The organism is Enterococcus sp. DIV1096b (assembly GCF_050498765.1).
Classification (GTDB): domain Bacteria; phylum Bacillota; class Bacilli; order Lactobacillales; family Enterococcaceae; genus Enterococcus_D; species Enterococcus_D entomosocium.
In genome coordinates this window covers 3,282,475-3,339,750 of sequence record NZ_JBMHEK010000001.1, presented here as the reverse complement: position 1 = coordinate 3,339,750, position 57,276 = coordinate 3,282,475, and the positions used below count along the sequence as shown (strand labels likewise).

Genomic DNA, 57,276 nt, shown 5'->3' with positions numbered 1-57,276 from the left:
TTCTTTTATATTTCCAGATGACATAAGGTAGGCCTATATCATCTAAATTCATGATTTATTTAACTGAATTAGCTCATCAAATGAACCTAGAAATTCCTGATTTGTTGAGTGAGTAACGACAATGATTATTTTATCTGTAAGTGAGCAGATTAAGTCACTGATAATCATCTCGTTTATACTGTCTAGACCAGATGTTGGTTCGTCAAAAAGAATAACATCGGAATCTTTAAAGATTGCCCGAGCAATCTCAAGCCGTCTAAGCTCGCCGCCAGAAAGAAAGTTTATCCATGTATTATCTTGCGTATCGGTTAAATCATTGTTATCAAAGCGATCATCTAATCCACTTCGTTTTAAAACATCAACGATTTTTTCAAGTTCGTATTCACTAAAAATAGAAACGTTGTAAGCAATACTCGTCTGGAAGATAGCAGTTTTTTGTTGGACAAGTGCAACTTTCTCATAAAGGGAGTCTCTAGATAGCTGATTCATCTCTTGCTGGTCAACCAATACTTGATGATCGTCGATAGGGTAAATTCCCGCTAAAATATTCAATAGTGTCGACTTCCCGCTACCGCTTGCGCCAGTGATAGCATATTTTTTTCCACGCTCAAATGTTTGAGTAAAACCATTAAAAATCAAACGATTTCCATGATGGAAATGCAGATTTTCAATCGATAAAGTATTTATTGGTTCTGCAAGTTCAAGTGAGCGATTGGGCTCATCATCATCGGTACCATCAATGAAAGCTATAAGATCGTCCGCGACCTTCTTGCTCGCTAAAATATCTGTAACTGAAGTACTGAAATACTCTAACGGACCGGCAATCGTACTCATTAGTGTAGTCATCGCAATAAGATCGGGAATGGTGATTATTTTGGCAGCAACAAAGAAACCACCAACGATCCATGTCCCTGAATAGGCAAGATCCCCAAGTCCAAAAGAAATTGCATAAGTCAGTCCTTGTAAGGTTTCAAAAGTGATACTTTCCTTTTTTAATCGTTCACTACTGTTAGTAAAAATTTTCGTATATGTTGGAAAACCTTTGCCGACACGTAAGGTCAGGTATCCTGAGAGAAGTTGGTCAAATAAACTAAGTGTACGATCTTGCTCCAGAACAACGGACTTGCGACGATCACTAAGGATTCGCTTAGCGAAATAAGGGGCTAGCAAAGGACTAAAAGCTAAGAGCAGCATAATCAATGAAAAAGAAGTGTTTAATTTTAGTGTGAATAAAAGAGAGAATAGAAAGGTAAAAATGCTTAAAATCAGTCCAAATCCGGGCTTTAAAAATTCTAATTCAACGACTTTCATTTCATTTGCCAACTTTGAGAGATACTCGTTTTTCTCATTTTTAAGAAATAGTACCGGATTCATTCGAACGATTTTCTGCGAGAGACTCTCTCTCAGTTGATTCATTATTGATTGAACTAAGACGGATTTACTTCTTCTTGGAATAAAATCGCTCATCGTGTTCAATAAGATGTAAAAGAAGGCGAATATACCAATAAATAAAAGTCTTTTTACATCTCCTGACATAGCAACCTCGGTGATTTGTCTATACACCAAAGCAACCCCAACTTGAATGAGCGCTGCCATTGCGCATAAAATCACATGCAAAAAGAAAAGTGGTTGGTTTCTTTTTAATATTTTTTTCATTCTCTCCCTCCTATGTAAAAACTATATCACAAATTAAAAAAAAATTGAAATATTATTTTGTGAAATGTATAATTATTGAAAAAGGGGGTTAGGTGATGCGTTTTTCACGGTATGTCGATATCATTGAGAACGGTAACGAGACTATTCTTTGCAATACATTAACGCAAGAAATAGTTACTATTGATTCAAAAAAAATGAAAAGTAAAACGGAGATTTCGAGCGAAATAAGTGAAGGTGAACGAAAATATTTATTTGAAAATGGATTTATACACGGTGATTTGGAAAGTTATAAACAGAAAACAATCAATTTAAAGAGAGACTTAGTTACTATCACTATAAATATCACAGAAGATTGCAACTTTTCGTGTACTTATTGTTACCAGAATGATTTCCTTTCTAAAAATGTTATTACTGATCAGACGATAAATAATATAATGCAATACATTTTAGACATTGCTCAGCTAGGCGTTCGGAGACTATATATCTATTTTTTCGGGGGCGAGCCACTTCTTTATAAAAAAAGAATTCTCGCAATTAAAAGTAAGATTGATCAAATTGCGTCAGAGAAATCACTCTCAATTTCTTATGGTTTAGGAACAAACGCCTATCTACTCACTCCAGATTTTATAAATCATTTTGATTCTTTAATTGTCGATACTACACTAACATCTAGAAAAGATCATGATAGAAATAGATCTCTTAAGAGTGGAAGCGGAACGTATGATAAGATTTTTGAAAATCTAGCGGTAGCATCTAAGAGCGGACGTGTTAAAATCCATATTGGTTATAATACATCTGATAAAAATACAGAAGAGTTTCAGTCTTTTCTCGTTACGATCCGCCAAAGTGATATCAAAGCCCATATCAATTGCTATTACATTAATAACTATGAGTTTAATGAAAATTATTTCAATGCATTATCCTATGAAAAATATCTAAAGTGGGTATCTTCAACTGCAATTGATCACCTAATTGAAAACGGTTTCCTGGTGAATGTCTCTCCATTTTCTTCGTATCGCTTTGAGTGCGATGCGTATAATCCTTGGTCTGTAAAGTTTTTCTCTGATGGATCTATAGGGTTATGTAATGCAACAAATTTTTATGAACGTAGAATAATAAAAAGTTTTACAGAATCATCTTCTTTTGCAGAAGATGTTCAATATAGCCTTTATGACCAAAAGAGTGTTCTTCCGAAAAGCAACAATCAGTGTAATTCATGTGAATTAATTGCAGTGTGTCGAGGAAAGGTACAGTGTGATACTTCATGTAACCCCAACTATTCAATTGATAGAGAAACATTCATACGTTCTTTTGTAAAGCATACAAATCTAGGTAACAGAAAATTTTTTACCCAATTTAATTAGGAGTGATTTTATGAAATTATCGCAATATACGATTGTTGAAGAAGTGGATAATGAAATACTTTTGTACAATTCGGTATACTCTGCTATCGTTTTACTAACTCAAAGCGAGTTCCATGATCTACAGACTTTTATTAATAACGATAACTTTGAGAAAACAGAATTATTCTCTTATTTAGAAAATCAAAATATCATTGTTTCCGATGAGATTGATGAAGAAGCAAGATTAGTGTCTGTGGCAAATGAAAAACGATATAATCCTAGTCAAGTAACTTTCACAATTGCCCCTACGATGAACTGTAATTTTTCCTGTTTTTATTGTTACGATCAAGGGTTTAGACAACATACTATGACTACTGAAACTGCTAAGAAAACAGCTGAGTTTATTCTTAAAAATGTATTACCCCATCAGTCATTGAAAGTAATTTGGTATGGAGGAGAGCCTTTGATGGGATTGAACTCTATTAAAGTTATAAGTGAAATAATAATGAAAAACGAAAAAAAATATAAAAATTTCAACGCAGAAATTGTATCCAATGGTTATTTGCTAACAGAAAAAGTTGCACAACTTTTAAAAAGTTATCACGTTAATTATGCTCAAATTACTCTGGATGGGGATCAGATAAATCATGATTCTAGAAGATGTTTAACAAATGGGAAAGGGACATTTGCAAGAATATTACAGAATATAGTTAAAACTCTAAAATATATTCCAGTAACTGTAAGAGTAAATATAGATAGGGAGAATAATCATGAAGATGTTATTCGTTTGATGAACTCGCTGGATAATTTTAATTTACTTAAGAAAGTTGGCTTTTATCTTGCGCCGGTAGAGGATTTTGATACCTACAAAACACCCACATGTTATACATCCCAAGAGTTTTCGAAAGAAGAAATAATGGTTTATAAAAGTCTTTTGGAAAGAGGGATAAATATTGTTGCCATACCACGGACAACGATTGGGTTCTGCGAAGCTATCAATCGAGATGACTATGTAATCGACCCTAATGGATTTTTATATAAATGCTGGGTTCATATTGGTAAAACGATTGGACGAGTTGGAGATATCTATACAGGAATACAATTGAACAGTGTGCATAAAACATTTACAGAGTACAAATTTTTTTCGAAAGCGAAATGTTCAAGTTGTAAAGTTCAACCTTTGTGTTTAGGAGGCTGTCCGTTAATTCGAATGAATACAGGTGAGTCGAAGTGCGTTAGCTATAAGTACAATATTGAAGAGCATATAAAAATGGCTTCGGCAAGACTAATATAATCTGGTGGAATATTTTTGCTTCAGAAGATTGATAAGGTCTTCTTAAAAAAATAGCTTAGTTAAATAAGGTTACTATGTTACATTGTGAATAGAATCTATACTTACTTATGAAAATAGAAAGCGTAACTCAATTTTCTCATTCATATTGTAATAAATGATTTCTCATATTAAAATTTTTATAAGAAAACTAAATAGTGAGCAAAGCTCACCCCAAGCAGCCTCCGAAACTGTTTTCGGGGGCTGCTTGAGGTTTGGGGGGCTTAGCTAGCTAAGTAATGATCGATCACTAAAAAAATGATCAAAACAGAATAGGCAATTTTTTCTTTTCAATCAAAAAATTTTGATCATTTTATCAAGCAGAGGATGGCACAAGTAAGTGGAAAGTAGGTAGTGGCTATTTTTTTGTTCAGGATGGGGAAGTAGATTTGTCTAGGATACGCCGGAGGATAAACGTTTTGAGGATCATTTGTTTTTGACTTACCTATGTGCCATCACTGCGGAAACCCTGTGGATGAAGGCGTCATGTACGACACCAGATACTCGGATGAGAGCTAAGGACGTTTGATTGCCGTGCCTGACACGCTTTTTCTAACCGCAAAGTCGTAGGGGCTAAAGAGCTACAGCGCTGAGACAGATGACTGCCCCGTGCGATTTTGGGTGTTTTTGGAACCCTACAAGCTGCTATTGCTACGCGTCTATTCGTCGCAAGCTTGGAAGGTCTTCTCATAAAATGCCCGTCAGCTGTCAACAGGCTGCCTTTTGCATCAGGAAGCATCAGCGTTCCAACAAATCTTTTTGATCCAGTAGTCGCCCACTCATTTTGGGCAACTTCTATCCGAGAAAACATTGCGTTAGAAGTATGTCTGTCCGTCTTTTCCAGATAAAAGTCAGCTGAAAGAGGGCTGATACTTAACAAAACGGCAGTTAGGACGACCACAAGCGCTCTCAAAAAAACTCAGTCCTTTCTTTTCAATGGTCATTGTTCTTATCTGCACTTCATGATAGCATCGAAACGCGAATTATTTTTCGCGTTTTTTTGTTTTTAAAATAAAAAATTAGGTATTCGCTTTTTTGGGTTAAATGGTATACCTGAGATGGAATAAAAATAATAAAAGAAAGGACAGGATTTACAATGAAGAAAACATCATTAGTTGCAGGTTTCGTTTTAGGTGTAGGCGTTTTGTTTACTCTAGGTGCATGCTCAACAGTGGAAGAATCAGGGGAAGTGGTCTCTGGGTCTGGAACGGAAACGTTGATCAGCGATTCGTCAGATGAAGTAGTTGTGGGAAGTGAAAAATTGAGTGATGACGGGTATTTTGAAGAAATCGTAACTAAGGGAATCGATCCGAAAATCAAAGACGTCGTTTGGTATGAAACGAATTATGAAAATGCTGGTTGGGATCACATTCGCTTTTTAGTGAATCATGTAAAAATCGTGAATGTAGAAGAATTCAAAGACAAAGACAAAGAATACAAAACATTGCTCTCACTGAAATATCAATTGTTTAATGAAGATTCGAAAGACAAAAAAATCAAACCTGACAAAGCCTATTTGGTGTTGAATGATGGCAAAAAAGTAGAAGCGGAAGTGTTTGTGGACTACTTAGATGATGAGATTTTGACCCATGACAAACATAAAGATGGCTTTATTCATTTTAAAGTGGCGCAAGAACAAAGTTTGCCAGCGATCAAAGCGGTCGAAATCGAATTTAAAGCAGATGGAGATTTGACACATACGTACCATATTGATCTATCTTCCGCTGCTGAAAAATAGTATCTAACGATAGGAGGTAAAAAAAATGGATACTAGCAAGAAAAAACTATCATTGTTGAGTTTTTTTGCAATAACTGCTTCAATGGTGATGACGGTATATGAGTATCCAACCTTTGCGACATCGAAGATGAATTTAGTTTTTTATTTACTCGTCGGCGGTTTCCTCTGGTTTATCCCTGTAGCCCTTTGCTCTGCGGAGATGGCTACTGTAAAGGGATGGGAAAAAGGGGGACTCTATACCTGGGTCTCAAAAACATTAGGGAGAAAATGGGGCTTTGCTGCCATTTTCTTCCAATGGTTCCAAATCACGGTAGGCTTTATTACGATGATTTACTTTATTGTCGGGGCGCTTTCCTATGCCCTAAATTGGCCGGCTCTTAATACGAATGTTTGGCTGAAGCTGATTGCCACTTTAGTGATCTTTTGGCTGATCACGATCTCGCAATTTGGCGGAACAAAAAATACTGCGAAGATTGCCAAAGTAGGGTTCTTTGTGGGGATCGTCGCAACAGGGATCATTCTTTTTATCTTAGGAATTGTCTACATTGCTCAAGGGAATCCCGTCAAAGTTTCTTTTGGATCAGGCGCTTGGATTCCTGATTTCACGAAAATCAATACGCTGGTCGTTTTTGTTTCCTTTATTTTAGCCTATGCAGGGGTTGAATCTTCTGCCAGTCACGTAAAAGATATGGACAATCCTGGAAAGAATTACCCGAAAGCTATTTTGATTTTAGTTGTAGCAACGATTCTTTTGGATACGTTAGGTGGGGCAACGGTGGCTGCCACGATTCCCCAAAATCAATTGTCTCTTGATACTGGCGTGATTCAAGCCTATTCTTATTTGATCCATCATTTTGGCGGTGGAGAATGGCTGGTTCGTTTGATTGCCGTGGTCATCTGTTTAGGTGTCATTGCAGAAATTGCTGCTTGGGTGGTCGGCCCATCGACTGCGATGCTTGAAGCAGCTGAAAATGGCTTGCTGCCAAAACAAATGGCCAAAGTCAATCAACACAATGTCCCAATCAATATCGTTTTGGTACAAGGCATCATTGTTTCCATTTGGGCGGTTGTCTTGACATTAGGCGGTGGAGGCGCCAATCTATCCTTCTTCGTTGCGATGGCGTTGACGGTCTGCATCTATCTGGTGGCTTATGTCCTCTTGTTTCTTTCCTATATTAAATTAGTCAAAGAAAAAGACGACTTAACAAGAACGTATCATATTCCTGGTGGGAAAAATGTGAAAATTGGTGTTGCGATGGTTGGTTTGCTTGTTTCTATTTTTTCTTTCTTTATTTCCTTCTTTCCACCGAGCGATATCGGCACCGGAAAGGGCGGAACCTATTTAGCCATCTTGATCATCAGTTGGCTGATTATTGTCGTGATACCGTTTGTCATCTATAAATATGTAGGTGAAAAAGCAAGCGATAAAAAATAAAAAGCACAACCTATGAGGAGGAGAGCTGCATGTTATTTAGTAAAAAAAATCGAAAAGAAGCCCAATATTTGGAGCCTATCTATGGGAATGAGGCAATGGATCAAGCGATCCCTATGTACAAATTACCAAAAGAGTCCTTGGTACCGCGGGATGCCTATGAATTAGTCAAAGATCAATTGATCGATGAAGGGGTCTCAAGACAAAATTTGGCGACGTTCTGTCAAACCTACATGGAACCAGAAGCAGTCAAAATTATGAGTGAAACCCTTGATAAAAACGCCATCGATAAAACCGAGTACCCACGGACAGCAGAAATTGAAAACCGCTGTGTCAATATGATCGCTGATTTATGGCATGCCCCAGAAGCGTCCGATTTTATCGGTACATCAACGGTAGGCTCAAGTGAAGCGTGTATGTTAGGTGGATTGGCCTTAAAATTTGCTTGGCGCAATCGGGCAAAAAAACTTGGCTTAGATATCAATAAACAAAAACCAAACTTAGTGATTTCTTCTGCCTATCAAGTCGTTTGGGAAAAATTCTGTGTCTACTGGGACATTGAAATGCGAACGATCCCTATCGATGAAGAACATGGCAGCATTAATGTTGAAAAGGTCACGGACTATTTAGATGAATATACGATCGGGGTCGTTGGTATTTTAGGAATCACTTACACTGGACGATACGATGATATCAAAGCACTAGACAAGAAATTAGAGGAATACAACAAACACACCGACTACAAAGTCTACATCCACGTGGATGCGGCTAGTGGGGGATTGTACACGCCATTTATGGAACCAGAACTTGAATGGGATTTCCGTTTGAAAAACGTTCGTTCCATCAGTACGTCTGGACATAAATATGGGTTAGTCTACCCTGGTATCGGTTGGGTGCTTTGGAAAGAAAAAGATTTCTTACCAGAAGAGTTGGTCTTTAAAGTAAGTTATCTTGGCGGTGAAATGCCAACGATGGCCATCAACTTTTCAAGAAGCGCCAGCCAAATCATCGGACAATATTACACCTTTATCCGCAATGGGTTTGAAGGCTACCGCTTGATCCACAAAAAGACCAGCGATGTTGCCCAATATTTAGCAAAAGAGATTGAAAACATGGGTTACTTCGATATTTATAATGATGGTTCACGGTTGCCGATCGTCTGCTACAAATTAAAAGAAGATGCCGATATTTCTTGGAATCTGTATGATTTGACGGATGAATTTGCGATGAAAGGTTGGCAAGTCCCTACCTATCCATTACCTGATAATCTATCACATATCAATATCCAACGCTTTGTCTGTCGGGCAGATTTAAGTATGCAAATGGCAATGGATCTGGTGCAAGACATGAAAGAAGGAATCGAGCGCTTGAACAAGCGACCAAGCCGTCATGTTTCATCCGATCAAACCTATGGCTTTTCACATTAAGAAACGGTATCGCTAGAAACCCTTTCATTGCTTTTTTCAATGAATAAAAAGTCCCTTTATGAAACGTTTTTTGCAAGACTGAATGAACATTGGTTTATAGAAAAATCAAAGGCGGTTGCATCGACTGCCTTTGATTTTTTTGTTTGTAAGAACGGGTAAGCACTTGATAGTGTCGTTTTTTAAGAGTAAGTAAAAAAATGGCGCTTGATAATTTCATTTATTGACATTTCTGGCTTGTGATAGTATTAATTATTATGGTCTAAATATATTTTTTTAGAGAAGAACGTTTTACATAAACAAAAAGGAAATCTTGAACGTTGTCGTGAGGGAATTCTTAGGGAAATTCGTCTTGCATCGAGGGTTTTTGTTTGTCAGTCATGGTTTGTTGGGGAGTAAGTGAAGGAAAAGTATGTGTAGAAAGGGCCTGTTTTTACTGCGCTTGTTTGTTTCATAAGTAACGTACTGCTATCTTTTTCTGTAAATTGGTTGTAACTATTCTGAATGAATATAGATTTACACTGGAGGAAAAACAGTCATGTATAAAGAAGACTTACTGGATAAGGACTTAAAATTAGAGTATATCTTGCTCAAATTTTTGTATTTATCGACCGGTCATATCAAAAAAAGTGATGCGTGTCGGGAATTAGATATTACGATGCCGACCTTGACGAAATTATCAGAGAGCCTTCAACGGCAACTAAAAAATGAGAAGGTCTCATTTATCATCAATCGTTATACGTTGGAACTGCAAGTAACCGATAGTGTCTCACTGGATGATTTGACCGACACGCTATTGAAAAAATCTGCTAAATATCAAATCATCCATTATTTGTTTCAACATGCAGGCTATGATGCCTTCGTCTTGGCTGATGAATTAAACATAAGTGTGGGGACCCTCAATCGATTGATTGCTGAGTGCAATCAGTTGTTGCAGCATTTTGAATTAAAGATCAGAAACAAAAAACTAGTTGGAACGATGACACAACGCATTTATTTTTACTATAATTTTTTCAAAATGGGTGCAACAACGATCGATTCTGTTTTGATCGATGACCTGGTTGCGGAGTTAGCGAAAAAAATAACCTTATCGATTGCCCAACAAAAGCAGCTGAAGATCTGGTTGTATGTGATTATGAAAAAAGTCACGTCTCACACGACCTTGGGAAGTTTAAGTCCGGAAGAACAAACCAAAATCGAGCGTTGCCAAGAGATGCCCCTCTGTCACTTTATTCGACAGATCTATGCTTCTAAAAAATGTATCTGCTCAGTAGATGAAGCGAAGATCGTGCCATTCTTTATCTGTCTCTTCCTCATTACGGTGGGCGGGATTCCTTACGAGGAACTTCGCTTAGGACTGTACACTAATAAAAATCCCGTCTTTGAGATCACCGATGAAGTCATGGCAGCAATCCAGTCCATTTATCGTCTTGATGCCTCGCATACGACGATCGATATCAAAGCCAATGTCTTTTCCTTAATCGCACAAGTTTATTACTTTCATGGAGTGAATTATTCCATCGATCGAGTCACGCTAAATTATTACCACAAAATGTTTCACAATTCCTTGCGGGATCAAGTGATCTCAGACATTCTGGAACACATTATTGCACCGACCAACTTGTTTACGCCCACGAAACTCAACTATCTCAAGAAACGCCTAGTCTTTTTAATTTATATGTTATCGCCTAAAGAAGAATATCGGGTACGGATCGGGGTCTTAAATATGTGCTCTAGTCTTTTGGCGGATGCTTCGATATACTTGTTAAAAAATGAACTAAAAGGCAAGCAAAATGTTGTTGTTTTACCCTATACTCCGGACGAGACATTTGACTTGTTGATTTCCAATGCCAATCTCCCCCAATTAGGGAACAATTATGACCAATTTTATCAAGTGACCGCCATTGGTGCCGATTTAGATGTCAATCAGGTTTCTGCGATCGTCGATCAAATTGCTTATTCTAAGTATCATTCTTTTGTGGTGTGAGCCATCACTTGTTAGTTAAAAAGCAGCGAGTCAACGGATAGGTGATTCGCTGCTTTTTCAATTATCTGCGAAGTAGGGAAAGGAAAAGGCGCTTGAATTGCTCTTATCATTGATGACGGAATGAAAACAGGGATCAGTCAAGCAGCTTTCTGCTAGATAATGTGTCCAGTATCCTTGTATAACGTATCGCAACAGAGCAGAAGACATCAAGCGTGAAAATAACAGAAGGGATTCAAAATGCTGGTTTTGGAAGGATGTAAAAAAAAGACCCACATAATGATGTGAGTCTGCAATCGTTAGTTCTGATTTTCTAATTTTTCTAGAACCTTTTTGGGAATTGCATCTTTTTCAACGCTATTCGGGCCTTTTATTGTGCGCTTTTCACTGATCACCGCTTTTACATAAGAATTTGGGGTTAAGGGTTTTGCGTTATCTTCTGATAATGAAACCTCGAGTGTTTGTGTGCTGCCATCTTCTTTTACAAAGTTTAACGTGTAATCGTAAGAATACCAAGGCGACTGGTCGCCGATGCCACTTTTACTTTCATGTTCTACCTTAGGGGGAATCTCAGATGGGACATACGCGTAAGCTGTTTGTCCTGAGTAGGTGGATTGATAATACTCATAGCCTTTGTATCCGGCAAACCCTAAAAGTACGACTAAGACGAATCCGATTATTTTTTTCATATAAACCATCCTTATCCTCAAATATGGAGCTATTATAACAGAATGGTTCTATAGATGACCTTTCATCAGACGAACAGTTTTGCAAGGAGAAATGTTACTAGCCAGTCGTGGAAAAGTGGGGAACGCCGCTAATAAAGGGTTCTATCTATAAATCGTCAGGGTATTGTTGCTTAGAGTGACTAGAAATAAGTGCGGAATCAGGCGAAAAAACCTTAATAAAAAAACACAGCATGGAAAATGTTTCTTTTTTGTATGCTCACCAGCAGACTATTTGATAAGACGTGTCGTTGTTTTTTTCACTATAGAAAGATGAAAAACGGCGCATCAGTTTAATAAAAAACCAGCAAAGACGAGCTCTTACGGAGCGTCTTTGCTGTTTTTTTTCTACTGAAAATGTTTGAGCGCAGGCCATGACAGCTGCTTACGGCTCGATTTTACTATACAAATCGAGGGCTCTTTTCCTGGCTTCGTTATGGTCGACTATAGGCAACGGATAGTCGGTGCCTAAAACTACCTTTAGGTCGGCTTGTTCTTCGTCAGTCATCAGGTAAGGTTCGTGGATGAATTTTAGCGGCAACTGGGCGAGTTCGGGAACAAATTGTTTGATATACGTCCCCTCTTTGTCGAATTTTTTCCCCTGAGTGATGGGGTTGAAAATTCGAAAGTAAGGAACCGCATCGGTGCCAGTCGAAGCTGCCCACTGCCAGCCGCCGATATTGCTGGCAGCGTCGTAGTCGATCAATTGTCGAGCAAAATAGGCTTCTCCTTGCCGCCAGTCGATCAATAAATCTTTGGTTAGAAAGGAAGCGACGATCATCCGTAGACGGTTATGCATCCAACCGGTTTGATTCAGCTGCCGCATCGCGGCATCAATGATCGGATAGCCGGTTTGTCCTGCTTGCCATTTGTTAAAGGCCTCTTCATCCTTTTGCCAATCCATATTTCGATATTTCTCAATGAGTTCATAGTTTTTTTGCTCCGGATGAGTGAAGTAGATCATATGATAAAAATCTCGCCAAGCCAGTTCTTTTAAAAAGGTCGCTTTGCCAGTGCTGGGTGGCATTCCTTGGCAAGCGGCCCAAACCTTCCGAATAGAGATTTGTCCAAAAGACAAGAAAGGGGACAGGCGGCTGGTTCCTTTGATTGAAGGGAGATCTCGGTCTTTTTCATAGGCAGCCAAACGCTTTTGCACAAAGGCCTGCAATTGTTTATGCGCATAGTCTTCCCCAACGATCGTTGAAAAATCGGTCTTTCTATTGTTTAGCACCTCAGCAAGCAGCGCTGTCCCTGCTTTGAAGTGAGGGGCATCATTAAAATGAGCGGCTTTTTCAAAATCAAGGGCCTGCTTTTGATACACCGGTTTGGGCAGTTGGATCCATTTCTTATAATAGGGCGTAAATTTTTTGTAATACGTCCTGTCCTCTTTGGTGACTTCCGTTGGTTGGTGTAGATGATGTTCTTCAAAGGAATGGACAGTGACGCCTTTTTTCTCGACCAATTCTTTTATGTAGAGGTCGCGTTTACGACCATATCCACGGTTATCAAAGTTGAAGTAAAGCTGGCTCCATTCTGGATAGCAAGCGAACAACTGATCAAAGGCTTCTGTCAACGTTCCCGTCAAGAGGTGGATCGTCAGATTTTGCTTTTTGACAGCCTCGATAAAGTGAGCAACCGCGCTAAAAAAGTAATCATGGCTTGGTGCATCGGGGAGAAACTGCTTTTCATTGAGATGAAACACACACAACAATTGGTCGTTTGCTTGAAGAGACAAAAGCGCCTCAGTAAGCGCCGTATTGTCCTCTAAGCGCAGATCCTTTCTAAACCACATCACATGAATTGCCATAACAACCTCCTTGATAGTATAACCGTGCTAAAAAAACGATCGGATTTCGTTCATAGTAAAGGAAAGATGGGATTTATTCAAATTTGGCGATTGCGTAAGGAAAATTGCTGTTTCAGCAAGTCGAGGGATGCTTACAGGGTTTGTTTTAATTGGTACACCGATTTGAATAGGCGCTTGTCATTTACCGTTTCGTTTCTGCAAATCGTCTCTTCTTAATAAATAATAGGTAAAAAATGAGTAGTAGGGGATGAAATGAGTTACATTTGCGTAACGAGAACGTATATAATCATAGTATATAGTGAGGCTTTTTACTTTAGCGTTTATTAATAAGCGCATATTTGGATGGAGTGAAGGATGATCAAAAACAAATTACAGCAATACAAAATTTTAACGCTTTTACTGATACTTGTGACGGTTGGATTAATTCTCTTTTTAAATCAGATGATTTATGCTTGGCAGGCCATTGAAATTTTGGCGATTCTTCTTTGTGGCTACTTAGTGGTTTTTGATCAAAGGGATGGAACTTCGAAGATTGCTTGGATCTTAGCTTTATTGTTTTTACCGATTGTAGGAGTCATGTTGTATTATTTAATTGGTCGTGAACCTCGATTAAGGAAGTTGCCCAAACAGCAGATACAAAATGAACGGGAAGTGCAGCGAACGGTTTCGGCTATTTTGCAAGAACATTCAGAGGTCATTCATGGGAAACATGATCTCTCCACTGAGATTTTTCATCTTTCAGGCAAATATCCCACAATCAATAATCATCTGACTGTATTAAATGAAGGCGCTGAGGCGTTCGCTTCTTTGCTAGAAGATATCAAGAAAGCCAAGCATCATGTGCATGTGTTTTTTTATATCGTTAAAGGGGATGAAACAGGGGAGGAGCTGACAAATGTTCTGGTCGAAAAGGCCAAACAAGGGGTGGAAGTTCGGTTTATGTACGATAGCGTGGGGTCGATCGCCTTTCCTAATCAATTATTATTATTGATGAGAAAGAATGGGGTAGAGGTACGCACGTATGATTTGTTGAACTCGCCTTGGCTAAGTAATAAAGCGAACTGGCGCAATCACCGTAAAATGGTCGTTATTGATGGTGAGATTGCACATACAGGAGGCATGAATATTGGAAATGAATATAGTGGGCGAGGCAGTAAGTTTTCTTATTGGCGAGACACAAACATCCGGATAGAAGGACCTGCTGTTCTAGAAGTACAAGAGTGCTTTATTTATGATTGGCTCTTTCTTGATGAAACGGAAGAAACGGTCACTCATTTTTTGACACAGACAGCTACGTATTTTCCGTTGAAGACCGACGTTCAAAGCGGTTCGGAAATCGTTCAGGTAATCTACGGCGGACCCTATGATAGCGAGCGAATCATTAAGGATTCCTTTAATGACCTCATTGGAAAGGCAACGGATTCGATTAAGATCGCAATGCCTTACTTTATTCCTGATGAAGAAAGTTTAGGTGCGCTTAGAAGAGCAGCACGGTGTGGGATCAACGTGCAATTGATTGTGCCGGGAAAAGGGGATCGAGGAATTTCTTTTCATGGCACGAATTCGTTTATTGATGAATTATTATCTGCCGGCGTCGAAGTCTACACCTATGATGAGACTGCTTTTATTCACTGTAAATATATGATCGTCGATGAGTTTGCTGCAACGATCGGGTCAACAAATTTTGATATTCGTAGTTTTTACCTTAACCATGAGTTATCTATGTTCATCTATGGGCCGTCGAAAATAATCACAGAGTTAAATCAGCAATTTATGGAAGACTTAGCTCATGCAAAATTAGTAGAAAAAGAAGAATGGCAAGCCAGAAGCCTTTTGACGAAAACAAAAGAAAAAATCAGTGGCTTGTTTGTTCCGATTCTTTGAAGGAAGATAGTGAACAAAAGAAAAAACTCGATTCCATCAATTGGAATCGAGTTTTTTCGCGTCATTTTCTTCTAGCAGCTCGAAAATAATTGATCCCGGTTCCCACAAATACTACGAAACTAGCCAATAGGAACAAAAATCCTACGGGGATTAGATAGAAATTTTCATGTAAAATGCCGGATTGATCGATGTATTCCACGGAGCTTGCTTTGATGAAGAAGCAGGCAAAGCCGAATAGTAGTAAAAATGTTCCGATCAAGGTCGTGATCAAATTGAGTTTGGCGCGTCGAGTCTCACTGCCGTCTTTGATTAGTTTTTCAGTGATCTTGTTCACTTGAGTTCCTCCTAAAATCAATTCATCAAGCGAGAGTTGAAAAATCGTGGCGATGGCAATCAACATTTCTAAATCTGGTAGATTGCGATTGTTTTCCCAGTTCGAAACGGCTTGTCTCGTCACGTGTAGTTGAGTGGCAAATTGTTCTTGGGTCAAGTTATTTCTTGTGCGTACTTCTTTGATTTTTTCGCCAAATTCCATCTTTTTTTCCTTTCGCTGATGTGACTTAAGCATAGTCGAAACCCGCGTTGCTTCCAAGAAAGCAGGGCTTGCTGCTTGATAAATCAAGGGAAAGTGGTGCTTGCGTCGCTTTTTTGTCCGCTCTTGGTTAGGGCGGGAGCCAATCATCTTTAATAACCGAAGCGATCAGCTGCTAAATAAACGATTGTATATGTGTTATTTTTACAGTGTATCTTTTCTTTTATTATAGCATTGTGATCGATGGGAAGGAAATGTGTGATACTGGTCTTTCGCTGCTTGATCGGTAGCTGTCTGACAGCTGTCGAGAGTATCGAGTGGGGAGCAACGCAACAGCAAGTTTCTTTTCTTAAAGAAAATCACTTAGTTGACAAATAGGGAAACATCTTGTTTAATATACCCCGAGGGGTATAAGAGAGGAGCAAGAAATGTTTTCATTATTTAAACGCATACCAAGTATGTCAACAGCAGATTTACAAAAAGAAGGAGCCAAAGAATGGACGGTTCTGGATGTTCGCACGCCGGCGGAGTACCGTAGCGGACACATTGCCTACGCCAAAAATGTACCGTTAAACAAGATTGCGGGCTTCACTAAAAAAGGTGACAAGAAACTGGCAGTCATTTGCCAATCAGGGATGCGAAGCAAACAAGCAGCCAAAATCCTAAGTAAAAAAGGTTTTGATGTGGCCAACGTTCGTGGTGGCATGAATCAATGGCGGGGAACAACCAAAGGAGGAAAGTAACGATGGAAAAAATAGTTATTGTCGGTGGGGTAGCAGGAGGAATGTCTGCAGCAACGCGCTTACGTCGGCTTAAAGAAGTAGCGGAGATCATTATTTTTGAAAAAGGTCCTTTTGTCTCTTTTGCGAATTGTGGACTGCCGTATGCCATTTCTGGTGAGATCGAAGAGCGAGACGCCTTATTGGTCCAAACACCTGAGGCATTAAAAAAACGGTTTAACCTAGATGTGCGGCCTCTTCATGAAGTGCTGGCGATCGATCCGGAGGAGAAAACGGTCACGGTCAAACATGGCGAACAGGTCTTCACGGAATCTTATGATGCGTTGATTTTATCACCGGGGGCAAAACCGCTAGTACCAGCGATCAAAGGGCTAGAAGAAGCAACCAACGCCTTTTCTTTGCGCAATGTTCCTGACTTAGACCAAATCATGACACATCTTGAAGACAAAAAGCCTCAAAAAGCGACGATCATTGGCGCTGGGTTTATTGGGTTAGAAGTCGCTGAAAATTTACATAAAAAAGGCCTACAAGTAACGATCGTGGAAAAAGCACCCCACGTATTGCCACCTTTGGATGAAGAAATGGCGGCGTATGTCAAAAATGAATTGATCAAGCAAGGGGTCAATGTTTTGACCTCGCAGTCAGCGACCGCTTTTGAAAAAGCAGGGCAAGAAATCGTTCTGGAGGATGGAACGGTTCTGGCTTCAGATATCACGATTCTTTCGGTGGGTGTCCAACCAGAAACGGATTTGGCAAAACGTGCCGGTATCCAATTAGGACACCGGGGGGGTATCCTGGTAAATGAGCAATACCAAACCAGCAAGAAAGACATTTACGCGGTGGGAGATGCCATCGTTGTGAAACAACAAATCACTAACGAAGACACGCTGATCTCCTTGGCGTCACCAGCCAATCGCCAAGGTCGGCAAGTGGCTGATGTATTGGGAGGACTGACTCGCAAAAACAAAGGCAGTATTGGGACGGCGATCGTGCGCGTATTCGATCTTGCCGCAGCGTCCACTGGGTTGAGTGAGCGCAGTGCCAAACTGGCGGGGCTAAATCCTCAGGTGGTTCATCTTTCAGGCAAAGACCATGCTGGGTATTATCCTGATGCGACGGATATTTATTTGAAATTGATTTTTGATGCTGACACTGGAAACATCTATGGTGCGCAGGGCATCGGTGCCAAAGGGGTCGATAAACGGATCGATATTTTGGCAACAGCGATCAAAGGCGGCTTAACGATCTTTGACTTGCCTGAACTGGAATTCACCTACGCGCCGCCTTTTGGCTCAGCGAAAGATCCAGTGAATATGATTGGCTATGCAGCGATCAATCTGGCAGAAGGAATCAGTGAGAATATCCAATGGCACGAATTGACGGAGGCCTTAGAAAACGGTAAGCAGTTGTTGGATGTTCGTTCAGAGATGGAATTAGCCAATAATGGGCGTTTTCAAGAGGCGCTCCACATTCCGTTAGATGAATTGAGAGATCGGTTGTCTGAATTGGATCCAAGTGTTTCGTATGTTGTTACGTGTCATAGCGGATTGAGAAGCTACATTGCCGAACGCATCTTAAAACAAGCGGGCATCAATTGTCAAAACCTCGATGGTGCCTTTTCGTTGTATAATACTATTAAGCCGGAGATGATTATTCATGATTAAAGCCATATCTATGGAGGAATTTACCCAAAAAGAAAAACGTGAGGCGCTTGAGATCCTTGATGTCAGAGAAGTTGATGAGTTTGCACAAGGACACATCAAAACAGCACAAAACCTACCGTTGAGCGAGCTGACGGAACAGATCAGCGACTTAGAGAAGGATAAAAATTACTATGTCATCTGTCACTCAGGGACTCGTTCGCAAATGGCGTCTGAGTTTTTGAGCCAGCAAGGGTTTCAAGTGACCAATGTCCTCGGCGGCATGTCAGCATGGAGAGGAGAAATCAAACGATGACCGCATGCAACAAAGATATTTTGAATCGGTTAAAACGAACCGAAGGCCAGTTGCGGGGGATTCAAAAAATGATCGAAGACGAGAAAGAATGCGTCGATGTCATCACGCAATTGTCCGCCGTCAGTTCCAGCGTCAACCGTATTATGGGGATCATTGTCGCTGAGAATTTGAAAAATTGTTTGGAAAATCCAGACAGCGACACGGAAACCCAAAAGCAGAAAATCGATCAAGCCGTTCAGCTGATCGTGAAGAAATAGCGGGATTTTTGAAAGGTTTGTCGCGTTTTTTATCATCCCATGGAAAAGGTTCAGAAGAGCAGCATGTTCTTCTGAACCTTTTTATTCTTCATCAGTGATTGCTTGTCGGCACCAATAGAGGAAACAAGCGGAGATTGTCGGTATGTTTTGTTTTTTTATTATGAAGGAATATACACCGAGAAGGCTGTATGGTTAAATGGAGGGAGAAACGTCAAAACGCCCGATGGGTCGTTGAGTATTTATAGCGACCAACGATCGCTTTTCTTGTGACTAAAATCACAATAAGCGAGTGGGTGTTGCGCAGTTATGACGAAGGAGAGAGGAGAGCTTCTTGAACAAAAAAATACAGTCTTTTACATTGCCTTTGATTGCTTCCAATTTGTTTCAAATCATTATTGCACAAGTTTCCTTAGCGATTATTTCAAGAAGATCCACGGAAGCGCTGGCGGCGATCGCACTGATCGACGGGTTTCTCTATGCTTTTGCGGGTATTATAGGTGCGATTGGGCTTGCTTTTAATATTTATGGCGCAAAGGCAGTCGGGCAAAGAGAAGAGACGCAGTTAAATGATTATCTGTCGTCGGTTCTTTTTTTAGTAGTCGCGATCGGTGTGAGCTTTTTGCTGATTTTCCTGCTTTTTGGACGAGACATTTTACAGGTTGTCTACGGATTTAGCGGGGAGCTGCTAGGAACTGCGACGTTGTATCTTGCAATCATGTCCCCCTATATTTTACTTACGTTAGTCACGTTTGTTTTTACTAGCCTTTTAAAAATTGAAAAGAAAACGAACTACATCCTCGGTGTTTCGATCATTAGTGCGTTGATACAGGTGTTGCTTAGCTATTTATTGATCAACGGCAATCTCGGTTTTCCCGCCATGGGGGTCTTAGGCAGTGGCATCGCAAATATGCTTGCGACTTTGTGCTTGCTGGGGATTTATGGGGTTCTTTTAAGAGAAAGTCTAGCAAGAGGGCTAAAACAAAGACCACGAAAACGCGCCTTTTTATTGAAAAAATCGATCCCCTTAATGATTCAGGAATGCTTTGAAGGCTTAGTCTTTATTATTGCTTTTGAAGCTTTCGTCTCACGGTTGGGTGTTAGTACGCTGGCCGCCTATGCGATCGGCAGCCAAGGATTGATGATCGCACGGTTGCCTGCTTTGATGTATGGCAACGCAGTGACCGTCTTTGCGAGTGAGGCGAATGGTCAGAAAAATCGTCAGAAGATTTTAGCAGTGGGAAAAAGTGCCTTCGCTTCTTCTTTCGTGGCTTATGTTGGAATCGCCAGTCTGATCTGGGGCTTTCGTTCTGCTTTTTTCCAGTTGTTTACTACAGATGTCGCTGTTTTAGACTTGTTGCCAGCTATTTTGCCAATCATGCTGGGGATAATGCTCGTCAGTCCGTTATATGAAATCACAAAATACTTATTACAAAGTTTGGAGTGCAGTCGCATGGTTTGTCTGTTGACAGGATGCGTCAACAGTCTGGTTTTAATGGGAATCACGGGCTTTTGGAGCAGTGGGCAGCTGAACTTTTTCTTCCTCTACTGTCTATACGGCTTGAATTTCCTGATTCTCGGCAGTTTCTTTGCAGGGCTGTTTTATTGGACGATCAAGCAGCGTTATCCTCAGGGCAAAGGACGCCTTTGAGGGGGATAGAAAAAAGCGAAGGTGCTGCTGATCCTTCGCTTTTTCGTCGCCTACAATTGGACAGGTGAGATTAATTGTGGCTGACTTCTTCGTAAAAGATAGCATTGCGTTCTGCAATCAGTTGGGTTTCCCTTCGCTCTAATTCGAGAAAGGTTTCGTCTGCCAGCAATTCGGCAGCAGAGTAGCCGGCCGCCAAGAAGTTTTCTGCATAGGTCAATTTCTGATTCGTGATGTTTTTTCGTTGCTCGGCAATGACGAGCAGCTGTTTCACATTCATACACTCACTCCATTCTTTTATAAAAAGCAAGTACTAAAAGAGGACAGCTAATAATACTTGCAAGTCAACGGTGAAGGCGGGATATCAATCATGCTCGGCTATTCATAAATAAGAGAAATACGGTAGGTTCGTTTCTGATTGGTCGTTTTATACGGAAGCTTTGCACTAAGTATAAAAAAATTTCCCCCGTAGCAACAGAACCTAGTCGTTTACATAAAGCAACGATTGGTTTACATTACTCGGACAAGCGGGTGTTACAAGAAAAACAAGTAATTTTTCCTAGGAGAACGGCGGTATTTGACGACAAAAAAACCTGCGATCGCCTCAGGCGGATAGCAGGTTTCACGGGCTAGTAGAAATAGCTTAAATGGTTTGTTTTGCTGGGCGCAGCAAGACTTCGCTGATCGCCACATGTTTGGGCTGTTGAATGGCATAAACCACTGCATTTGCTACATCTTCTGGCGTTAGGCTGTTGCCTTCTACGCGAGAGGTTTCTTTCAAGGCTGCTTCTAGTTGAGCATTACCGACGGTTTCAAACAATTCCGTGGAGACCATTCCCGGAGAGACGATGGTGGAGCGAATGCCATGTTCACGTTCTTCTTGGCGCAAGCCTTCCATGATTGCACGAACCGCAAACTTTGTCCCGTTGTACACGGCAGATCCCGGGTAAATGACATGTCCAGCAACTGAGTCAGTGGCGATGATCAAGCCATCTTGTTGTTTTTGCATGATGGGCAGCACAGCGCCGATCCCGTTCAATACCCCCATGATATTGATATCCAGCATTTTTTGCCAGCTGTCATAGTTCAACTCTGCCAAGTTTCCTTGAGGCATGATGCCAGCATTATTGAAAAGGACATCAATCCGACCAAAGGAGGTCATGGCTAAATCAATGACTTGTTGGACTTGTTCGCGATTCGTGACATCGGCTGTTTGATACAAAACATTTTCTCCTAGTTTTTCAGCCAGGGCTTTAATGCGCTCTTCGCGGCGGGCGGCGATTACTACTTTTGCCCCTTGTTCGGCTAGCTTAACGGCGGTTGCTTCCCCAATTCCTGAAGAGGCTCCCATAATTACGATAACTTTTTCTTTGATTTCTGTCATTTGTCTTTCCTCCAGTGAATGATTTTTTCATCGAATCCTGCTGCTGCCAAACCCAAACCTGCGAGATGACGGGTGATTGACAGTACAGTGCTTGCGGTGTATTTTTATTGTAGAACCTGAAGTTAGGTTTAGGTCAAGCGATAAACAAAATTTTTTTTAGGAGCGATGCAAGTGAGTTACTCGATTGGTGAAGTATCAAAAACGACTAACATTCCTATCTCGACACTACGTTACTATGATCGAGAAGGAATGTTTCCCAATATGGCCCGTAGCAATGGCGGCATTCGGGTGTTTTCAGAAAAAGAAGTGGCGACGATCAGAGTGATCGATTGTTTGAAGAATACCGGCATGCCCATCAAAGACATCAAGAATTTCTTGGATTGGGGCGAAGAAGGCGATGCGTCTTTGCAGAAACGGCAGCAGCTGTTTCATGAACGTTTGGAAGAAGTCACCAAGCAAATGGCAGCCTTGCAAGAAACGATGAATACGATCAAATACAAATGCTGGTACTACGATACAGCGATGGCAGCAGGTACCGAAGCGGTAGTAAAAGAGCTACCGCTAGAAGAAATACCAGAAGAAGTCCGAGCATACAAACTGTAAGTCCATCGAAAAACCACCTGCTGTTTTTGCAGGTGATTTTTCGATTCTACTGGTTTTGCTGGGAAAATCAACCTTGCCAGTTGCCGTTTTCTAATGAAAGACTGACAATCCTACGAAAATGGGCTCTGTTATTCAGTAGCGCTACTCAATAACCCCCACTGGAATCAAATAGCGGGGTTCATTTTCCGTCGGCAGTTGTAATAATTCTTTGAGTTCATGATCCGTGAAGGCGCCGATCGGCACAGCACCTAAGCCTAACGCTTGGGCCTGCAAAAGGACGTTTTGGGCGGAATGACCGACTTCGATATAGGCATAGCGTTCGATTCCTCGGTCCCCATAGCGCTCGATCAGTCGTTCATAAACCACTGTATAAAGCAATGTGGCAGGTGCCCGTTGGATCGCTTGCTGGTCCAACGAACCTTCCGCCAATGCGGTCCGAAAATCGCCGGCAAGAACTTTTGCTAAGGCATGTTGCTCAGGTTGATACAGATAAAGCCCTGGCTCAAGCCCCGTTACCTGTGTAACCACGACATAGAGGTCTAAGGGATACAAGGCACCAGCCGAAGGCGCTGTCCGGCGACCATCTTCTGTAGTGACACCGGCAGCGGCCCATAAAAGCTGTGCCAGCTGTTCTTGTGTTAGCTCAGTGTCTTGAAAATCCCGTTGCGAGCGCCGATTGAAGAGAGCTTCTGCCACGCTGGTTTCCCCGTCTAAGATCGGTTGCGGCAATGGAAAAGTTTCATAGGAAACCGCTGGTTCAAAAGGAGTGACCGTGTCGGTAGTCGGTTGTTCTTCAATCGGTGCCGTATCCGCACTGCAGCCAGTGAGGAGTAAGCCCAACACCAAAATAGCGCCTAAACGAGCAAAGCGAAATCGTTGGTAACGGGTCATGAGGATTCCTCCTTTTTACTATGGACTTCGTGTTATTTATAAGTATAACAAGGATTGCTTTTCCATGCGCTTTTATTCACAAGTAGATAATTAGGGAGGTAAGCAGTCTCTCAGTCGTATCATAGGCTGATTGTGCTTTTTAATATTTTCTAAAGACCTAGATAATGAGTAGTATCGTATTAACTTGCTAAGAATATTTTTATAAAATCCAAACCGATTGCAATCAAACGCAAGAGGAAAAATGCCATACAAAACCCCTCCAGCAATTCGTTGCTGGAGGGGTTCATTTAATTCGCAGCTGCCAATGCTGCTTGGTTTTGTTTGGCATGATAGGCTTCTACGTCTAAGATTGCTTGTTTGAACATTTCTCGCGTGATCTCATAAGGCACGTGGACGATGTCATTGGTGGTCATTGCTTTGTCTAAGATTGCCTCAAGGTCGCTGGTGTCGTTAAGGCCCATATCAGCTAAGCAAACCGGTAATTTGTTTTCCTTCATAAAGGCGTAGATGCGCTGGAAGAGGGCTTCTTGCTGATCTAGCTGCAACAAGGCCAAAACGCCGTAACTAACGGAAGCGCCATGCAAATAGTCTTCCATTTTTTCCAAAACGGTCGTTCCGTAGTAAAAGGAATGAGCAAGGGCGGAGTTGTAATCATTGATGACTAAGACGGAAACTAAGCCGGTGGTCACGATGATATCCAAGACGACTTGCTCAATGGCATAAGACGGCTGATTGGCGGCACTGTCTTTCAAGGCTTGTGTGCCGTATTGCAATAAGCGTTCCGTGCACATTTTGCCGATTTGGATGCCTAACCCATCGGTGTAATCTAACTGATCGCCCCGCGCTGAAAACGTCGACTCGATCTCTTTGGAGAGGGCATCGCCGATTCCTGCCCATAAGTACTTGTCGGGGGCTTGGGCGATTATTTCACTGTCGATAAAGGCATGGGTTGGCGGCTGCGAAGGGAAAAACAGCCCTTGCATCTCGCCGTTTTCTTTATAGATGACACAGACCGCGGTGACTGGTGAGCAGTTGGAGCCGATCGTTGGGAAGGTGAAGACTGGTTTGCCTGCTTTTTCTCCAACCACTTTGACGGTATCGCAAACGCGGCCGCCGCCAACGGCGAATAGAACATCGGCGGCTTGGACGCTTGGATTGGCTAACAGCTGATCGACGTTTTCATAGGTCGAGTTGCCGCCGTACCACAAGGTATCCGTCACTTTGACTTCTGACGTTAAACCGGCTTTGATCTTGTCTTCGGCTTTTTCAAGGGCGGTTTTTCCGCCGATGATCACGGCATTGGTGCCGTATGGTTTTACGATGTCATTTACTTTTTCGTAGGCGTCCGCCCCGATTGTGTAGTTTGGCAAAAAGATACTTTGACTCATACTGTTTTCCTTCTTTCTTGGCCACGAGATTGGCTAAAATTGGTCCGGTAATTTGATGGATCACCATGCCGACTGCGGCAGGGGTAACGGCTGCAGCAATGGCGGCAAAGTGGGCATTGGCTAACGAGATCGCTAGGCCGGTATTTTTCATTCCTAATTGAAACATGATGGATTTGGCTTGGGTGGCACTGACGCCCATCACACGGCTCAGACCATAGCCTGCGCCGTAGCCGATCAAGTTATGGAGCAAGACTAAGAAAATTACGATCAAGCCAGATTGGACGATCACGGCACCGTTGCGAGCGACAGTTCCGGCAACGATCAATAAGATACTAACGGAAGAAATCAATACAAATGATTGCAGAAATCGCTCGATGTGCTTGGCAATGAGTTTGTGAACGATCACCCCTAAAATGATCGGCAAAAGCACCATCTGCAAAACAGACAAGAGCATTTCCCAGAAGGAGATCTCGGTATACTGTCCAGCCAAGACGTAAACCAAAAAGGGTGTAACGACGGTCGCTAACAAGGTCGATACCGTGGTCATAGAAACGGTGAGGGCGACATCGCCTTTGCCGATAAAGGTCATGACATTGCTGGCGGTTCCACCAGAAACGCAACCTAGTAGGACAAACCCGATGATCAAACCGGAAGAAAGACCAAACAGCTGCGCTAAGCCGTAAGCCACCAAAGGACTGATGGTGAACTGGAAAAGCACTCCTAAGATGAATGCTTTAGGCTGTAAGACGACCATTTTAAAAGCAGCAACGTTTAAAGTCATCCCCATACAAAACATGATGATGCTCAAAAGAATCGTTGTACGAGGCGGAATCCATAAGAAGGGTTGCGGGAAAAAATAAGAGACGATCATCAATAAAATCATGATATAGATCAAATACTTGTTTACAAAAGCAGCGATCGTGTTGACGGTTTTCATAAGAAAAAATCATCCTTCCTTTTTCTGCATGACCAATCAAGTGTTCAAACAGAAGGGGTCTTTAGAATAAGTGCAGTGCATAACCGTGGGGAATCGGCAGCAGTTGTTCAACGAGCGTTTCGGATCTATCTGACATCAATGTGTCAGTTTGCAAAAGACCGCTTCCTTGAAAATGGGTATAAAAAAACACTCCATCTCAAGAAGCTGATCTTCTTTTTGGATGCAATGTGAATAGGGACTCTTTGAATGTATAAAATCAAACAGTCCCGGCTATAATAATAAAATAATTCGTTTGCTAACATTGGTGCGGGTCATATACGCCACCGTCCTTTTCTTTATTTGGAATTTTCTAAATATTTAAATTATTTCTACCTAGTCTACAAAAGAGTCAAGGCTTTGTCAATCGTTTGAGAAAATTTTTTTCATTTTTTTGGGTGTTTTTTAAAAAACATGGGTTTCTATGGGGAAAAATAGCAAGAATTGGTTTGTGCTGTGCCTTTTTCCCTTTCGTTTAGGAACAGAATAGTTGTTGGATCTTGGTTTTTGTCCTACGATGATACTAGCAAGAGTTGGAAAAAGAATCGAGAGGAGCAAAGAAAATGAAAATTTTTGTCGTTGGTGCTACTGGACGAGTAGGTCAAAAATTGATCGACTTTCTAGAAAAACAAGGACACATCGTTTATGCTGGTGCGCGCAGCAGTGAGAAAATCACAGAAACGGAGACGATCAAGCCCGTGTTCTTTGATTTACACACGGAACCGGAAGAGATGGCGGCGAAATTCGAAGATGCGGAAGCGGTATACTTCGTGGCGGGTTCCCGAGGCAAAGACTTGCTGCAATCCGATCTGTATGGTGCGGTCAAAGTGATGCAAGCCGCCGAATCAAAAGGAATTAAACGCTACATCCACCTTAGCTCAGCCTATGCCTTAGAACCTGAACAGTGGCAAAGGGAAGGCATGGCGTCATTGATGGATTACACGATCGCCAAATTTTTCTCTGATCGCTGGCTGATCGACAATACCGCACTAGACTATACGATTTTGCAGCCGGGTGCGTTGAAAGAAACTCCAGGATCTAGTTTGATTGAGATCAGTGAAACGACCTCTGGTGCGATCCCGATCGAGGATGTCGCCGTCTTGTTGGGTGAAATGCTGGAGCGTCCAGCAACTTATCAAAAAGTCATCAAAGTCCAAGCAGGAGAAACACCGATCAGCGAGGCACTGGATCAGCTTTAAGGCGTGCCTTTGGGCTTGAAGAGAATGTACTGAAGGAAGCTGCACGGCAATAAATCGTTGTCGTGCGGCTTTTTTTGTGAAGAAGCCAGTCACTTTTCATTTTTGAAAGCGATGACTCTTGACTTTGAAAAAATAGTTTGTTACGCTTATTGCTAACTTTAGAGGGGGTGGTAAACGAATGTCAAGCGACTCGAGTGACGGTGAGCAGAAACACTATTTTGACTTACCTTACTTTTTAATTGAATAGGAGACCAACAACAGCGCGTTATTTAGGAGCAGTTTCTAAATAAGGGGCTTATTTGTGTTATCCATCAATGAAAAAGAAAAGGAAGAAGAATAAATGAATAAAAAAGAGTTTCAATTATCAGTGTCAGAAACAATCGAACAGTATCAGGTGCCCTCTATCGATCAAGGATTGACTGAGGCACAAGTAACCGAGCGGTTAGAAACCTACGGATTGAATCAATTAGCGGTCAAAAAAACCGCCAAGTGGCGGTTGCTGCTGCGGCAATTCCATAACACGATCATCTACATTTTGATTTTCTCCGCCATCTTAACGCTGCTGATGGGGCATTTCTCTGATGCCGTGATCATTGGCATCGTCGTACTGGTCAATGCGTTGATCGGTTATTACCAAGAAGCCAATGCTTCCGATGCGTTAGAACGAATCAAAGAGATGCTATCAGCAGAAGCCACGGTCTATCGGAATGGGATTCGGCAAGATATTCCAGCTGCCGAAGTCGTTCCAGGGGATGTCGTATTCCTAGAAGCTGGTGACAATGTGCCCGCAGATCTGCGGATCATCGAAGCCGACAACTTGCGTATCCAAGAATCCGCCTTGACTGGTGAAGCCGATTCGGTGGAAAAAATAACAGATGCCTTAATGGATGAAGCAACTCCATTAGCGGAACAACGGAATTTGGCGTTTGCTTCGACTTCCGTGACGTCAGGAAGCGGGAAAGGGATCGTGATCGCTACCGGCGCCACGACTGAGATCGGGAAAATCTCCACAGAAGTCAATCAAACGGAAGAACGAAAAACGCCGTTGATGAAAGAAATCGATGGGCTGGGGAAAGGCATCACCTATGTGATCATGGGCGTGGCGGTCTTGCTGTTTATCGTCAGTTTGTTCCAGCAAACCTACGCGATCTCTGTCTTGTCCTTAGCCGTCGTCACCATGATCGTCGGCTCGATCCCAGAAGGATTGCCAGCAACGACATCGGTGGTTTTGGCGATGGGTGTCAGCGACATGGCAAAAAACAAGCACACCATCATCAAAACACTGCCGGCGGTTGAAACGCTAGGCTCAGTGGATGTGATCGCGACGGATAAGACCGGTACCCTGACCAAAAATGAAATGACGGTCAAAGACATCGTATTGGCTGAGCAGGAATATGAAGTGACGGGTGACGGCTATGCGCCGGTGGGCGTGATTCGTCCAAAGCAGGAGGACGTTCGCACGCAAGACATCTTGCAGTTGTTTTTGGAAGCTGGCTACGAAGCCAACGATACGGTACTGGTCCCAGAAGGAAATCACTGGACGATCAATGGGGAACCAACAGACGGCTCCTTTTTGACGCTGTATCATAAGCAATTTACCTATCCGCAAGCACCCGCTTACCAAGAACTGGATATGCTGCCCTTTGATTCGGACAACCGCTACATGGCGAAACTAGTGGCAAACCCTGCGGGGGAACGCTTGTTATTTGTTAAAGGCTCCCCAGATAAATTGTTTGAAATGGTGCAAAAACAAGCGGCACCTTTTGATGAAGCCTATTGGACAGGCCATGTCCGCCGCTTGTCGGCAGAAGGCAAACGAGTGGTAGCGGTGGGCTATCAGAAAGTTTCGATTGATCACATTGATGAAACGATTTTTGAGCAAGGGCTGCAATTACTAGGGATCGCCGGGATCATCGATCCGCCGCGAGAAGAAGTGATTGCCTCCCTGAAGGAAATGAACCAAGCCGGTGTTCAAGTGAAAATGATCACTGGGGATCACCCTCTGACCGCCAAAGCGATTGGGGAAAAACTTGGCTTAGCGGATGAGATTCACGTCGTGACTGGGGCCGAGTTGGATCAGATGAGTGAAGCTGAATTTCAAGATGCTGCCTTGACGAATCAAGTCTTTGCACGAACCACGCCGAAAAATAAATTGGACATTATCAGAGCGCTACAAGCCAAAGGCAAAGTCACGGCGATGACAGGGGACGGGGTCAACGATGCCCCTGCGTTGAAGCGGGCGGATATTGGTGTAGCGATGGGGATCAGCGGCACGGATGTAGCCAAAGACTCTGCTGATATGATCTTGACCGATGACAATTTCGGTACCATGTCCTTAGCGATTCGCGAAGGACGCAGGATCTATGACAACATCAAAAAGAGCATTCTGTTTCTGTTGCCGACATCTTTTGCCGAAGGGCTGATCATTGCCTTTACGATCATGATGCAAAAAGAATTGCCGCTGCAGGCGACACAACTGCTGTGGATCAACATGGTTTCTGCTATTACGATCCAGTTTGCGTTTATCTTTGAACCAGCAGAGTCTGGGATCATGAACCGCAAACCGCGAAAGACAGGCAATAAATTGTTGAATCGCCACGATATTTGGCAGATGGCGTATGTATCGATTTTGATGGCAGTCATCAGTTTGATCGCCCATGACTGGCTCTTGCTGCAAGGCGTCAGCGAAGCCGTTGCCAGTACCATGATGGTCAATATCGTGGTCTTGAGTAAGATTTTCTATTTGTTCAACATCCGTACCAGTGCACCAGCGTTTTCTAAAGCTTCCTTCACCAATCCAAAAGCGTTCTTGATCATTGGTGTGATGCTGGTTCTGCAACTGTTATTGACCTATGTTCCATTTATGCAAAGCGCCTTTCATACGGAGGACATGTCCTTGATCGGCTGGGTCATCTCAGCAGCTTCTGGGATGGTCGTCTTACTCGTGACGGAGTTCGATAAATGGCTTCGTTCGAGAAAAAATATTTAACCTAGGTTTTCTCGTGTTTTTTTACAGGCAAAATCGCCTTGCTGCAGCTTAGGGAAATGGTGGAACGACAAGGGATTTCTGCTGTCGCTGCTTTGGGATTGCCAAAAGAAAAAGCCAAGAGGAATTCCTATTGGCTTGTAATCAGGCCTATTGACAAACAAAAATGGTCGGGCTAAAATGCACATGAATTGAATAGTATTCTTCGGGGCAGGGTGTAATTCCCGACCGACGGTGACAAGTACAATGCTTGAAGTCCGTGACCCGCATAGCTATGCGGTGGAGCCAGTGTGAATCTGGCACCGACAGTGAAAGTCTGGATGGGAGAAGAAAAACCACAAAATTTCAAGGGGCGCAGTGCGTCTAAAATTGATTTTTTGCCGGTCTTGTTTGTCTATGCCTCGTGAGATTCTCACGAGGCATTTTTTTATTGAAAGGAGGAAGGAAGATGCATAACGAATACATGCGTTTGGCGATCGCAGAAGCCAAAAAAGGGCGTTACCAAACCTTTACCAATCCGCTAGTGGGCGCTGTGATCGTCAAAGAGCAACGGGTCATTGTCAAAGGGGCTCACTTAGTCTATGGGCAGCCCCATGCGGAACGAAACGCCATCGAACAATGCCATTCCTCCGAAGACCTAATCAATTCGACTTTATACGTGACGTTAGAACCTTGCAACCATCAAGGAAAACAGCCGCCTTGCACCCAGCTGATCATCGACAGCGGCATCAAAAAAGTAGTCGTCGGCCAGTTAGACCCTAACCCGATCGTGGCTGGACAAGGCATGCGCTTTTTAGAAAATCAGGGCATCGACGTGTTGGTGGGTATCGAAGAAACAGAAGTGCGCCGTTTGAATCCACACTATAATTTTTACCATCAGCATCAGCGACCTTACGTGGCATTGAAGCAAGCGATCACTTTAGATGGTCGGATCGCTCATGATGCGCAGACCCGCAGTGCGATCACTGGTTCAGCGGTTTGGCAAAAGGTCCATCAAGAACGTGGGGACTATCAAGGAATCTTAGTGGGCAGTCAGACGGTGTTGACGGATGATCCCACCTTATTGACCACGATTGAAACCAGCTTTCCGCCGATTCGCATCGTGGTAGACCGTCGGGGACGAACGCTGTCGCAACCCCAATTGGCACTGTTTGCCGACGATTCGGCACCTGTGTGGATTTTTACGCAGCAGGCAGCTGTCAGTGATTTGCCAGCGCATGTCTCAGTGATCCAGCTGGAAGAGTTGACGATCGCTGCATTGTTGAAGGAGCTTGCCACACGACAGGTCCAATCGCTTTACGTGGAGGGAGGCGCTGCGATCCATGATGCCTTTTTAGCCAGCGGACTGTGGCAAGAAAGCATTACCTATGTGGCGCCAAAGTTTCTTGGGGGCAATAGTCTCGCAAGTTTTACCAGTGAACGTACCCCGAAACAGCTGCAGCAGCTAACAGAGGTGACGGTGACAGCAGTTGGGGAAGATGTTTGCATCCGAGGAAGGAGACAAGAGGAATGTTCACAGGATTGATTCAGGAAAAAGGCCGCATCAAAGAGATCCGCAAGCAAAGCCGCACGATCCAGCTAACCTGCAGTGCGTCGGAAGGCTTGCTGGCGGATTACCAGATCGGAGACAGCATGGCGATCAACGGGACGTGTTTGACGGCGATCGCCAAACAAGCGATGACGTTTACGGTGGATATCATGCCGGAAACCTTTCAACGAACGACCTTTAAACAACTCTCGGTGGGTGCCGAAGTCAATTTGGAGCGAGCGATGGCAGCGACGCAGCGTTTTGAAGGCCACTTTGTCGCAGGCCACATTGATGTAACGACCCGTTTGATCCAGAAAAAGCAGTTGGAAAATGCCTTGATCTTGACATTTGCTTACCCCACCAGTGTGCAAGGGGAAATCATTCCGCAAGGGTCGATTGCGATCAATGGCGTCAGTTTGACGGTCACCCAGACGACGGCACAGGCCTTTTCCGTTAGCTTGATCCCCCATTCCAAAGACCAGACGACGCTGGGGCAGTTGAAACAAGGGGAGTGGGTCAATATCGAGACGGATATGATTGGGAAATATGTCAAATACCAACAAAAATGAAAGAAGGCAGACGATGCATAAAGTAGAACAAGCAGTGGAATGGTTAAAAAAAGGCGGCTTAGTGATTGTCGCCGATGATGAAAATCGGGAATCAGAAGGAGATTTGATTGGGATTGCTGAATACGCAACGCCAGAAGCCGTCAATTTTATGGCGACTTATGGCCGCGGCTTGATCTGTGCACCCCTCTCACAAGCGATCGCTGAAAAGCTGGCATTGCCTGAGATGACCGCCAATAATACGGATGCCTTTGGTACCGCGTTTACCATCAGTGTCGATCACGTGATGACGAGTACGGGAATTTCTGCGAAAGACCGGGCAGTGACGATTGAAAAGTTGGCTGATCCTGCGTCACAGGCTGCGGATTTTTATCGCCCTGGACATATCTTCCCATTGACCGCTCAACCTGGCGGCGTGTTGGAACGCAGAGGACATACAGAAGCGGCTGTGGATTTAGCGAAGCTTGCTGGCAGCGTGGAAGCAGCCTACATTTGTGAGATTTTAAATGAAGATGGCACGATGGCTCGGGTCCCAGAATTGAAAAAATTAGCAGAAAAATGGCAGCTGCCGTTTTTGACCATTGATGAGTTGGCGGAATATCTACGAGGAACTGCACCTATCACGGTGGATCTGCCAACGGCTTATGGGGCGTTCCAATTGACCTTATTTGAAGATGAATTCGGCAATGAACACCTTTTACTAGCCAAAGGCGAGATTCAACATACTACCGAGCCGCTGTTACTACGGATCCATTCAGAGTGTTTAACAGGCGATGTCTTCGGCTCTCATCGCTGTGATTGTGGCGAACAGCTGCAAGAAGCTATGCGGCAGATCGAAGCAAAAGGCCGTGGTGCGATTTTGTATCTACGCCAAGAAGGCCGCGGTATTGGCTTGCGGAACAAGCTCCGTGCCTACCAGCTGCAGGAACAAGGATTGGATACGTATGAAGCAAATATTGCATTGGGTTTTGCAGCAGATGCTCGTCACTACACGTTTGCTGCCGATGTTTTACGTTCCTTAGAAGTGCAGGAGATTCAACTGATGACCAATAACCCTGACAAAGTGAAGGAATTAGAAAGCTTAGGGATCAAGGTCGCAGAACGGGTTCCGCTGGAGATGCCCGCGCATAAAGAAAACAGCAGCTACTTGAAAACGAAGAAAGAAAAGTTTCACCATTACCTATCTATTTAATCAACCAAAGGAGAATGAGCGATGACAGTATTTGAAGGAACGTTTCAGGGAGAGGCAGTCAAAGTAGGGATCGTGGTCTCACGATTCAACGAGTTTATCACTTCCAAGTTAGTGGAAGGCGCCAAAGACAATTTGGTGCGTCATGGAGTCAAAGCAGAAAACATCGATGTGTATTGGGTTCCAGGTGCTTATGAGATTCCGTATATTACCAAAAAAATCGTTGACCACAAACAATACGATGGGATCGTGACATTAGGTGCCTTGATTCGCGGAGCAACGACCCACTATGAATTGATCTCAAATGAAGTGGCGAAAGGCGTAGCCCAAATTGGTCTGAATGCCGACATTCCGATCATGTTTGGTGTGTTGACGACTGAAACGATTGAACAAGCCGTTGAACGAGCGGGAACCAAAGCCGGCAATAAAGGCAGTGAAGCCGCTCAAGGTCTTTTGGAGATGATTTCGTTGAATCAGCAAATCCTTGGCAACGCATAGGTTTCACGTGCTAACAAAGGGAAGCTAGCAAGAAAAAGCCTGCCTAAGCATAGGCTTCAGACTGGAGACAGACTTCGTACGAAATGAAGTCTGTCTTTTTTCATCATTAAAAAAACTGGATTATTTTGCCGAAGAATTTGCTTCTTCACGGGTACCGTGTTTTCGATAGGTCAATGGAAAGGAAAATGCCCAATCAATCACGAACATTAGAATAACTCTTATTTAAGGAAATTTTCAGAAAATTATTTACATTTCACAAAAGGTTCCTTATAATGACTCTATTCATTGAGAGTGATTCTCATTTGCAAATAGATGTCAAAGTAGCACATGGCTTTGGCGCTTTTCATGAGAAGCACTTTTATAAGCGAAAAAACGCACAGATGCTTCTTTTATGATGGCGGCGAGGCAACGGTCAAGGTTGTTTTTGCTGTGAAATCAGAGGAGTTCGTGCTGAATAAAGGAGAATCACATGTCGGTAGGGTTGATTAAATCAAATCGTTGGATGGTGTCGACAATCATTTGCTGTGTTTTAGTTGTCGCCATTCTCTTATCTGCAGGAGTTGCTTTGGCAAACGGACAAGCCAATATCACCCTTGGCGAAGTTTACCAAATTCTCTTCTATAAAATCAGCCATGGATTGGTTGGTGATCTTTCAGGCATTTCAGACGCAAACATCAATATCGTCTGGTTTGTTCGGGCACCGCGGGTCTTGCTTTCTATTTTTGTGGGGATGGGGTTAGCGATCAGCGGGGCAGTGATGCAGGCAGTGGTCCAAAATCCGCTGGCAGATCCATATATCCTAGGGATCTCTTCCGGCGCATCCTTAGGGGCGACCTTTGCCATCTTAGTCGGTTTTGGCGGCTCGGCGCTAGTCTTGCAGCTGGGCTTATCGTTTGGCGCCTTTGCAGGAGCGGGGATTGCGACTATTTTGGTGCTGCTGCTTGCCAGTATCGGTGGGAAAATGACTTCCACAAAACTTGTGCTGTCGGGGACGATCGTCAGTGCCTTATGTAGCTCTGTTTCAAACTTGATCATCTATCTGGCTAGCAATGCAGAAGGGATGAAGACCGTAGCGTTTTGGTCGATGGGCAGCTTAGCCTCGGCTTCTTGGAACAAATTAGGCTTTATCGTGGTTCTGGTTTCTTTGATCACGCTGTTCTTTCTGACGCAATACCGTGTTTTGAATACGCTTTTGCTGGGGGATGAAGTTGCTTCTACCTTAGGGGTCAAGCTGACCTTCTATCGTCGTTTTTACATGCTGTTAGCGGCGCTATTAACCAGTATCATCGTTGCGAATTCTGGTATGATCGGCTTTGTCGGCTTGATCATTCCTCATATCGTACGTGGAGTCAGCGGGTCGGATCATCGCCTGTTGATGCCTTTGACCGCTTTGACAGGCGCGTTGTTTTTGATTTGGGCGGATGTGATCGCCCGCTCGACCCTGCAAGGAGTCGAACTGCCGATCGGGATCATTACAGCGCTGATTGGCGCACCGATCTTTATCTATATCATTGTCAAACGGCAATACAACTTTGGGGGGTGACGGAATGAAATTAGCAGTTGAAAAGCTCAATCTAACGATCGGGGATCAGCAGATACTAAAAGACATCTCCGTCCAAACCGCACAGGGGCAATTTGTCGGCTTGATTGGGTCCAACGGCAGCGGCAAATCTACATTGTTAAAAGCTATCTACAAAACGTTGAAACCTGACAGCGGCGACATTTATTTGGGTGAGATGAATATTTTGAAAAGTTCCGAAAAAAAAGTCGCCCAGCAAGTCAGCGTCGTCAGTCAGTTCAATGAGTTGAGCTTTGATTTAACAGTAGAACAGATGGTGCTTTTAGGCCGCACGCCCCACAAGGGTTTATTGGAACAAGACACCAAAGCCGATCATGAGCTGGTCACCGAAGCCTTAGCCAAAACAGGGCTAAGTGCCTACAGAAAACGCAGTTACCTCTCATTATCAGGTGGCGAAAAACAGCGGGTCGTCCTTGCTCGTGCCATCACCCAAGAACCGAAATTTATGATTCTCGATGAGCCGACCAATCATTTGGATATCCGTTACCAGCTGGAAATCTTAGAAACCGTCAAGCATCTGAAGATTGGCTTGTTGGCGGCGCTGCACAATTTGGAACAAGCAGCTAACTATTGCGACATCATCTATGCCTTAAAAGATGGTCGGGTCGTAGGGTATGGCGAGCCAGAAACGCTGCTGACAGAAGAACTGATCGAAGAAATCTATGGCGTGAAATGCAGTATTTACCATCATCCGATCACAGGCGGATTAGGGTTTCATTATTATTTTGAAAAGGAGCAAACAGATGAATAAATGGGGAAAAATGATTGGGGTAGGATTGGCAGTCTTTACATTAAGCGCTTGCGGCAATACGAAGGATGAAGGAACTTCGGCTTCTTCCTCACAGGCAGAAAGTACGTATCCCTTAACCATCAGCAACTACACCAAAGCAGAAGGCGGTACGCAGTGGACTGCCAAGGACCAAACCTTTAATGAGGCACCGAAAAAAGTCGTAGCCAACACACGACCAGCAGCGGAATTGCTGCTGCATCTCGGCCTCAAGGATCAGATTGCGGGTGTCGGTGCAACCTTTGGTGCCGCTGATGAGGAAGTTGCTGCTGATTATGCAGAACTAAACGACCTGGGCAGTGACTATATCAGTAAAGAAACGGCGCTAAGTGTGGATCCAGATTTGATTTTTGGTCGCGGGGGACTTTTCGATAACCAAGATTGGGGCGTCGGCACCGTTGATTCCTTGAACGAGATGGGCATTCCGACTTATGTCCAAGAAACCTCTGTCACTGGAGCAACATTTGATTCCGTTTATCAAGACATTGAAAACCTTGGCAAGCTCTTCAATGTCCCCGAGGCAGCCGCTGCTTTTGAAAAAGAATTAAAGGATCGCCAGAGTGCTTTGGAAGAAAAAGTAGCAGACAAAGAAGAGCAAACCTTTGCCCATCTCTTTATGTCTGATCCTAGTGTTGTCAGTGTCTATGCCGCTCAAGATGAGTCTTTTTTCAATAGCAACTTTGATATGATCAAACTGAACAATGTGTTTCAAGACTATTCAGGGGAAGTCAGTGTCGAAACTTTGATCGAAACGGATCCCGATGTCTTGATCGTCGGCGACTGGTCAACGATCGAAGGCAGTGTTTCCGGTCAAGAAATCATTGAAGGCTTATACAAAAACGACAAACTCTCTAGCATGAAAGCCATCAAAAACAAACAAGTCTACAGCATGGACTACAATTATCTCTTTGGCTACGGCTACCAAGCCTTGACTGGTTTGGAAGAACTGGTAGAGCAAATGGCACAATAAACACCTCCTATTCCCATAAAAAGGAGAACCAACTTTTTATATAATAGAAGAAAATCAACGTTTCACTGGCCGATTGACCACAGAAACGTTGGTTTTTTGTATTTGGGAAAAGCAACCTTTGCCGCTGCCCGTTACGCAACAAGTAGCCCGTTAGCTGTTTTTTTCTGTCTCTTGGTTCATTTGATAGCGAGACAAAAGCTTTTCTTTGTGTTTTTGCATGATTGTTTCCAGAGAAATATCGTATTTATCGGCGAGAATAAATAAGTTATCCAGTACATCGCCCAATTCTTCCGTCAGATTTGCCAGTTTTTCTTCCGGCAAGCCTTCTTGCTCATCGGGACGGTCACGGCCAATCTCCAATGTCCGAATGGCACGGCTCACTTCCCCGACTTCTTCTGCTAAAAAATTCGCCCGAATAAACGGATCATATTGATACCAGTTGCGGGCTTTGTAGAAGTCACTGATAAATCGTTGATATTCCTCAATGTTCATAATTTTTTTCCATCCTTTCCCAGAACCTTTATCAGAATCATGATATACTATTTCAAAATGATTGAGAAGGATGATGGAGAGTTTTATGAAAATTGCAGTCTATTGTGGTGCCAGTGTCGGTAATGAACCTAGTTTTGCAACAGCCGCCCAAGAATTGGGGCAGTGGATCGCTTCACGGCAAAATACGCTGGTCTATGGCGGCGGAAAAGCGGGCTTGATGGGCGTGCTGGCAGATGCTGTCTTAGAAAATGGCGGTCAGGTGATCGGGGTGATCCCAACCTTTTTAAAAGATCGGGAACTAGCACATCCTGGATTGACCGAACTCCATGTCGTCGAGACGATGTCAGAAAGAAAACGAAAAATGTTCGAATTGTCGCAGGCGTTTGTCGCACTGCCAGGTGGTCCCGGGACGCTGGAAGAAATCACGGAGATGATCTCGTGGTCAAGAATCGGTCAAAACCCGAATCCTTGTGCTTTTTATGATGTGAACAACTTTTACCGCGCAACGAGAGCCTTGTATGACAACATGGTGGAAAATGAGTTCTTGACGCAGGCCGATCGCGAAAAAATCGGTTTTGCGCAAACAACGAATGAACTTGAAGCCTTTATTCAAGCCTACGAACCGCCAGTTATTCGGCAGTATTAAGCGTCTGTTGCAAAAGAGCAAGGCGAAGCACCGGCGGGTGTCGTCTTGCTCTTTTGCTTCTTTGACGCATTCTTAGTATAATGGGGTTTGTTTTGCAAGTGGGGTCATAAAATAAGATCCTTGGACAAAGAAATGGAGCGTAAATCATGACAACAAATTTTTGGGCTGAATTGCCGAAGCCTTTTTTTATTCTAGCACCAATGGAAGATGTCACCGATGTCGTTTTTCGGCATGTCGTTCAAGCTGCCGGCGCACCAGATGTTTTCTTTACGGAATTTACCAACTCCGATAGTTACTGTCATCCAGAAGGACGCGACAGTGTGCGGGGACGTTTAGTCTTCACCGAAGATGAGCAACCGATGGTAGCCCACATTTGGGGAGACAAGCCAGAGTATTTCCGTGAAATGAGTATCGGATTAGCCGAGATGGGCTTTAAAGGGATTGACTTAAATATGGGCTGTCCAGTGCCAAACGTTGCCGGACGAGGCAAAGGCAGCGGCTTAATCTTGCGACCAGAAGTTGCTGCTGAGCTGATCCAAGCAGCCAAAGCTGGCGGCTTGCCGGTCAGCGTCAAGACGCGTTTGGGCTATACCGAACTAGGGGAAATGGAAGCCTGGTTGACCCATGTCCTGCAACAAGATATCGCTAACCTTTCGATCCATTTACGAACCCGCAAAGAAATGAGCAAGGTCGATGCCCATTGGGAATTGATTCCTGAAGTGGTGGCCTTGCGGGACCGAATCGCCCCACAAACGAAGCTGACGATCAACGGCGATATCCCTGATCGTACCAAAGGTTTAGAGCTAGCAGAAAAATATGGCGTAGACGGAATCATGATCGGTCGGGGTATTTTCAAGAATCCCTATGCCTTTGAAAAAGAACCGAAAGAGCATACCTCAGAAGAGCTATTAGGCTTGCTACAGCTGCAATTAGACTTGCAGGATCATTACGCCAAAATGGTGCCACGCTCGATCGCAGGATTGCATCGTTTCTTTAAAATCTATGTCAAAGGCTTCCCTGGAGCCAGTGATTTGCGGGCAAAATTGATGAATACCAAATCAACGGATGAAGTTCGGCAACTGCTGGCAGAGTTTGCGGAGAAAAAGAACCACGAGGAAAGTATTGAAGCGTAAGTTTCAATGCTTTTTTCGTTTTTGGTTGCTGTACCCGCTCTCAATGTCAATCCTTTCTTGACAATAGATAGGTACCTATGTAAAATGGAGAACGGACTTTTAACTAGGTACCTATCTAAATAGTGAAGAGGCGAAAGGAGCTGAAGATCGATGGTTTCCGAACAAGAAATCGTGGAACGATTGTTTGAAGTGTATAAATTAAATCGGCGGTATGCGGAACAAAAGTATGGACGCTTTATGCCGGGACGGGGGCAGTTCAATTGCTTACTGGTATTGGACGAAAAAGGCACGTTGACCCAAAAAGATCTCGCCGCGTATTTAGCGATTCGTTCGACATCCACTGGCGAACTACTAAAGAAACTGGCTGAAAAAGGGCTGATCCAAAAAGAAGTCGATCCGAAAGATAAACGCAGTCATTTGATTTCGCTGACAGAAGCAGGCAAGGAAGAGGCACAGCGAATGAAAGAAAAACGCAGCAAGGCGCACCAAGAAATGCTGACCTATTTGACGGCAGAAGAAAAACAAGCCTTTGGTCAAGCCTTAGCAAAAATCGAACAGTTTTATCTTGAGAAGGAGGCGGACGTTGATTGAGTGAAACAGTCCAACGAACGGAACGTCAGCGGACGCTGATTTTTATTAATTTAATGATTACATGTATTGCCGTATCCATGTTGGCGACCGCATTGACGACGGCTTTACCCGCCATCGTCAATGACTTGCAGATTTCCGTCACTACGGGCCAATGGCTGACTAGCGGGTATTCTTTGGCAATGGCGATCGTTATGCCCTTGACGGCATATCTTATGAATCGTGTGCCAACCAAAAAGCTCTATCTCGCTGCATTAGGAATCGCTCTGGTGGGTTTGCTGCTTTGTGCCACAGCGCCCAATTTTCTAGTCATGATGCTTGCTCGTATTTTGCAGGCCGTAGGCAATGGAATCTTGACCGCGATGGCACAAGTGATCCTCTTATCGATTTATCCGATCAATCGCATCGGTGTCGTGATGGGCTGGTATGGACTCTCAATCACCGCGGCACCTGTGATCGCACCGACGATCGCTGGGCTGATCGTGGACCGCTTGAACTGGCATGCGATTTTTTATATCGTTGCCGTGATTGTTTTGATCTCATTGATTTGGGCCATAAAGGTTTTTGATGATGTGTTGCCAGTAAGCAACAGCAAATTTGATCAGACCTCTTTTGTTTTGAGTGCCTTCGCCTTTGGTGGGATCACTTTAGGCTTTGGAAACATCGGCAGCTATGGCTTTTTCAGCTTGCCGGTTTTAGGAACCTTAGCGATCGGTTTAATAGCAGGGATCTTCTTTGTCTTCCGTCAATTAAGAGCAGAAACCCCATTTTTGGATCTGCGGGTCTTAAAAACAAAAGAGTATGCCATCAGTGTCTTTGGCAGTATCATGCTTTACTTGGTCTTGATGGGTTCGGCGATGCTGATGCCGCTTTATGTGCAGTCGATTTTAGGCAAATCAGCGACGATCTCAGGATTAGTCGTTTTGCCAGGTTCCCTAGTCTCGGCTTTTTTAAGTCCGGTGGCTGGACGAATCTATGACAAAGTCGGCATCCGTCTGTTGACGATTTTCGGCGGCGGCTCACTGGTCTTGAGCAACATCGGCATGTATTTCATCCATATACACACGGGTATTTGGGTAGCAGTGGTCTTGAACATGCTGCGCTGTGCCGCCACAGGCTGTTTGTTGATGCCCTTCGTGACGTGGGGAAATAAAAATATTCCGCCGCAGTTGACGGCGCATGGAACAGCATTATTGACTTCTTTGCGGACGGTGGCAGGCGCTATCGGGACAGCATTATTTGTCGGGATCATGAATAGTGTGGCGCAAAACAGCACGACCTTAACGGGGACGAGTGCACTGCTTCACGGGATGAATGTTTCTTTCTTATTGATGACGATCGCTTCTGGTCTGCTGTTTGCAACGGGGCTATTTTTGATTCGTGATCAGAAACCAGAAGCCGTGTGGCTGGAAGGTGCGGAGGAACCGCTGGAATAAAGAGGGGCACCTTTCTTTGAAGGGTGCTTTTCTTGATTTATTTCATGAAACTCTATGAAAAACCAAAAAATTCGATATAATAAGATAACTTATGGTTTAGGAGGAGTATTTTTTTTCAGGAAAGACTTGTTTTCATGGAAAAAAATCAGGGAGAAAATGAAGAATAAAGGCGTTTATTTTGGGTTGTCTGCCTATGTCTTGTGGGGCTTGGTCACACTATATTGGAAAATAATCGTTGGGGTTTCGCCATTAGCAACGATGTGCTACCGAATCGTGTGGTCCTTTGTTTTTATGGTGCTGTTTATTTTGCTTTCCGGGAAGAAAAAGCAATTTTTACAAGAAGCGCGTCTGCTGTGGAAGAACAAAGTGTTTGCTGGACTGATCGTTTTAGCTTCTGTGCTGATCTCCATCAACTGGTTCACCTTTATCTTTGCGGTGAGTGCGGGCCATGTGATGCAAGCCAGCTTAGGCTATTATATCAATCCGCTAGTCAATGTCTTGTTAGCAACCGTTTTTTTGAAAGAACGTCTTAGTCGTACTGGCATGCTGGCGTGTCTGCTGGCAAGTATCGGGGTGATCTTATTATCGATCCAAACAGGAACGATTCCTTATGCCTCACTGATCATGGCCTTTTCCTTTAGTACGTATGGCTTGATCAAAAAAAGGATCCCCATTAGTTCGGTTACTGGGTTAACGATCGAAACGATGGTGATTTTCCCCTTTGCGCTCGTGTATATTTTAGGATTTTCAACCGTCGGCTTTATGAATTATCCCTTGCAAACCAATCTCTTATTGATGGGTGCCGGGATCGTGACGGCTATTCCGCTGTTGCTGTTTGCGGAAGCCGCGAAAAATGTTTCTTACATTACGCTTGGGTTTATTCAATACGTCAACCCGACGATCATGCTTTTGTTGGCCATCTTTTTGTTTCACGAAACCTATTCACTGGCCCAATTTTCCGCCTTTGCGTTTATTTGGCTAGGGATCGCGGTCTTCACCTATGGTACGTTAGGCACGGCTATGAAAGAGCGGCGCATGGGACAGCAAAGAAAGCAACTCTGATACATCAGGAATGGCTGCAGCTGAGCCGTTCCTTTTTTTATTAAAAAACAACTCAATTTAGATAGTGAAGGATGTTGCAAGGAGAATTGTTCAATGGTATAACAAAGGAAAAGCACGTTGCAGAAATTCTGATTGAAAAGGGTTGCATCTGCCACAGGGGTGTGTTATTATTCTTTCAGTTACAAGGATTGTTACTGTTCGGCAGGCAAAACCAGAATTGACCGTAGCGCGCTAATGGGGAGATTCTAGGTTTTTTTATTTTGGAGTGAGGGAAAACGATGGTTATTGGGAAAATATTAAATAATAATGTCGTCATCTCGACCAATGATGCCGGTCAGGAAGTGATCTATATGGGTCGTGGCATTGCGTTTAAGAAGAAGGTCGGCGATCCAGTGGATGAAGCCTTTGTCGAAAAAGAATTTGTGTTAAAGGATACGTTTACCGCAAATCAGTTTCAGCAATTGTTTTCAGACATTCCTGTGGAAGAAGTCGAAGCCGTCAAGCAAGTGGTGGATGATGCAGAAGCGTCATTGGGGATCGAGCTGTCGCCAAATATTTATTTGACACTGACCGATCATATCCATTATGCGCTAGTTCGGGCACGTGAAGGCATTGAGCTGCCGAATCCATTGTTGTTTGAGACCCGCAAATTTTATCCGAAAGAGTATGCGGTTGCAGCAGATGCCGTTGCTTATTTTGAAAAAGTCTTCGGGATTTCATTGCCGGAATCGGAAATTGGCTTTATCGCCTTTCATATCGTCAATAGCGAACAAGCAAATGGTACGATGGAAACCACGATGCAAGCGGTAGAGATCGTTCGTGACGTATTGGCGATCATCAGTCGTTTTTATGGACGAGTCTTTAACCCAGATTCCTTGAACTATCAACGGATCACCACGCATTTACAGTATTTTGCGCAGCGCTATTTAAGCGATGAACTTTCGGGGGAAAAAGATGAATTTTTATTTGCCCTTGTGCAATCGAAGTACCCTAAAGCGTTTCAAACGGTTCAACGGATCAACGAATATTTGATCAAAACCTACGACAAATCGATCGGTGAATCAGAAATGATCTACTTAACGATCCATATCGAACGTGTCGTCAATGATCAAACCAATTAACATTCAATCATTAACGGATTGTTACTGTCAGGCAGGCAATACCCAGATTGAAAAGACAACAGTCAGCGAGGAAAAGACTCGTTGGACGGTCGTTTTTTCAATCTGGGTTTTTTTATTAAAAAAGGAGTGTTGAAAAAATGAGTTCAAATAAAGAAATTGCCGTTCGCGTCCTCGATGCGGTGGGCGGCAAAGAAAATGTCAATAGCGTGGTGCATTGTGCGACCCGCTTGCGTTTCAAATTAAAAGATGAGAACAAAGCGGATACGGCACGCTTGAATCAAGACGACGACGTGATCCAAGTCGTTCAAAGCGGCGGACAATACCAAGTGGTGATCGGCAGTCATGTCAGCGACGTTTACCGTGAATTGAATGGAGTAGCGAACTTCGATGGTGAAGCAGACAGCAAAGGCGACAAAGGCAACCTGTTGAATCAACTGGTGGATATTATTTCGTCGATCTTCACGCCGTTTTTAGGCGCAATGGCAGGTGCCGGGGTCTTAAAAGGATTCTTGACGCTGGCAGTCACCTTGAATTGGTTAGCAGCTGATTCTGGGGTCTACACCGTATTGTATGCGATTGCCGATGGGTTGTTTACCTATTTACCAGTGATGTTGGCTTTTACTGCAGCGAAAAAGTTTCGCACCAATGAATTTCTAGCGGTTTCCTTAGCGATGGCGTTGGTTCATCCAGACATTACCGCTTTGGCTGGACAAACCTTGAGTTTCTTAGGCCTACCGGTCATTATTGGTGCTAGTGCTTATACGTCTTCAGTCATTCCGATTATTTTAGCGGTCTTTTTACAAAGCTATGTGGAGCGTTTCTTTAAAAAAGTCATTCCTAGCTTCTTACAGATCATCTGTGTACCTTTAGCGGTCTTCTTGATCATGGCGCCATTGACCTTTATTGTCGTCGGTCCACTAGGAACGATTTTAGGAAACTTGTTAGGTAGTGCTTACGACAGCATTTACCACTTCAGCCCACTGATCGCTGGTGCTGTTATGGGTGGTTTATGGCAAGTCTTTGTGATGTTTGGCATGCACTGGGGCTTTGTGCCGATCATCATGTTGAATCTCAGTCAAACCGGTGTCGATACCATGGTACCAATGCTGTTGCCAGCTGTCCTTTCTCAAGGTGGTGCAGCGCTAGCAGTGTTCTTTATGACAAAAAATGTGAAATTGAAAGGCTTGGCCCTTTCTTCAACGATCACCTCAATTTTTGGGATCACAGAACCGACGGTGTATGGGGTAACCTTGCCATTGAAAAAACCATTTATCGCCGCGTGTATCAGTGGTGCCATCGGGGGAGCCTTCATCGGCTTCAGCCAAGTCGAAAACTATACCTTTGGGTTAGTCAGCTTACTAAGTCTTCCTTCCTTTATCCCACAAGATACGAAAGATCTAAGTGGTCTGATCGCAGCTTCAATCGGAACGGCTATCGCTTTTGGCGCCGCGTTTGTCTTGACCTTCTTCTTACGTTTTGAAGATCAGCCAGCAACCGAAGCCAGTGCAGCACCAGCAAAAGAGCCAGCAGCACCCACAGATAGTTCGTCTAAAGAACGAGTGATCCTCAGTAGTCCGTTAGAAGGCAAAGTGGTTCCCTTAGCAGAAGTCAAAGACCAAGTCTTTTCTTCTGGTGCATTAGGAAAAGGCATCGCCATCGAACCGACCGTCGGGGCTTTGTATGCGCCGGCAGATGGCACCATCACGACGCTCTTTCCTACCGGCCATGCTGTTGGTTTGACCACTACGGATGGAGCAGAAGTCTTGATGCATATTGGTATGGATACCGTGGAACTAGATGGCAAAGGCTTTGAGGTCTTTGTTAAACAAGACGATCAAGTCAAACGCGGTGATTTGTTGGTGAAGTTTGATCTAGATACGATCAAAGCTGCCGGCTTATCCACGATTACACCAATCGTTGTGACGAATACGCCGCAATATTTAGATGTGATGGATATGAATCAAACCGATGTCTTGCAAGGAGAAGACTTCTTAGCCATCGTAAAATAAGCAAAAGAAACCCGATCCTCGACTGAATATCAGCAAGGATCGGGTTTTTTGTAAGAAAATAAGGCGCAGTTGCCGGTCTCGCTTGCCTTCTTCGGTGGAGAATGCTTGTCACAGCGCTAGTTAAGGGCAAGACCAACAGCAGGAACGCGTACTCAGGGAAAATCCGAACATTCTTATGGGCTGCTCCTTATACATGGCTTAAATTTTCGGCAAGCGACTCTAAAGCGGGGAAATCGAGAATTGCATAGCCCTGTTTTTGTTTTTCGATCAGCTTGTCTTCACGAAAGCTGGTAAAGGTTCGCAGCAGGTGGCGATAGCTGACATTCAAGATTGCGGCACAGGTGGTTAACTGAAAGGAAAAGTGTTGGTTTTCTTGATGCGCAAGAATAAATTTGGCCAACCGTGTCTCTACAGGTTCCGTCAATGAATTCGCTAAGTTGATCCCCGAATTCAAGCGGGAACTGAGCAACTGACAGATGGTTTGCAAAAAGCGGACGTCTTGTTGCAAGGTGCTGCGGTAGCGATTCAAAGGGATGCAGACGCAGACGCAAGCAGAAGCGGCTTTGACACTGCTTTTCGGCAAGAGTTCCCATAAAGAGGAAGCTTCCCCTAAAGGTGCAGCCGGCTTGGCGTAATCAATACAAATCGTTTGGGTATCCGAAGAGAAGGAATAGACCATCACGGTTCCTTCCACGAGAAAATACAAGTATTCAGAAGGCGTGCCCGTTCGAATCAGGTGCTCTTCTTTTTCAAAGGAATGCAAAGTGGCCATCGCTAACAAATCATTGTCCATATAAGATTGCAGATCGTATGTGTCAATGTAATTACTGAGGCGTGCGGTATCATCGATTTTTTTCATGGGAATCAGCCACTCCTGAATGGTTTTCTTTAAGTATAGCTTAGTTCCCCTTTTGACTCAACACGAACGATAAATAAAAACTAATGTAAATTGTATGTAAAAATAAGGTAAAATAGGACATGTGTCACTTCATTTTGAAGGGATACTTGGTATGATTTGAATGTAAGAAAGCTTCAAACCATTAGGAGGAGAAAAAATGCCATTGAAACGAATTGTTAAAGGGATGTTAGGAATTGCGTTAGTTGCAGCATTGACCGGCTGTGGGAATGGGAGCAGCAGCGACAGCAGTGCCGCAGCCGAAAAAGAAAAGCTGGTGGTACAATTCGTACCGACCAATAATGACGGCTCGATGCAAGCCAAAGCAAAACCGTTTGCTGAGTATTTATCAAAAAAATTAGACCGTGAAGTAGAAGTAACGTTAGCAACGGATTATTCGACGATCGTAGAAGCGATGACTTCTGGACAAGTTGATTTAGGGATCATGCCGCCAGCCGCTTATGTTCAAGCCAAAGATATGGATGCAGCAGAAGCGATTTTGACTTCTCAATTAGGTGCCTATGATCCAGAGACCGGCTTGCCATTAGAAGGCGAAAAAACCAATACCTTCAAAGGGGAGATCTTGGTACGTGCGGATAGCGATATGACAGAATTGACGGACTTAAAAGGGAAAAAAATCGCTACATTGAGTCCGAACTCTGCCAGCGGCTATATTTACCCAGTTGCCGAGTTGAAAGATGCAGGAGTTGATCCAACGACGGATGCTACATTAACGACGGTGAACGATATTCCAAGTGAGATCACTGCAGTCTTGAATGGTCAGATGGATGCCGCCTTTGTGTTTCAAGGGGCACGGAATGTCTTTGCGTCAAGCTTCCCAGATAACGATTTATTCGAAGATCTAAAAGTTCTTTACTTAACCGAAGGGGACATCCCGAATGACGCCATTGCCGTTCAACCGACGATGGATGCTGAACTAAAAGAGCAGATCAAAGAAGTGTTCTTGAATATGGCAGACGATGAAGAAGGCGCCGAAGCAATGAGCTTGTGGGGACACCAAGGGTATGAAGAAGCAGCTGATTCTGCTTACGATACCATTCGCGACTATACTAAACGAGCAGCAGAGTAAAAAATCAGGGATTGCGGTAGAAGGATAACGGGACACGGAGATGTGCAGCGATTTACTAGGGGAATAGGTGGAATACGCAGTATCAGTGCATTTTTTAGTGAGATAGACCGTGACCGATTGGGGAAACTTTGCCGCGGTCCCTACATAATGGAGAAGACAGATGATAACTTTTGAGAATGTATCCAAAGTCTACCCGAATGGGGTCAAAGGATTACAGAACATAGATGTAACGATTGAACAAGGAGAATTTGTGGCAATCATTGGTTTGAGCGGTGCTGGTAAGAGTACCTTTTTGCGCTCGATCAATCGCTTAGTGCCAATCACTGAAGGAGATATCCGGGTAGATGGCAAATCAGTCACGAAAGCCAATAAAAAAGAATTGCGCTTGATTCGCCGACAAATCGGATTGATCTCCCAAAGCTTCAATTTGGTCAAACGTAGTACTGTCCAAAAGAATGTGCTATCTGGTCGTTTGGGGTATTACGGGACATGGAAAAGTATTTTAGGGTTGTTTACGAAAGAAGACTACGAAAGAACGAAAGAAGCACTAGCGACTGTCGGCTTGTCAGACAAACTGCAAACGAGAAGCGACCAGTTGAGTGGTGGGCAACAGCAGCGGGTATCCATCGCCCGTGCCTTGGTCCAACAAGCACCAGTGATTTTAGCAGATGAACCCGTGGCATCGCTAGATCCCATCACGACAGAGAAAGTGATGGAGGATCTGAAGAAGATCAATCAAGAAATGGGCAAAACGATTGTCATCAATCTGCATTCGATTCCCTTGGCTCGTCAGTATGCGACAAGGATCATTGCCTTAAAAGCAGGTGCAATCGTTTTTGACGGCAACGCAGCCGCTTTGACGGATCAGCGTTTAGAACAAATCTATGGGAAAGCAATTTTTGAAGAAAAGGCAGGAGAAATCGATGAAACTGAAAGAAACAGTTCATTTTAATTGGTACAAACACCTGCTGCTGATTCTTTTATTGCTGCTCTTTTTTCAAAGCAGTGCCTGGATCACGGGGGCTGATTTTGCCCAAGTGTGGTCGAATCGAAGCCAGATGACGGCTTTCATGGCTCGCTTTTTGCATCCGGATTTTAGTTATTTACCACAACTGATGATGCCCTTGATCAAGACATTGCAGATGTCCTTTTTAGGCACCGTTTTAGGAGTAGTCGCAGCGATACCGGTGAGTCTGTTGGCGACGACAGTCGTGACAGAAAGCCGGTGGGTCTCTGTGCCGATGCGTTTTCTCTTAGGTCTGGTGCGGACGATCCCCAATTTATTGTTGGCGGCATTGTTCGTAGCGATTTTTGGGATCGGTGAAGCCACTGGTGTTTTGACCATCGCGGTCTTTACCTTTGGGATGGTTTCACAGCTGATGTTCCAAGCGATCGAAACCATTGATTTTGCGCCAATCGAAGCAGCGGCGGCGGTAGGGGCAAATAAATTTCAAGTGACTGTTTGGGCGATCATACCTCAAGTCATCAGCCAGTTTGCCAGCTATACTTTTTATGCCTTTGAAGTCAATGTTCGAGCTTCGACGGTGTTAGGATATGTTGGTGCCGGCGGGATCGGGGTCATCTTGAACGCCTCATTGGCATTGTTGAATTATGAACGGGTCTCGATCATTATCTTGACGATTTTGTTAACGGTAGCGATCGTTGATTTTCTAAGTGAGCGGGTAAGGAGGTCATTCCTATGATGATCAGAGAAGTGAAGAAAACGACTTGGCTGTTATGGGGACTCTTTGCTATCTTACTGGCATTATCCGCAGCGACGCTGGATTATTCCGGATTGAGTACTTTTTCCTTAGCGATGGGAAGAGATGTCCTGCAAGGGCTGAGTCAGCCAGACTGGTCTTTCTTTTACGACGGTAGCGGGGAGGATCTGTGGAGCTTATTGTTACTGACGATCGGGATCGCTTGTCTAGGAACGATGATCGCAACAGTCTGCGCGATACCGGTGACCTTGCTGAGTGCCGCCAACCTATGGTCTTCTGCGCCGTGGGTCGCGAAGATCGGCAAAATGATCTGCAATATCTTGCGGGCATTTCCAGAGCTAGTTTATGCGATTATTTTTGTCCGTGTGGTAGGTCCGGGACCTTTCGCTGGGGTTATGGCGATCGGTGTCCACCAGATCGGTATGCTGGGCAAGCTGTTCACGGAAGAAATGGAAGCCATGGATGAGCGCTTGACGGAAGAGATGCAAGCAGTCGGTGCCAACTTTTGGCAAACGATGTTTTTCGTGCGGGTTCCTTATTTAGCACCCATCTATAGTTCCTTTGCGTTGAATCATTTTGAAATTGCGGTCCGCAGTGCGGCAACGTTAGGGTTAGTCGGTGCCGGCGGGATCGGTGCACCATTGATTTTTGCTATTCAAACCAGAACCTGGAGCAAGGTAAGTATTATTTTGTTGGGCGTCGTTGTGACCGTCTTCTTATTAGACCAGTTGACTGGAATCATCAGAAAGAAATTGAGATAAACCTATGAATGTATTGCATATATCAGATATCCATTTTCGAGAAAGTTACCTGCCTTGTGAAGAAGGGTATCAAGGAATGCTGGCAGCTATGCAAAATCCCTTGATTCCTCTTGAAGAGTGTATCCAAGATGCCAAGGCGCGAGGGGCGATTGATTTGGTGGTGATCAGCGGTGATTTGACCGAAGATGGCGCGCCTGCCGATTATGCCTCTTTGAAGCATTATCTAGAAAAAGCCTTTGGCTCAGTGCCGATCGTAGTAACGCTAGGCAATCATGATATTAAACGGCATTTTCGCCAAGGCTGGCAAGGCAAGTCAGTAGAAACGGCCAGTGATACACCTTTTAATCAAGTCTATGAAACGGAGACATTGGCGGTCGTGACTTTCGATAATTCCTGTTACGGCTATGCCGACGGTATCGTAGATGAGCGACAGTTTGAATGGCTGCAAGCCACGCTGGCGCAGCTCAAAGAGAAAAAGATCATCTTTGTGACGCACCATCATTTGTTGCCTTATCAAGCAAGCACGCCGGCATGGGCCGGTGCCAATCGTTTGGTGGCATTATTGCAGCAGTATCAGATCTCTTGTATTCTCAGTGGACATACCCATCATGCATTTACGGGAACGATCGCAGGGATTCCTTACTATACTGTGGCAAGTATGTCGTTTGTCGGGGAAGATGAAGGCGAGGGGATGGTCCGTTTTGAAGAACGCTATGGATACAATTTGTATCGTTTTGAGGAAGGCGCGCTGGTTCATCAATCCTCAGAAAACTATCGACCGAACCGCGTATTGATGCGGGTCAACATGCAAGGATAAAAAACAGACGTTCCGTCAACGCTGAATTTAGCAGCAGGAAAGGAACGTCTGTTTTTGTGCAAAAAAGGCTTAACCTTGATTGACAAAGGTTTTGACAACTTCAATCGTGCCGTCGATATGGAAAAACAAGGTATAGTTTTCTTCGGTTTTGATACCGTCAAAGCGGCGAGCATAATAGGTGACTGCGTCTTTGAAGGTTTGTGGGGGGACACCTAAAAAATCAGCGCATGCCGCCAACGTTTTGCAGCCTTCTTCAAAACAAGCGATGATATCATAGGGCGTGACCACGATCGCAGAACCAATGTCACGGGCTTTGCGTTCTTGTTTGCGTTTTTCGTTGGTGTCTTGGGCGGTAATGTCGCCAGCACTGGTCAAATAATGACCGATTTCTTCACCGATGGTGCTCAAGAGGTCTTCTTGTGATTGGTCAGGGTTCAAGTAAATATGGTGATCGATGTACAATCCTTGCTGACCATCAGGCATATTTTTATCGAAAATAAAGTGCAAGTCTGGGTAGGCGGCCATCAGTTCTTCTACTTTATCCATTTCCATCATTCCTTTTGGGCGTGCCGCTGTTTTATAAATTCAATGTAGCTGAGGATATCTTCCATCTGCTCATCGGTGACGTCATCATCAATATGGGCCGCAACGGTTTGAACTTTTGCAGAGGGCGGCGTAAAGCCTGCCGGGACTTGTCTGCCTAATAAAAAATCGGTGGATACTTGAAAAATCTCCGCGAGTTTGACGATGGTCTCGCCATCGGGTTCGTTACGATCATTTTCGAAATGCGAATACGCTGCGCGGGTGATCCCTAGCTGATCTGCGATCTGCTGTTGGGTTTGGTTGGTTCGTAGTCTGAGTGTTCTTAGCCGTTCGCCAAGCATGAGTGATCGCCTCCTTTTTTGTAGTATAGCACGTTGGATATAATTTGTATCTATTTTTGTATTATTTGATATAAAAAATATCACATCAGTTGACGATACGAATCGTATCTTTTATACTGGAAACAGATGATATGAATCGTATCAAAAAGAATGGGGGAGGATCATGGATACATCGATCGTAACAGTTGTCTTGCCGTCACTCATTACTGGTGTACTTACTTATTTGGCTACCCGAGTATCCAGCAAAGCGAATTTGGAACAAACGAATATCGAAAATGCCCAAAAGCTTTACCTAAAATATGAACAGATCAATCAAGAATTGACCCATAAAATCGATCAGTTAGAAGAAGAAGTCCAAAAGACCGCCAAAACCTACCAAGAAGAAGTCTTGGTCTATCAAGGAAAGCTTGCTACTGCCCAAAGCGAAAGGGATTTATTGCGGGCAGAAAACCAGGTGCTGAAAGAATTACAGCGAGGGAATCAAGTGCCTGTGGCGCGTGAAGAGAAGCAACATTCAGCCGTTGGCTAATAGAAAAAAACTGCTTATCCATCAATAAGCAGTTTTTTTTCTAGTTTTTATTCTTTAATTGATCATTTGTTCATTCACGTAGGCAGCATAAAGCGGGTGATTGTTGATCAATTCTGCATGGGTACCTTGACCGGTAATGGTACCTTTTTCTATAAAGTAGATTTGATCGGCATCCACGATGGTCGACAAGCGATGGGCGATCACTAATGTCGTGCGCCCTTCCATTAGATGATCCAACGCCCGCTGGACCTTTTCTTCCGACTGAGAATCTAGGCTGGCGGTCGCTTCATCGAGCATCAGCAGCTTGGGGTCTCGCAAGAATGCTCGTGCGATGGCGATCCGTTGTTTTTGCCCGCCAGATAGTTTGACGCCGCGTTCGCCGATTTGTGTTTCTAGTTTTTCGGGGAACTCTTGGACGAACTGATCGGCATAAGCCAATGCCAGTCCTTGCCACAATTCCTCCTCTGACAGTGTTCGGCTTAATCCGTATTGCAAGTTTTCCCGAATCGTACCGGCAAAGACCGCACTGTCTTGGGAAACATAGCCGATCTGTGCCCGCCAGTCCTGCAGATCAATGTCAGCTATCGGCTGTTCACCAATCAGCAAGCGCCCGCTAGTGGGTTCATAAAAGCGTTCCAGTAAAGCGAAGATCGTGGATTTTCCGCCGCCGCTTGGTCCCGCAAAAGCAATCACGGTGTTGGGTTTGGCTTCAAAAGAAATGTTTTGCAAAATCGGCCGTTTGGGATCGTAACTGAAATCGATCTGTTCTGCCCGTAGGACTGCGCCGTCGATAGCGGCTTTGGGTGCTGCCTGGATCGGCTCCAGCGGCGTATCCAAAATTTCTTGGATCCGTTCCGTAGCACCCATCGCTTTTTGGACTTGTGAAAAGAACATCGCAAACGTCGTCACAGGCGCAATAATATTAAAGAGATACAGTAGAAAAGCAATCAATGCGCCACTCGTCAAGGTGCCGGCTTGGACACGGATCGCGCCATAACCGAGGATTCCTACGAGTAATCCCAGCATTGCCGTCGTCATGATTGGCTGCAAAATCGCACTAACTTTCGCATCCTTGACCCCGAGGGTAAAGATTGCCCCAATGTTGCGCCGACCGTTTTCTTGTTCACTAGCTTCTCCGTTGCTGGCTTTGATCAAACGGATCTCTGAGAGTTTTTCGCTGGCATCCGCATTGAAATCGGCAGTCGCTGCTTGTAGTTGGCGTCCTAGTTTCGACATGATCTTGCCGATCGGCCACATGATCAAGGTGATCAAAGGCACCGCACTGAACATGATCGCCGCCATCTTCCAATCCATCAAAAACAAGATGATCATCGAACCAACCAATTGGATCAAGCCAGTGACAAAGCTGGGAAATTGCGAGGTGACTAGTTCTTTGATCACGGAAGTATCATTAACGAGTCGCGAACTGCTTTCCCCCGACTTATGGTCATCAAAATAGCTGACTGGCAAATGCAGCAGATGTTTCCAAAGACGTTCTCGTAATGTTTTCACGGCACTTTCTCCCACATAGCGCAAGAGAAAGCCGCCTAAAGTGCCTACGCCTAATTGCAGCACAAAGGCTAGGATCAAAACGACCAGCATGGAGGTGCTGAACGTGGGGGTGCCGCTGGCATCGACTAGCGTTTTCGTCAGCTGCGGCACGACCAAACTGGCGGCACTCGTGATCAGGCTAAAGAGCATCCCTAAAAGAAACAAGCCTTTCTTGGGATTGACACTGACGATCAGGTGGATAAAGTCTTTCATTTTAAATTTGTTTTTGTTCACTGTTGGTGTCGTTGTTTCCATTCGTTTTCCTCCGCTACAAGCAAGATGTCCTGCAGCTTTTTCTTTTTCATTAGGTGCTATTAGAAATCCTGCCAATCATCTTCGGCTGCTTCGTCTTTAGAAGCGGAATCAGGTCTTGCTTTGCGGTCTTGTCCAAACCCGTAGGCATCAAAAAAGTTGCCTTTTCCCCATGTGTCCCGTGGATCATTCGCCTCGCTACTATCAAATGGCCCAAATGGCCCAAATGACCGATTGCCAAACATGCCGCGGTGTCCAGGAAATGGCATTTGCCGCATGGCTTCTTTGATCTGCTTTTTCATTTGACGCCGCTCGTCAGCGCCCATATCTTGCCAAGTATCTTTCATTTGTTGCTTCATTTTTCGGCGATCGTCATTCGTCATTTCCTGCCAATTTCCACCCCATTGCTTCATCATCTGTTCCCGGATCTCCTGCATAGCTTGTAGACGATCCATCGGGTCAATAAAGCGTTGCGTCTGTTGCTGAAAGTCAGCTTCCCACCCAGCGGCGATGTTTTCAAGCAGACGAGCAAATTCGGTTTGTTCTTCCTCTGTTAACCCAGCAAAAAACGTTTGACTGCTGGCGGCTTCTTTTTGTGCCAGTAATTTTTCTGCTTTTTTTCGTCCAGTCTCTGTCAGAAAGATTCGTTTGATCCTTTTGTCGGCTGCATCTTCTTTGCGTTGGATATCCCCACTGCTTTCCATTTTCTTCAATAGTTCTGCCAAGGAACTTGGCCGTAAATCTAAAACTTCTGCGAGGTAATTTTGCACCAAGCCATCTTCTAAATTTAAAACGGCTAGGACGCGTTGCTGTCCAGAAAGGCGTTGGTTATTTTGACTCATAAAAGCATTGCTGGCTTCGCTGATAAAACGAAGCTGTTTCATTAAGTGATCGGTCATTGTACTCATTGAGAACACTCCTTTTGAATTATTGTTCGGTACCTAATGATATCGATGAGTTGATTATAGTTCGGTGCCGAACGAATGTCAAGAGGAAGTAGCTGGGATTTTTTTCTAACAAAAAGTAAGCAAAATGATTGACTTACTAAAAGTAAGTTTGATATGCTGAGTCCATCGTTAAAGAAAACACAATAAAAGGAGTACAAAAGAATGGTCTTTGGATTTGGGAAAAAAGAACAAATAATTGAAAAAGAAGTAATTAAAGAGGTGTATCGCACTCCGGAAAAGAAAAAAGCGCAAAAAATCGGAATCATCGTTGGCAGCACGAGAGAAGGCCGCGTGAGTCCGCAAGTAGCCAATTACGTTTTACAAACAGCACGAGCACATAGCGACCGCTCATTTGAAATCATTGATATCAAAGACTACGACTTGCCCTTTATGGGTACAGGCGAAGCGAACCAAGCGTGGAATGAAAAAATCGCTGAATTAGACGGTTATATCTTCATCGTACAAGAATACAATCATGGGCTATCGGCTTCCTTGAAAAATGCGTTAGACAGCGCCCGCGAGGAATGGTTCAACAAAGCAGCAGCAATCGTCAGCTATGGTTCAGCAGGGGGTATTCGGGCCGCTGAGCAAGTTCGCTTGATTTTGGCGGAACAAAAAGTAGCCACGGTGCGCACTAATCCAGCCTTCAACTTATTTACTGATTTTGAAAATTTTGCCACCTTTACTCCTGGCGAACATATGACGGCAGGAATGAACGATATGTTGACGGAATTACTGGACTGGGCAGACACATTTGCCAATCGTTAAAAAACAAACGAAAACAATCTTAGGAGGAACCTATCATGAAATTTGGTATTATTTTAGGCAGTACAAGAGAAGGACGCGTAAGTCCGCAAGTCGGAGCATATATTCAAGAAATTGCTACTCAACGGTCAGAGCATCAGTTTGAGATCGTTGATGTAAAGGCATTTGATTTACCGTTTATGGGAACGGCTGAGCCAAACATGGCGTGGAACAAAAAAATCGCTGAATTAGATGGCTATATCTTCATCGTACAAGAATACAACCACGGTTTTGCGGCTTCCTTGAAAAATGCCGTAGACTCTGCACGGGAAGAATGGTTTGATAAAGCAGCTGGGATCGTCAGTTATGGTTCTGGCGGTGGGATTCGTGCCGCTGAACAATTGCGTAACGTTTTAGCTGAACAAAAAGTTGCCACCGTGCGGACTAACCCAGCCTTCAATCTCTTCACAGATTTTGAAAATTTCAGTACCTTCAAACCCGGTGCGCACATGGCTGCAGGTGTCAATGACATGCTGGATGAATTGTTGTTGTGGTCAAAAGCTTTTGCCACGATTCGCTGATCTGTTTTAGGAGGTCACCATTTATCATCGATCATTTGCTGTTTCATTCATTGAATGGAGCAGCATTTTTTTGCGTTTCCAAGGAATGGTTTTCACTGGAAAGGCTATTTCACTGAAAGAATGACTAAAAATCGGGTATACTAGAAGAACAGAAGATGCGGGCAACTGCGTTCGATTTTTTGCCCAACGAGTGCATCCAGTAACAGAGGAGTGAACAAGAGCATGAATCTACTTTTTGCGATTGATGATCGATTCAGTGAACAATTAAAAACAACGTTATATTCAATCAAACGCCATACGACAGCAGCATCTTTCGATGTCTATGTCTTACAAGAAAAAGAATTGAGGCAAGGTGCAGAGCTAGAGGTCTTTTGTCAAAAATTGGCGATGACCTATCATCCCGTCATCATCGGTTCTGGTTCGATCTTTAAAACGGCACCAGTTAGTGACCGCTACCCAGAATCAATCTACTATCGATTGTTGGCACAAAATTACTTGCCGCAGCAGGTGGAAAAAATCCTGTATCTGGATGCGGATATTTTGTGCATCAATGATTTGCGCCCCTTGTATGAGCTGACGTTAGGGGATTTTCTGTATGCCGCTGCCAGTCATTCCAAGCTGACAGAAGTGACGACGGTCATCAATAAAGTCCGTTTGCGCAATTATGAGTCAGAAGGCTACTATAATTCAGGTGTCTTGCTGATGAATGTGCACCAGCTACGGCAAGAGGTCAAAGAAACAGAAATCGCAGCCTTCATTGAGAAAAATCATTTGAACCTCTTTTTGCCGGATCAAGATATTTTAAATGGGTTATATGGTGATCGGGTGCTGGCGATTCCTGATCAGCTCTATAACTATGATGTACGGAAAAACCGTACGTATGAGACGATCAGCCTAGGGGAATGGAGTTTGGATTGGGTCATCGAACATACCGTTTTGCTGCATTTTTGCGGCAAAGAGAAACCATGGAAGAAAGGCTATCGCAGCCGCTACGGTTCGTTATACAAATATGTAGAAAATGAA

At 43.9% G+C, this 57,276-nt stretch carries 53 protein-coding genes and 1 riboswitch (1 of these 54 only partly in view); of the genes, 38 read left to right on the top strand and 15 right to left on the bottom strand.

Features of this window, described 5'->3' with window-relative positions; genetic code table 11:
- Positions 1–48: 48 nt before the first annotated feature.
- Entirely contained in the window at positions 49–1,656 is a 1,608-nt protein-coding gene (locus tag IGJ17_RS15725) for an ATP-binding cassette domain-containing protein (RefSeq protein ID WP_005233211.1), read from the bottom strand.
- A gap of 95 nt (positions 1,657–1,751) precedes the next feature.
- Here IGJ17_RS15725 and IGJ17_RS15720 point away from each other — a divergent pair, with 95 nt between their 5' ends.
- The 6 genes from IGJ17_RS15720 (at position 1,752) to IGJ17_RS15695 (ending at position 10,910) form a co-directional block, all read left to right on the top strand.
- Complete coding sequence (locus tag IGJ17_RS15720) at positions 1,752–3,020, top strand: radical SAM protein (protein WP_005230552.1); 1,269 nt, start codon at positions 1,752–1,754, stop codon at positions 3,018–3,020.
- Positions 3,021–3,030: 10 nt separating this feature from the next.
- Positions 3,031–4,293 carry a radical SAM protein gene (locus IGJ17_RS15715; RefSeq protein ID WP_429961597.1) on the top strand — a complete coding sequence of 421 codons (1,263 nt, stop codon included), beginning with the start codon at positions 3,031–3,033 and terminating at the stop codon, positions 4,291–4,293.
- A 1,132-nt stretch (positions 4,294–5,425) separates the two neighbouring features.
- Positions 5,426–6,067, top strand: coding sequence for a hypothetical protein (locus tag IGJ17_RS15710; RefSeq protein ID WP_005230557.1), 642 nt, complete (start codon positions 5,426–5,428; stop codon positions 6,065–6,067).
- Between the two features lie 25 nt (positions 6,068–6,092).
- Positions 6,093–7,502, top strand: a complete 1,410-nt coding sequence (locus tag IGJ17_RS15705; RefSeq protein ID WP_005230559.1) for an amino acid permease — start codon at positions 6,093–6,095, stop codon at positions 7,500–7,502.
- 29 nt (positions 7,503–7,531) lie between these two features.
- On the top strand, positions 7,532–8,926 hold the full coding sequence (locus IGJ17_RS15700; RefSeq protein WP_005233215.1) for a glutamate decarboxylase: 1,395 nt from the start codon (positions 7,532–7,534) through the stop codon (positions 8,924–8,926).
- Between the two features lie 535 nt (positions 8,927–9,461).
- On the top strand, positions 9,462–10,910 hold the full coding sequence (locus IGJ17_RS15695) for a helix-turn-helix domain-containing protein (protein WP_008380272.1): 1,449 nt from the start codon (positions 9,462–9,464) through the stop codon (positions 10,908–10,910).
- A gap of 296 nt (positions 10,911–11,206) precedes the next feature.
- On the opposite strand, the gene IGJ17_RS15690 is transcribed toward IGJ17_RS15695, so the two are convergent.
- Positions 11,207–11,596, bottom strand: coding sequence for a YxeA family protein (locus IGJ17_RS15690; protein WP_034871925.1), 390 nt, complete (start codon positions 11,594–11,596; stop codon positions 11,207–11,209).
- A 421-nt stretch (positions 11,597–12,017) separates the two neighbouring features.
- Complete coding sequence (locus tag IGJ17_RS15685) at positions 12,018–13,439, bottom strand: cryptochrome/photolyase family protein (RefSeq protein ID WP_142437241.1); 1,422 nt, start codon at positions 13,437–13,439, stop codon at positions 12,018–12,020.
- A 354-nt stretch (positions 13,440–13,793) separates the two neighbouring features.
- Between IGJ17_RS15685 and cls the strand changes: the two genes are divergently transcribed.
- Positions 13,794–15,323: a cardiolipin synthase gene (cls, locus tag IGJ17_RS15680; RefSeq protein ID WP_005233225.1), complete on the top strand. Its 1,530-nt coding sequence runs from the start codon at positions 13,794–13,796 to the stop codon at positions 15,321–15,323.
- 61 nt (positions 15,324–15,384) lie between these two features.
- Here the strand turns inward: cls and IGJ17_RS15675 are convergent, their stop codons facing one another.
- Positions 15,385–15,858 carry a DUF3955 domain-containing protein gene (locus IGJ17_RS15675; protein WP_050790978.1) on the bottom strand — a complete coding sequence of 158 codons (474 nt, stop codon included), beginning with the start codon at positions 15,856–15,858 and terminating at the stop codon, positions 15,385–15,387.
- Between the two features lie 425 nt (positions 15,859–16,283).
- On the opposite strand from IGJ17_RS15675, the gene IGJ17_RS15670 reads away from it, so the two are divergent.
- The 5 genes from IGJ17_RS15670 to IGJ17_RS15650 all read left to right on the top strand — a co-directional run bounded on the left by IGJ17_RS15670 (position 16,284) and on the right by IGJ17_RS15650 (position 20,456).
- Complete coding sequence (locus IGJ17_RS15670; RefSeq protein WP_005233230.1) at positions 16,284–16,598, top strand: rhodanese-like domain-containing protein; 315 nt, start codon at positions 16,284–16,286, stop codon at positions 16,596–16,598.
- 2 nt (positions 16,599–16,600) lie between these two features.
- Positions 16,601–18,259: an FAD-dependent oxidoreductase gene (locus IGJ17_RS15665; RefSeq protein ID WP_429961596.1), complete on the top strand. Its 1,659-nt coding sequence runs from the start codon at positions 16,601–16,603 to the stop codon at positions 18,257–18,259.
- Complete coding sequence (locus IGJ17_RS15660; protein WP_005233232.1) at positions 18,252–18,551, top strand: rhodanese-like domain-containing protein; 300 nt, start codon at positions 18,252–18,254, stop codon at positions 18,549–18,551. The genes IGJ17_RS15665 and IGJ17_RS15660 overlap by 8 nt, the downstream gene beginning before the upstream one ends.
- Entirely contained in the window at positions 18,548–18,808 is a 261-nt protein-coding gene (locus tag IGJ17_RS15655) for a metal-sensitive transcriptional regulator (protein WP_005230585.1), read from the top strand. The genes IGJ17_RS15660 and IGJ17_RS15655 overlap by 4 nt, the downstream gene beginning before the upstream one ends.
- A 331-nt stretch (positions 18,809–19,139) precedes the next feature.
- Positions 19,140–20,456 (top strand): MATE family efflux transporter, encoded by a 1,317-nt coding sequence (locus IGJ17_RS15650; RefSeq protein WP_005233233.1) that lies wholly within the window; start codon positions 19,140–19,142, stop codon positions 20,454–20,456.
- A 70-nt stretch (positions 20,457–20,526) separates the two neighbouring features.
- Here the strand turns inward: IGJ17_RS15650 and IGJ17_RS15645 are convergent, their stop codons facing one another.
- Positions 20,527–20,733 carry a hypothetical protein gene (locus tag IGJ17_RS15645; RefSeq protein WP_005233234.1) on the bottom strand — a complete coding sequence of 69 codons (207 nt, stop codon included), beginning with the start codon at positions 20,731–20,733 and terminating at the stop codon, positions 20,527–20,529.
- A gap of 363 nt (positions 20,734–21,096) precedes the next feature.
- Positions 21,097–21,837, bottom strand: a complete 741-nt coding sequence (locus IGJ17_RS15640; protein WP_142437240.1) for an SDR family oxidoreductase — start codon at positions 21,835–21,837, stop codon at positions 21,097–21,099.
- A 165-nt stretch (positions 21,838–22,002) separates the two neighbouring features.
- Here IGJ17_RS15640 and IGJ17_RS15635 point away from each other — a divergent pair, with 165 nt between their 5' ends.
- The gene (locus IGJ17_RS15635; protein WP_005233239.1) at positions 22,003–22,440 is read left to right on the top strand and encodes a MerR family transcriptional regulator; all 438 of its coding nucleotides are present in this window, start codon (positions 22,003–22,005) and stop codon (positions 22,438–22,440) included.
- A gap of 141 nt (positions 22,441–22,581) precedes the next feature.
- Here the strand turns inward: IGJ17_RS15635 and IGJ17_RS15630 are convergent, their stop codons facing one another.
- From IGJ17_RS15630 to IGJ17_RS15620, 3 genes are all read right to left on the bottom strand, one after another.
- A complete protein-coding gene (locus IGJ17_RS15630; RefSeq protein WP_142437239.1) occupies positions 22,582–23,331 on the bottom strand; it encodes a SagB/ThcOx family dehydrogenase in 750 nt (249 codons plus the stop codon).
- A gap of 287 nt (positions 23,332–23,618) precedes the next feature.
- Positions 23,619–24,719 carry an iron-containing alcohol dehydrogenase family protein gene (locus IGJ17_RS15625; protein WP_142437238.1) on the bottom strand — a complete coding sequence of 367 codons (1,101 nt, stop codon included), beginning with the start codon at positions 24,717–24,719 and terminating at the stop codon, positions 23,619–23,621.
- The gene (locus IGJ17_RS15620; RefSeq protein ID WP_008380241.1) at positions 24,655–25,656 is read right to left on the bottom strand and encodes a bile acid:sodium symporter family protein; all 1,002 of its coding nucleotides are present in this window, start codon (positions 25,654–25,656) and stop codon (positions 24,655–24,657) included. The genes IGJ17_RS15625 and IGJ17_RS15620 overlap by 65 nt, the downstream gene beginning before the upstream one ends.
- Positions 25,657–26,255: 599 nt before the next feature.
- Between IGJ17_RS15620 and IGJ17_RS15615 the strand changes: the two genes are divergently transcribed.
- The 9 genes from IGJ17_RS15615 (at position 26,256) to IGJ17_RS15575 (ending at position 36,994) form a co-directional block, all read left to right on the top strand.
- Positions 26,256–26,891 (top strand): NAD(P)H-binding protein, encoded by a 636-nt coding sequence (locus tag IGJ17_RS15615; protein WP_142437237.1) that lies wholly within the window; start codon positions 26,256–26,258, stop codon positions 26,889–26,891.
- 340 nt (positions 26,892–27,231) lie between these two features.
- Positions 27,232–29,880 carry an HAD-IC family P-type ATPase gene (locus IGJ17_RS15610; RefSeq protein ID WP_196044155.1) on the top strand — a complete coding sequence of 883 codons (2,649 nt, stop codon included), beginning with the start codon at positions 27,232–27,234 and terminating at the stop codon, positions 29,878–29,880.
- A 194-nt stretch (positions 29,881–30,074) separates the two neighbouring features.
- Positions 30,075–30,213: riboswitch (FMN riboswitch) on the top strand.
- 112 nt (positions 30,214–30,325) lie between these two features.
- Entirely contained in the window at positions 30,326–31,402 is a 1,077-nt protein-coding gene (gene ribD / locus IGJ17_RS15605) for a bifunctional diaminohydroxyphosphoribosylaminopyrimidine deaminase/5-amino-6-(5-phosphoribosylamino)uracil reductase RibD (protein WP_142437235.1), read from the top strand.
- Complete coding sequence (locus IGJ17_RS15600; protein WP_142967693.1) at positions 31,387–31,974, top strand: riboflavin synthase; 588 nt, start codon at positions 31,387–31,389, stop codon at positions 31,972–31,974. Before ribD ends, IGJ17_RS15600 begins: the two co-directional genes overlap by 16 nt.
- The gene (gene ribB / locus IGJ17_RS15595; protein ID WP_142437233.1) at positions 31,952–33,163 is read left to right on the top strand and encodes a 3,4-dihydroxy-2-butanone-4-phosphate synthase; all 1,212 of its coding nucleotides are present in this window, start codon (positions 31,952–31,954) and stop codon (positions 33,161–33,163) included. The genes IGJ17_RS15600 and ribB overlap by 23 nt, the downstream gene beginning before the upstream one ends.
- A gap of 21 nt (positions 33,164–33,184) precedes the next feature.
- Positions 33,185–33,658, top strand: a complete 474-nt coding sequence (gene ribH, locus IGJ17_RS15590; RefSeq protein WP_005233264.1) for a 6,7-dimethyl-8-ribityllumazine synthase — start codon at positions 33,185–33,187, stop codon at positions 33,656–33,658.
- Between the two features lie 469 nt (positions 33,659–34,127).
- Complete coding sequence (locus IGJ17_RS15585; protein WP_005233272.1) at positions 34,128–35,201, top strand: FecCD family ABC transporter permease; 1,074 nt, start codon at positions 34,128–34,130, stop codon at positions 35,199–35,201.
- Between the two features lie 4 nt (positions 35,202–35,205).
- The gene (locus IGJ17_RS15580; protein ID WP_010748955.1) at positions 35,206–35,988 is read left to right on the top strand and encodes an ABC transporter ATP-binding protein; all 783 of its coding nucleotides are present in this window, start codon (positions 35,206–35,208) and stop codon (positions 35,986–35,988) included.
- Positions 35,981–36,994 (top strand): ABC transporter substrate-binding protein, encoded by a 1,014-nt coding sequence (locus IGJ17_RS15575; protein ID WP_005233274.1) that lies wholly within the window; start codon positions 35,981–35,983, stop codon positions 36,992–36,994. The genes IGJ17_RS15580 and IGJ17_RS15575 overlap by 8 nt, the downstream gene beginning before the upstream one ends.
- Positions 36,995–37,144: 150 nt before the next feature.
- On the opposite strand, the gene IGJ17_RS15570 is transcribed toward IGJ17_RS15575, so the two are convergent.
- Positions 37,145–37,486: a MazG nucleotide pyrophosphohydrolase domain-containing protein gene (locus IGJ17_RS15570; RefSeq protein WP_034872892.1), complete on the bottom strand. Its 342-nt coding sequence runs from the start codon at positions 37,484–37,486 to the stop codon at positions 37,145–37,147.
- Positions 37,487–37,571: 85 nt separating this feature from the next.
- On the opposite strand from IGJ17_RS15570, the gene IGJ17_RS15565 reads away from it, so the two are divergent.
- The 7 genes from IGJ17_RS15565 to IGJ17_RS15535 all read left to right on the top strand — a co-directional run bounded on the left by IGJ17_RS15565 (position 37,572) and on the right by IGJ17_RS15535 (position 45,481).
- The gene (locus IGJ17_RS15565; protein WP_087664537.1) at positions 37,572–38,132 is read left to right on the top strand and encodes a TIGR00730 family Rossman fold protein; all 561 of its coding nucleotides are present in this window, start codon (positions 37,572–37,574) and stop codon (positions 38,130–38,132) included.
- A gap of 146 nt (positions 38,133–38,278) precedes the next feature.
- The gene (locus IGJ17_RS15560) at positions 38,279–39,265 is read left to right on the top strand and encodes a tRNA dihydrouridine synthase (RefSeq protein ID WP_005230648.1); all 987 of its coding nucleotides are present in this window, start codon (positions 38,279–38,281) and stop codon (positions 39,263–39,265) included.
- A 150-nt stretch (positions 39,266–39,415) separates the two neighbouring features.
- Positions 39,416–39,856, top strand: a complete 441-nt coding sequence (locus IGJ17_RS15555; RefSeq protein ID WP_005230651.1) for a MarR family winged helix-turn-helix transcriptional regulator — start codon at positions 39,416–39,418, stop codon at positions 39,854–39,856.
- Complete coding sequence (locus IGJ17_RS15550) at positions 39,853–41,289, top strand: MDR family MFS transporter (RefSeq protein ID WP_228100784.1); 1,437 nt, start codon at positions 39,853–39,855, stop codon at positions 41,287–41,289. Before IGJ17_RS15555 ends, IGJ17_RS15550 begins: the two co-directional genes overlap by 4 nt.
- Positions 41,290–41,445: 156 nt before the next feature.
- The gene (gene rarD / locus IGJ17_RS15545; RefSeq protein WP_008380213.1) at positions 41,446–42,351 is read left to right on the top strand and encodes an EamA family transporter RarD; all 906 of its coding nucleotides are present in this window, start codon (positions 41,446–41,448) and stop codon (positions 42,349–42,351) included.
- A gap of 278 nt (positions 42,352–42,629) precedes the next feature.
- Positions 42,630–43,472 carry a BglG family transcription antiterminator LicT gene (gene licT / locus IGJ17_RS15540; RefSeq protein ID WP_005233287.1) on the top strand — a complete coding sequence of 281 codons (843 nt, stop codon included), beginning with the start codon at positions 42,630–42,632 and terminating at the stop codon, positions 43,470–43,472.
- 137 nt (positions 43,473–43,609) lie between these two features.
- Positions 43,610–45,481, top strand: coding sequence for a beta-glucoside-specific PTS transporter subunit IIABC (locus tag IGJ17_RS15535; protein ID WP_086372413.1), 1,872 nt, complete (start codon positions 43,610–43,612; stop codon positions 45,479–45,481).
- Positions 45,482–45,668: 187 nt separating this feature from the next.
- Here IGJ17_RS15535 and IGJ17_RS15530 read toward each other — a convergent pair whose 3' ends face one another.
- Positions 45,669–46,340 carry a cyclic nucleotide-binding domain-containing protein gene (locus IGJ17_RS15530; RefSeq protein ID WP_005233292.1) on the bottom strand — a complete coding sequence of 224 codons (672 nt, stop codon included), beginning with the start codon at positions 46,338–46,340 and terminating at the stop codon, positions 45,669–45,671.
- Positions 46,341–46,536: 196 nt separating this feature from the next.
- Between IGJ17_RS15530 and IGJ17_RS15525 the strand changes: the two genes are divergently transcribed.
- The 5 genes from IGJ17_RS15525 to IGJ17_RS15505 all read left to right on the top strand — a co-directional run bounded on the left by IGJ17_RS15525 (position 46,537) and on the right by IGJ17_RS15505 (position 50,765).
- Positions 46,537–47,466, top strand: coding sequence for a phosphate/phosphite/phosphonate ABC transporter substrate-binding protein (locus tag IGJ17_RS15525; RefSeq protein ID WP_429961595.1), 930 nt, complete (start codon positions 46,537–46,539; stop codon positions 47,464–47,466).
- Between the two features lie 160 nt (positions 47,467–47,626).
- The gene (gene phnC / locus IGJ17_RS15520; RefSeq protein ID WP_005230661.1) at positions 47,627–48,418 is read left to right on the top strand and encodes a phosphonate ABC transporter ATP-binding protein; all 792 of its coding nucleotides are present in this window, start codon (positions 47,627–47,629) and stop codon (positions 48,416–48,418) included.
- Positions 48,390–49,169, top strand: coding sequence for a phosphonate ABC transporter, permease protein PhnE (phnE, locus tag IGJ17_RS15515; RefSeq protein WP_008380208.1), 780 nt, complete (start codon positions 48,390–48,392; stop codon positions 49,167–49,169). Before phnC ends, phnE (IGJ17_RS15515) begins: the two co-directional genes overlap by 29 nt.
- The gene (gene phnE, locus IGJ17_RS15510) at positions 49,166–49,948 is read left to right on the top strand and encodes a phosphonate ABC transporter, permease protein PhnE (RefSeq protein ID WP_005230666.1); all 783 of its coding nucleotides are present in this window, start codon (positions 49,166–49,168) and stop codon (positions 49,946–49,948) included. The genes phnE (IGJ17_RS15515) and phnE (IGJ17_RS15510) overlap by 4 nt, the downstream gene beginning before the upstream one ends.
- 4 nt (positions 49,949–49,952) lie before the next feature.
- Positions 49,953–50,765 carry a metallophosphoesterase family protein gene (locus IGJ17_RS15505; RefSeq protein WP_016620314.1) on the top strand — a complete coding sequence of 271 codons (813 nt, stop codon included), beginning with the start codon at positions 49,953–49,955 and terminating at the stop codon, positions 50,763–50,765.
- A 69-nt stretch (positions 50,766–50,834) separates the two neighbouring features.
- Here the strand turns inward: IGJ17_RS15505 and IGJ17_RS15500 are convergent, their stop codons facing one another.
- On the bottom strand, positions 50,835–51,311 hold the full coding sequence (locus tag IGJ17_RS15500) for an ImmA/IrrE family metallo-endopeptidase (RefSeq protein WP_429961594.1): 477 nt from the start codon (positions 51,309–51,311) through the stop codon (positions 50,835–50,837).
- A gap of 5 nt (positions 51,312–51,316) precedes the next feature.
- Positions 51,317–51,649, bottom strand: coding sequence for a helix-turn-helix domain-containing protein (locus IGJ17_RS15495; protein ID WP_005230670.1), 333 nt, complete (start codon positions 51,647–51,649; stop codon positions 51,317–51,319).
- Positions 51,650–51,812: 163 nt separating this feature from the next.
- On the opposite strand from IGJ17_RS15495, the gene IGJ17_RS15490 reads away from it, so the two are divergent.
- On the top strand, positions 51,813–52,178 hold the full coding sequence (locus IGJ17_RS15490; RefSeq protein ID WP_005233306.1) for a hypothetical protein: 366 nt from the start codon (positions 51,813–51,815) through the stop codon (positions 52,176–52,178).
- Positions 52,179–52,232: 54 nt separating this feature from the next.
- On the opposite strand, the gene IGJ17_RS15485 is transcribed toward IGJ17_RS15490, so the two are convergent.
- The gene (locus IGJ17_RS15485) at positions 52,233–53,984 is read right to left on the bottom strand and encodes an ABC transporter ATP-binding protein (protein ID WP_008380198.1); all 1,752 of its coding nucleotides are present in this window, start codon (positions 53,982–53,984) and stop codon (positions 52,233–52,235) included.
- A 59-nt stretch (positions 53,985–54,043) separates the two neighbouring features.
- Positions 54,044–54,889, bottom strand: coding sequence for a MarR family transcriptional regulator (locus tag IGJ17_RS15480; protein ID WP_081119242.1), 846 nt, complete (start codon positions 54,887–54,889; stop codon positions 54,044–54,046).
- Between the two features lie 201 nt (positions 54,890–55,090).
- Between IGJ17_RS15480 and IGJ17_RS15475 the strand changes: the two genes are divergently transcribed.
- The 3 genes from IGJ17_RS15475 to IGJ17_RS15465 form a co-directional block, all read left to right on the top strand.
- A complete protein-coding gene (locus IGJ17_RS15475; protein WP_005233311.1) occupies positions 55,091–55,696 on the top strand; it encodes an NADPH-dependent FMN reductase in 606 nt (201 codons plus the stop codon).
- A gap of 35 nt (positions 55,697–55,731) precedes the next feature.
- Positions 55,732–56,253, top strand: a complete 522-nt coding sequence (locus IGJ17_RS15470) for an NADPH-dependent FMN reductase (protein ID WP_005233313.1) — start codon at positions 55,732–55,734, stop codon at positions 56,251–56,253.
- 222 nt (positions 56,254–56,475) lie between these two features.
- On the top strand, positions 56,476–57,276 hold the 5' portion of the coding sequence (locus tag IGJ17_RS15465) for a glycosyltransferase family 8 protein (RefSeq protein WP_008380189.1). The gene runs 39 nt beyond the window's last position; only the first 801 of its 840 coding nucleotides appear in the window; the start codon lies at positions 56,476–56,478; the stop codon falls past the right edge of the window.

Excerpts from the sequence above, each read along its gene's own strand:
- IGJ17_RS15685 (WP_142437241.1), bottom strand. The coding sequence starts at position 13,439 with ATGGCAATTCATGTGATGTGGTTTAGAAAGGATCTGCGCTTAGAGGAC.
- IGJ17_RS15530 (WP_005233292.1), bottom strand. The coding sequence starts at position 46,340 with ATGAAAAAAATCGATGATACCGCACGCCTCAGTAATTACATTGACACA.
- ribB (WP_142437233.1), top strand. The coding sequence starts at position 31,952 with ATGTCAAATACCAACAAAAATGAAAGAAGGCAGACGATGCATAAAGTA.
- IGJ17_RS15470 (WP_005233313.1), top strand. The coding sequence starts at position 55,732 with ATGAAATTTGGTATTATTTTAGGCAGTACAAGAGAAGGACGCGTAAGT.
- IGJ17_RS15660 (WP_005233232.1), top strand. The coding sequence starts at position 18,252 with ATGATTAAAGCCATATCTATGGAGGAATTTACCCAAAAAGAAAAACGT.
- IGJ17_RS15495 (WP_005230670.1), bottom strand. The coding sequence starts at position 51,649 with ATGCTTGGCGAACGGCTAAGAACACTCAGACTACGAACCAACCAAACC.
- IGJ17_RS15715 (WP_429961597.1), top strand. The coding sequence starts at position 3,031 with ATGAAATTATCGCAATATACGATTGTTGAAGAAGTGGATAATGAAATA.
- IGJ17_RS15705 (WP_005230559.1), top strand. The coding sequence starts at position 6,093 with ATGGATACTAGCAAGAAAAAACTATCATTGTTGAGTTTTTTTGCAATA.
- IGJ17_RS15485 (WP_008380198.1), bottom strand. The coding sequence starts at position 53,984 with ATGGAAACAACGACACCAACAGTGAACAAAAACAAATTTAAAATGAAA.
- IGJ17_RS15725 (WP_005233211.1), bottom strand. The coding sequence starts at position 1,656 with ATGAAAAAAATATTAAAAAGAAACCAACCACTTTTCTTTTTGCATGTG.
- IGJ17_RS15695 (WP_008380272.1), top strand. The coding sequence starts at position 9,462 with ATGTATAAAGAAGACTTACTGGATAAGGACTTAAAATTAGAGTATATC.
- IGJ17_RS15625 (WP_142437238.1), bottom strand. The coding sequence starts at position 24,719 with ATGAGTCAAAGTATCTTTTTGCCAAACTACACAATCGGGGCGGACGCC.
- phnE (WP_008380208.1), top strand. The coding sequence starts at position 48,390 with ATGAAACTGAAAGAAACAGTTCATTTTAATTGGTACAAACACCTGCTG.
- IGJ17_RS15670 (WP_005233230.1), top strand. The coding sequence starts at position 16,284 with ATGTTTTCATTATTTAAACGCATACCAAGTATGTCAACAGCAGATTTA.
- IGJ17_RS15620 (WP_008380241.1), bottom strand. The coding sequence starts at position 25,656 with ATGAAAACCGTCAACACGATCGCTGCTTTTGTAAACAAGTATTTGATC.
- IGJ17_RS15480 (WP_081119242.1), bottom strand. The coding sequence starts at position 54,889 with ATGAGTACAATGACCGATCACTTAATGAAACAGCTTCGTTTTATCAGC.
- IGJ17_RS15600 (WP_142967693.1), top strand. The coding sequence starts at position 31,387 with ATGTTCACAGGATTGATTCAGGAAAAAGGCCGCATCAAAGAGATCCGC.
- IGJ17_RS15700 (WP_005233215.1), top strand. The coding sequence starts at position 7,532 with ATGTTATTTAGTAAAAAAAATCGAAAAGAAGCCCAATATTTGGAGCCT.
- IGJ17_RS15690 (WP_034871925.1), bottom strand. The coding sequence starts at position 11,596 with ATGAAAAAAATAATCGGATTCGTCTTAGTCGTACTTTTAGGGTTTGCC.
- phnC (WP_005230661.1), top strand. The coding sequence starts at position 47,627 with ATGATAACTTTTGAGAATGTATCCAAAGTCTACCCGAATGGGGTCAAA.
- IGJ17_RS15475 (WP_005233311.1), top strand. The coding sequence starts at position 55,091 with ATGGTCTTTGGATTTGGGAAAAAAGAACAAATAATTGAAAAAGAAGTA.
- IGJ17_RS15580 (WP_010748955.1), top strand. The coding sequence starts at position 35,206 with ATGAAATTAGCAGTTGAAAAGCTCAATCTAACGATCGGGGATCAGCAG.
- licT (WP_005233287.1), top strand. The coding sequence starts at position 42,630 with ATGGTTATTGGGAAAATATTAAATAATAATGTCGTCATCTCGACCAAT.
- IGJ17_RS15535 (WP_086372413.1), top strand. The coding sequence starts at position 43,610 with ATGAGTTCAAATAAAGAAATTGCCGTTCGCGTCCTCGATGCGGTGGGC.
- IGJ17_RS15675 (WP_050790978.1), bottom strand. The coding sequence starts at position 15,858 with ATGGAATTTGGCGAAAAAATCAAAGAAGTACGCACAAGAAATAACTTG.
- IGJ17_RS15490 (WP_005233306.1), top strand. The coding sequence starts at position 51,813 with ATGGATACATCGATCGTAACAGTTGTCTTGCCGTCACTCATTACTGGT.
- IGJ17_RS15575 (WP_005233274.1), top strand. The coding sequence starts at position 35,981 with ATGAATAAATGGGGAAAAATGATTGGGGTAGGATTGGCAGTCTTTACA.
- IGJ17_RS15555 (WP_005230651.1), top strand. The coding sequence starts at position 39,416 with ATGGTTTCCGAACAAGAAATCGTGGAACGATTGTTTGAAGTGTATAAA.
- IGJ17_RS15630 (WP_142437239.1), bottom strand. The coding sequence starts at position 23,331 with ATGACCCGTTACCAACGATTTCGCTTTGCTCGTTTAGGCGCTATTTTG.
- IGJ17_RS15720 (WP_005230552.1), top strand. The coding sequence starts at position 1,752 with ATGCGTTTTTCACGGTATGTCGATATCATTGAGAACGGTAACGAGACT.
- IGJ17_RS15585 (WP_005233272.1), top strand. The coding sequence starts at position 34,128 with ATGTCGGTAGGGTTGATTAAATCAAATCGTTGGATGGTGTCGACAATC.
- IGJ17_RS15610 (WP_196044155.1), top strand. The coding sequence starts at position 27,232 with ATGAATAAAAAAGAGTTTCAATTATCAGTGTCAGAAACAATCGAACAG.
- IGJ17_RS15525 (WP_429961595.1), top strand. The coding sequence starts at position 46,537 with ATGCCATTGAAACGAATTGTTAAAGGGATGTTAGGAATTGCGTTAGTT.
- IGJ17_RS15570 (WP_034872892.1), bottom strand. The coding sequence starts at position 37,486 with ATGAACATTGAGGAATATCAACGATTTATCAGTGACTTCTACAAAGCC.
- IGJ17_RS15655 (WP_005230585.1), top strand. The coding sequence starts at position 18,548 with ATGACCGCATGCAACAAAGATATTTTGAATCGGTTAAAACGAACCGAA.
- IGJ17_RS15665 (WP_429961596.1), top strand. The coding sequence starts at position 16,601 with ATGGAAAAAATAGTTATTGTCGGTGGGGTAGCAGGAGGAATGTCTGCA.
- IGJ17_RS15710 (WP_005230557.1), top strand. The coding sequence starts at position 5,426 with ATGAAGAAAACATCATTAGTTGCAGGTTTCGTTTTAGGTGTAGGCGTT.
- IGJ17_RS15615 (WP_142437237.1), top strand. The coding sequence starts at position 26,256 with ATGAAAATTTTTGTCGTTGGTGCTACTGGACGAGTAGGTCAAAAATTG.
- ribH (WP_005233264.1), top strand. The coding sequence starts at position 33,185 with ATGACAGTATTTGAAGGAACGTTTCAGGGAGAGGCAGTCAAAGTAGGG.
- IGJ17_RS15565 (WP_087664537.1), top strand. The coding sequence starts at position 37,572 with ATGAAAATTGCAGTCTATTGTGGTGCCAGTGTCGGTAATGAACCTAGT.
- IGJ17_RS15560 (WP_005230648.1), top strand. The coding sequence starts at position 38,279 with ATGACAACAAATTTTTGGGCTGAATTGCCGAAGCCTTTTTTTATTCTA.
- rarD (WP_008380213.1), top strand. The coding sequence starts at position 41,446 with ATGAAGAATAAAGGCGTTTATTTTGGGTTGTCTGCCTATGTCTTGTGG.
- IGJ17_RS15645 (WP_005233234.1), bottom strand. The coding sequence starts at position 20,733 with ATGAATGTGAAACAGCTGCTCGTCATTGCCGAGCAACGAAAAAACATC.
- IGJ17_RS15500 (WP_429961594.1), bottom strand. The coding sequence starts at position 51,311 with ATGGATAAAGTAGAAGAACTGATGGCCGCCTACCCAGACTTGCACTTT.
- phnE (WP_005230666.1), top strand. The coding sequence starts at position 49,166 with ATGATGATCAGAGAAGTGAAGAAAACGACTTGGCTGTTATGGGGACTC.
- ribD (WP_142437235.1), top strand. The coding sequence starts at position 30,326 with ATGCATAACGAATACATGCGTTTGGCGATCGCAGAAGCCAAAAAAGGG.
- IGJ17_RS15640 (WP_142437240.1), bottom strand. The coding sequence starts at position 21,837 with ATGACAGAAATCAAAGAAAAAGTTATCGTAATTATGGGAGCCTCTTCA.
- IGJ17_RS15635 (WP_005233239.1), top strand. The coding sequence starts at position 22,003 with ATGCAAGTGAGTTACTCGATTGGTGAAGTATCAAAAACGACTAACATT.
- IGJ17_RS15505 (WP_016620314.1), top strand. The coding sequence starts at position 49,953 with ATGAATGTATTGCATATATCAGATATCCATTTTCGAGAAAGTTACCTG.
- cls (WP_005233225.1), top strand. The coding sequence starts at position 13,794 with ATGATCAAAAACAAATTACAGCAATACAAAATTTTAACGCTTTTACTG.